The organism is Aeromonas sp. s9 (assembly GCF_040907765.1).
Lineage (GTDB): Bacteria > Pseudomonadota > Gammaproteobacteria > Enterobacterales > Aeromonadaceae > Aeromonas > Aeromonas caviae.
On the sequence record NZ_JBFOCK010000037.1, the window covers coordinates 1 to 57,033 of the forward strand.

The 57,033-nt window shown below is 62.0% G+C and carries 52 protein-coding genes and 1 tRNA gene; 14 read left to right on the forward strand and 39 right to left on the reverse strand.

From position 1 onward, the window contains the following. Positions 1–96 precede the first annotated feature (96 nt). The 5 genes from cysC to cysG all read right to left on the reverse strand — a co-directional run bounded on the left by cysC (position 97) and on the right by cysG (position 6,710). Positions 97–690, reverse strand: coding sequence for an adenylyl-sulfate kinase (gene cysC, locus AB5Y54_RS06965; protein ID WP_368153402.1), 594 nt, complete (start codon positions 688–690; stop codon positions 97–99). 341 nt (positions 691–1,031) lie between these two features. Then, a complete protein-coding gene (locus tag AB5Y54_RS06970) occupies positions 1,032–2,756 on the reverse strand; it encodes an SLC13 family permease (RefSeq protein WP_104452287.1) in 1,725 nt (574 codons plus the stop codon). A gap of 4 nt (positions 2,757–2,760) precedes the next feature. Continuing rightward, positions 2,761–4,188, reverse strand: coding sequence for a sulfate adenylyltransferase subunit CysN (cysN, locus tag AB5Y54_RS06975; protein ID WP_368153403.1), 1,428 nt, complete (start codon positions 4,186–4,188; stop codon positions 2,761–2,763). Between the two features lie 24 nt (positions 4,189–4,212). After that, the gene (gene cysD / locus AB5Y54_RS06980; protein WP_104454738.1) at positions 4,213–5,181 is read right to left on the reverse strand and encodes a sulfate adenylyltransferase subunit CysD; all 969 of its coding nucleotides are present in this window, start codon (positions 5,179–5,181) and stop codon (positions 4,213–4,215) included. Between the two features lie 104 nt (positions 5,182–5,285). Continuing rightward, positions 5,286–6,710: a siroheme synthase CysG gene (gene cysG, locus AB5Y54_RS06985; RefSeq protein ID WP_330143871.1), complete on the reverse strand. Its 1,425-nt coding sequence runs from the start codon at positions 6,708–6,710 to the stop codon at positions 5,286–5,288. A gap of 197 nt (positions 6,711–6,907) precedes the next feature. On the opposite strand from cysG, the gene AB5Y54_RS06990 reads away from it, so the two are divergent. Together AB5Y54_RS06990 and AB5Y54_RS06995 are read left to right on the forward strand one after the other, a co-directional pair. Then, positions 6,908–7,831 (forward strand): SPFH domain-containing protein, encoded by a 924-nt coding sequence (locus AB5Y54_RS06990; RefSeq protein WP_029314806.1) that lies wholly within the window; start codon positions 6,908–6,910, stop codon positions 7,829–7,831. Continuing rightward, positions 7,828–8,283: an NfeD family protein gene (locus AB5Y54_RS06995; RefSeq protein WP_010675601.1), complete on the forward strand. Its 456-nt coding sequence runs from the start codon at positions 7,828–7,830 to the stop codon at positions 8,281–8,283. The genes AB5Y54_RS06990 and AB5Y54_RS06995 overlap by 4 nt, the downstream gene beginning before the upstream one ends. 80 nt (positions 8,284–8,363) lie before the next feature. On the opposite strand, the gene AB5Y54_RS07000 is transcribed toward AB5Y54_RS06995, so the two are convergent. The 3 genes from AB5Y54_RS07000 to AB5Y54_RS07010 form a co-directional block, all read right to left on the reverse strand. After that, the gene (locus tag AB5Y54_RS07000) at positions 8,364–8,609 is read right to left on the reverse strand and encodes a hypothetical protein (RefSeq protein ID WP_010675602.1); all 246 of its coding nucleotides are present in this window, start codon (positions 8,607–8,609) and stop codon (positions 8,364–8,366) included. 306 nt (positions 8,610–8,915) lie between these two features. Continuing rightward, on the reverse strand, positions 8,916–9,965 hold the full coding sequence (locus AB5Y54_RS07005) for an oxidoreductase (protein WP_134997331.1): 1,050 nt from the start codon (positions 9,963–9,965) through the stop codon (positions 8,916–8,918). A 102-nt stretch (positions 9,966–10,067) separates the two neighbouring features. Beyond that, positions 10,068–11,231, reverse strand: coding sequence for a multidrug effflux MFS transporter (locus AB5Y54_RS07010; RefSeq protein ID WP_323949166.1), 1,164 nt, complete (start codon positions 11,229–11,231; stop codon positions 10,068–10,070). A 234-nt stretch (positions 11,232–11,465) separates the two neighbouring features. On the opposite strand from AB5Y54_RS07010, the gene rdgB reads away from it, so the two are divergent. Together rdgB and hemW are read left to right on the forward strand one after the other, a co-directional pair. Beyond that, positions 11,466–12,062 (forward strand): RdgB/HAM1 family non-canonical purine NTP pyrophosphatase, encoded by a 597-nt coding sequence (gene rdgB, locus AB5Y54_RS07015; RefSeq protein ID WP_010675605.1) that lies wholly within the window; start codon positions 11,466–11,468, stop codon positions 12,060–12,062. 132 nt (positions 12,063–12,194) lie between these two features. After that, positions 12,195–13,340, forward strand: a complete 1,146-nt coding sequence (gene hemW, locus AB5Y54_RS07020) for a radical SAM family heme chaperone HemW (RefSeq protein ID WP_048208368.1) — start codon at positions 12,195–12,197, stop codon at positions 13,338–13,340. A 225-nt stretch (positions 13,341–13,565) separates the two neighbouring features. Here hemW and AB5Y54_RS07025 read toward each other — a convergent pair whose 3' ends face one another. The 3 genes from AB5Y54_RS07025 to zntR all read right to left on the reverse strand — a co-directional run bounded on the left by AB5Y54_RS07025 (position 13,566) and on the right by zntR (position 14,855). Next, on the reverse strand, positions 13,566–13,784 hold the full coding sequence (locus AB5Y54_RS07025; RefSeq protein WP_043155935.1) for an alternative ribosome-rescue factor A: 219 nt from the start codon (positions 13,782–13,784) through the stop codon (positions 13,566–13,568). Between the two features lie 107 nt (positions 13,785–13,891). After that, positions 13,892–14,428 carry a dihydrofolate reductase family protein gene (locus AB5Y54_RS07030; protein WP_223924681.1) on the reverse strand — a complete coding sequence of 179 codons (537 nt, stop codon included), beginning with the start codon at positions 14,426–14,428 and terminating at the stop codon, positions 13,892–13,894. After that, positions 14,418–14,855, reverse strand: coding sequence for a Zn(2+)-responsive transcriptional regulator (gene zntR, locus AB5Y54_RS07035; protein ID WP_010675609.1), 438 nt, complete (start codon positions 14,853–14,855; stop codon positions 14,418–14,420). The genes AB5Y54_RS07030 and zntR overlap by 11 nt, the downstream gene beginning before the upstream one ends. 432 nt (positions 14,856–15,287) lie before the next feature. Here zntR and purH point away from each other — a divergent pair, with 432 nt between their 5' ends. The 6 genes from purH (at position 15,288) to AB5Y54_RS07065 (ending at position 23,051) form a co-directional block, all read left to right on the forward strand. Continuing rightward, positions 15,288–16,880, forward strand: coding sequence for a bifunctional phosphoribosylaminoimidazolecarboxamide formyltransferase/IMP cyclohydrolase (gene purH / locus AB5Y54_RS07040; protein WP_010675610.1), 1,593 nt, complete (start codon positions 15,288–15,290; stop codon positions 16,878–16,880). Between the two features lie 106 nt (positions 16,881–16,986). Next, on the forward strand, positions 16,987–18,276 hold the full coding sequence (purD, locus tag AB5Y54_RS07045; protein WP_368153404.1) for a phosphoribosylamine--glycine ligase: 1,290 nt from the start codon (positions 16,987–16,989) through the stop codon (positions 18,274–18,276). Between the two features lie 405 nt (positions 18,277–18,681). Then, the gene (locus AB5Y54_RS07050; RefSeq protein WP_049636098.1) at positions 18,682–19,056 is read left to right on the forward strand and encodes a cytochrome b562; all 375 of its coding nucleotides are present in this window, start codon (positions 18,682–18,684) and stop codon (positions 19,054–19,056) included. Beyond that, on the forward strand, positions 19,037–19,591 hold the full coding sequence (locus AB5Y54_RS07055) for a cytochrome b/b6 domain-containing protein (protein ID WP_324049727.1): 555 nt from the start codon (positions 19,037–19,039) through the stop codon (positions 19,589–19,591). Before AB5Y54_RS07050 ends, AB5Y54_RS07055 begins: the two co-directional genes overlap by 20 nt. Before the next feature lie 265 nt (positions 19,592–19,856). Then, positions 19,857–22,433: an alpha amylase C-terminal domain-containing protein gene (locus tag AB5Y54_RS07060; RefSeq protein ID WP_290434687.1), complete on the forward strand. Its 2,577-nt coding sequence runs from the start codon at positions 19,857–19,859 to the stop codon at positions 22,431–22,433. Positions 22,434–22,580: 147 nt separating this feature from the next. Next, positions 22,581–23,051: a tetratricopeptide repeat protein gene (locus tag AB5Y54_RS07065; RefSeq protein ID WP_201922902.1), complete on the forward strand. Its 471-nt coding sequence runs from the start codon at positions 22,581–22,583 to the stop codon at positions 23,049–23,051. Between the two features lie 47 nt (positions 23,052–23,098). On the opposite strand, the gene AB5Y54_RS07070 is transcribed toward AB5Y54_RS07065, so the two are convergent. The 5 genes from AB5Y54_RS07070 to rpsU form a co-directional block, all read right to left on the reverse strand. Further along, positions 23,099–23,175 (reverse strand) — tRNA-Ile (locus AB5Y54_RS07070). Between the two features lie 194 nt (positions 23,176–23,369). Further along, positions 23,370–25,265, reverse strand: coding sequence for an RNA polymerase sigma factor RpoD (rpoD, locus tag AB5Y54_RS07075; RefSeq protein WP_263639565.1), 1,896 nt, complete (start codon positions 25,263–25,265; stop codon positions 23,370–23,372). A gap of 183 nt (positions 25,266–25,448) precedes the next feature. Beyond that, entirely contained in the window at positions 25,449–27,236 is a 1,788-nt protein-coding gene (gene dnaG / locus AB5Y54_RS07080; RefSeq protein WP_128274399.1) for a DNA primase, read from the reverse strand. Between the two features lie 89 nt (positions 27,237–27,325). Further along, positions 27,326–27,769: a GatB/YqeY domain-containing protein gene (locus AB5Y54_RS07085; RefSeq protein ID WP_010675618.1), complete on the reverse strand. Its 444-nt coding sequence runs from the start codon at positions 27,767–27,769 to the stop codon at positions 27,326–27,328. Between the two features lie 15 nt (positions 27,770–27,784). Next, positions 27,785–28,000 (reverse strand): 30S ribosomal protein S21, encoded by a 216-nt coding sequence (rpsU, locus tag AB5Y54_RS07090; protein ID WP_005309452.1) that lies wholly within the window; start codon positions 27,998–28,000, stop codon positions 27,785–27,787. A gap of 179 nt (positions 28,001–28,179) precedes the next feature. On the opposite strand from rpsU, the gene tsaD reads away from it, so the two are divergent. Next, entirely contained in the window at positions 28,180–29,193 is a 1,014-nt protein-coding gene (gene tsaD / locus AB5Y54_RS07095) for a tRNA (adenosine(37)-N6)-threonylcarbamoyltransferase complex transferase subunit TsaD (protein WP_041213897.1), read from the forward strand. Between the two features lie 73 nt (positions 29,194–29,266). Here the strand turns inward: tsaD and rpoS are convergent, their stop codons facing one another. The 14 genes from rpoS to rlmD all read right to left on the reverse strand — a co-directional run bounded on the left by rpoS (position 29,267) and on the right by rlmD (position 44,152). Further along, positions 29,267–30,250, reverse strand: coding sequence for an RNA polymerase sigma factor RpoS (rpoS, locus tag AB5Y54_RS07100; RefSeq protein ID WP_010675620.1), 984 nt, complete (start codon positions 30,248–30,250; stop codon positions 29,267–29,269). A 46-nt stretch (positions 30,251–30,296) separates the two neighbouring features. Then, positions 30,297–31,367: a LysM peptidoglycan-binding domain-containing protein gene (locus AB5Y54_RS07105; RefSeq protein WP_010675621.1), complete on the reverse strand. Its 1,071-nt coding sequence runs from the start codon at positions 31,365–31,367 to the stop codon at positions 30,297–30,299. Between the two features lie 9 nt (positions 31,368–31,376). After that, positions 31,377–31,958, reverse strand: a complete 582-nt coding sequence (locus AB5Y54_RS07110; RefSeq protein WP_010675622.1) for a YqaA family protein — start codon at positions 31,956–31,958, stop codon at positions 31,377–31,379. Beyond that, on the reverse strand, positions 31,955–32,572 hold the full coding sequence (locus AB5Y54_RS07115; protein WP_010675623.1) for a protein-L-isoaspartate(D-aspartate) O-methyltransferase: 618 nt from the start codon (positions 32,570–32,572) through the stop codon (positions 31,955–31,957). Before AB5Y54_RS07115 ends, AB5Y54_RS07110 begins: the two co-directional genes overlap by 4 nt. A 4-nt stretch (positions 32,573–32,576) precedes the next feature. Then, positions 32,577–33,338 carry a 5'/3'-nucleotidase SurE gene (surE, locus tag AB5Y54_RS07120; protein WP_104454747.1) on the reverse strand — a complete coding sequence of 254 codons (762 nt, stop codon included), beginning with the start codon at positions 33,336–33,338 and terminating at the stop codon, positions 32,577–32,579. After that, positions 33,319–34,377: a tRNA pseudouridine(13) synthase TruD gene (truD, locus tag AB5Y54_RS07125; RefSeq protein ID WP_104456007.1), complete on the reverse strand. Its 1,059-nt coding sequence runs from the start codon at positions 34,375–34,377 to the stop codon at positions 33,319–33,321. The genes surE and truD overlap by 20 nt, the downstream gene beginning before the upstream one ends. Beyond that, entirely contained in the window at positions 34,377–34,853 is a 477-nt protein-coding gene (gene ispF / locus AB5Y54_RS07130) for a 2-C-methyl-D-erythritol 2,4-cyclodiphosphate synthase (RefSeq protein WP_010675626.1), read from the reverse strand. The genes truD and ispF overlap by 1 nt, the downstream gene beginning before the upstream one ends. A 58-nt stretch (positions 34,854–34,911) precedes the next feature. Then, a complete protein-coding gene (gene ispD, locus AB5Y54_RS07135; protein ID WP_010675627.1) occupies positions 34,912–35,643 on the reverse strand; it encodes a 2-C-methyl-D-erythritol 4-phosphate cytidylyltransferase in 732 nt (243 codons plus the stop codon). Continuing rightward, positions 35,636–35,953 carry a cell division protein FtsB gene (ftsB, locus tag AB5Y54_RS07140; protein ID WP_010675628.1) on the reverse strand — a complete coding sequence of 106 codons (318 nt, stop codon included), beginning with the start codon at positions 35,951–35,953 and terminating at the stop codon, positions 35,636–35,638. Before ftsB ends, ispD begins: the two co-directional genes overlap by 8 nt. A gap of 177 nt (positions 35,954–36,130) precedes the next feature. Then, complete coding sequence (gene eno / locus AB5Y54_RS07145) at positions 36,131–37,432, reverse strand: phosphopyruvate hydratase (RefSeq protein WP_043154803.1); 1,302 nt, start codon at positions 37,430–37,432, stop codon at positions 36,131–36,133. Between the two features lie 89 nt (positions 37,433–37,521). Continuing rightward, positions 37,522–39,159 (reverse strand): glutamine hydrolyzing CTP synthase, encoded by a 1,638-nt coding sequence (gene pyrG, locus AB5Y54_RS07150; RefSeq protein ID WP_039041042.1) that lies wholly within the window; start codon positions 39,157–39,159, stop codon positions 37,522–37,524. Between the two features lie 141 nt (positions 39,160–39,300). Further along, on the reverse strand, positions 39,301–40,098 hold the full coding sequence (mazG, locus tag AB5Y54_RS07155) for a nucleoside triphosphate pyrophosphohydrolase (RefSeq protein WP_201996496.1): 798 nt from the start codon (positions 40,096–40,098) through the stop codon (positions 39,301–39,303). 171 nt (positions 40,099–40,269) lie between these two features. After that, positions 40,270–42,480, reverse strand: a complete 2,211-nt coding sequence (gene relA / locus AB5Y54_RS07160) for a GTP diphosphokinase (RefSeq protein WP_010675631.1) — start codon at positions 42,478–42,480, stop codon at positions 40,270–40,272. A gap of 349 nt (positions 42,481–42,829) precedes the next feature. Beyond that, complete coding sequence (rlmD, locus tag AB5Y54_RS07165) at positions 42,830–44,152, reverse strand: 23S rRNA (uracil(1939)-C(5))-methyltransferase RlmD (protein ID WP_201933188.1); 1,323 nt, start codon at positions 44,150–44,152, stop codon at positions 42,830–42,832. 269 nt (positions 44,153–44,421) lie between these two features. On the opposite strand from rlmD, the gene barA reads away from it, so the two are divergent. From barA to AB5Y54_RS07180, 3 genes are all read left to right on the forward strand, one after another. After that, positions 44,422–47,142: a two-component sensor histidine kinase BarA gene (gene barA, locus AB5Y54_RS07170; RefSeq protein WP_041211665.1), complete on the forward strand. Its 2,721-nt coding sequence runs from the start codon at positions 44,422–44,424 to the stop codon at positions 47,140–47,142. Between the two features lie 64 nt (positions 47,143–47,206). Further along, on the forward strand, positions 47,207–47,692 hold the full coding sequence (locus AB5Y54_RS07175) for a DUF1456 family protein (RefSeq protein WP_368153406.1): 486 nt from the start codon (positions 47,207–47,209) through the stop codon (positions 47,690–47,692). Between the two features lie 32 nt (positions 47,693–47,724). Beyond that, positions 47,725–48,615 (forward strand): N-acetylmuramoyl-L-alanine amidase, encoded by an 891-nt coding sequence (locus AB5Y54_RS07180; protein WP_201933181.1) that lies wholly within the window; start codon positions 47,725–47,727, stop codon positions 48,613–48,615. A 141-nt stretch (positions 48,616–48,756) separates the two neighbouring features. Here AB5Y54_RS07180 and pdxJ read toward each other — a convergent pair whose 3' ends face one another. The 9 genes from pdxJ to AB5Y54_RS07225 form a co-directional block, all read right to left on the reverse strand. Continuing rightward, a complete protein-coding gene (pdxJ, locus tag AB5Y54_RS07185) occupies positions 48,757–49,494 on the reverse strand; it encodes a pyridoxine 5'-phosphate synthase (RefSeq protein ID WP_010675636.1) in 738 nt (245 codons plus the stop codon). 157 nt (positions 49,495–49,651) lie between these two features. Continuing rightward, on the reverse strand, positions 49,652–50,362 hold the full coding sequence (gene recO, locus AB5Y54_RS07190; RefSeq protein WP_039040537.1) for a DNA repair protein RecO: 711 nt from the start codon (positions 50,360–50,362) through the stop codon (positions 49,652–49,654). Continuing rightward, a complete protein-coding gene (era, locus tag AB5Y54_RS07195) occupies positions 50,363–51,262 on the reverse strand; it encodes a GTPase Era (RefSeq protein ID WP_041211854.1) in 900 nt (299 codons plus the stop codon). A gap of 61 nt (positions 51,263–51,323) precedes the next feature. Then, positions 51,324–51,995 (reverse strand): ribonuclease III, encoded by a 672-nt coding sequence (rnc, locus tag AB5Y54_RS07200; protein ID WP_042864945.1) that lies wholly within the window; start codon positions 51,993–51,995, stop codon positions 51,324–51,326. Next, the gene (gene lepB, locus AB5Y54_RS07205) at positions 51,996–52,919 is read right to left on the reverse strand and encodes a signal peptidase I (protein ID WP_010675640.1); all 924 of its coding nucleotides are present in this window, start codon (positions 52,917–52,919) and stop codon (positions 51,996–51,998) included. It lies immediately after the preceding gene. A gap of 3 nt (positions 52,920–52,922) precedes the next feature. Then, complete coding sequence (gene lepA / locus AB5Y54_RS07210; RefSeq protein ID WP_010675641.1) at positions 52,923–54,716, reverse strand: translation elongation factor 4; 1,794 nt, start codon at positions 54,714–54,716, stop codon at positions 52,923–52,925. A gap of 159 nt (positions 54,717–54,875) precedes the next feature. Beyond that, on the reverse strand, positions 54,876–55,337 hold the full coding sequence (locus tag AB5Y54_RS07215; protein WP_213320166.1) for a SoxR reducing system RseC family protein: 462 nt from the start codon (positions 55,335–55,337) through the stop codon (positions 54,876–54,878). Positions 55,338–55,427: 90 nt separating this feature from the next. Beyond that, the gene (locus tag AB5Y54_RS07220; RefSeq protein ID WP_010675643.1) at positions 55,428–56,408 is read right to left on the reverse strand and encodes a MucB/RseB C-terminal domain-containing protein; all 981 of its coding nucleotides are present in this window, start codon (positions 56,406–56,408) and stop codon (positions 55,428–55,430) included. Positions 56,409–56,429: 21 nt separating this feature from the next. Further along, positions 56,430–57,017, reverse strand: a complete 588-nt coding sequence (locus tag AB5Y54_RS07225) for a sigma-E factor negative regulatory protein (protein ID WP_041211670.1) — start codon at positions 57,015–57,017, stop codon at positions 56,430–56,432. Positions 57,018–57,033 lie beyond the last annotated feature (16 nt).

The window sequence follows — 57,033 nt, forward strand, 5'->3', positions numbered from 1 at the left end:
ATAACACGGTAGGGGTACCGTTTTGTTATCCGGTTTGAAGCCGTATGACCACTCCCTTTTGTGGGCAACTGTCAGGTGAATACCATCTCCATACACTTAATCGTTTAACCCCCGCTGTCGCAGTGCGCTCAGCAGTTCATCCACCAGCGCTGCCACCGGCTTGCCGGCATTAAGCAGATGGATCTCCGGCTGTTCCGGCGCCTCATAAGCGGAGTCGATGCCGGTAAAGTTGCGGATCTCCCCCGCCCGCGCCTTCTTGTAGAGCCCCTTGGGGTCGCGCTCTTCACAGACGGCGAGCGGCGCATCCACAAACACCTCGACGAATTCGTCGGCACCCAGGAGGCTGCGTACCAGATCCCGTTCGGCGCGGAACGGCGAGATAAAGGCGGTGAGGACGATCAGGCCCGCGTCCACCATCAGCTTCGCCACCTCGCCGACCCGGCGGATATTCTCCTGACGGGCCGCGTCATCGAAGCCGAGATCGCCACAGAGGCCGTGGCGCACATTGTCCCCATCCAGCAGATAGGTGTGCTTGCCCGAGGCGGCCAGCGCCTGCTCCAGCGCCCCCGCCAGGGTGGACTTGCCCGCCCCGGAGAGCCCGGTGAACCAGATCACCAGGGGCTTTTGCCCCTTCTGCTCGGCCCGGCTCTGTTTGTCGACGGCATGCTGATGCCACACGATATTGCTCATCCAACACTCCTTGATTGGCGCTCACGCCGCAATACTGAAAACTGTCCGCTACCGCGGGAAGCCGCCTCGCGATGAGGCGGCAAGGTGCTGATGCCATGGCATTGCTCATCCAACACTCCTTGATCGGCGCTCACGCCTCAATACTGACACTGTCCGCTACCGCGGGGAGCCGCCTCGCGATGAGGCGGCAAGGTACTGATGCCCTGATATTGCGCATGCACCCCCCTGATTGGCGCTCACGCCTGGATGCCAGTGCCCTGGCACTCCCCTGCATCATAAGCAGCCTTGATAAAAGCTGCGTTAACATAAGCAGCCCTTAACACATCCCCCGGTATCAGACCTTAAAACGGAAACAGCAGGGGCACCATGACGATCACCCCGATGCTGTAGGCCAGGGAGACCGGCACCGCCAGCCTGAGGTAATCCGGCATCTTGTAGTTGCCCGCCGCATAGACCATCAGGTTGGTCTGGTAGCCGTAGGGCAGGATAAAGCTGGAGCTCGCCCCGAACAGCACCGCCAGAATGAACGGCATGGTGGAGACGTCCATGCTGAGCGCCAGCTGGAATCCCATGGGGAAGGCCAGCGCCGCCGCCGCGTTGTTGCTCATCAGCTCCGTCAGCACCAGGGTAAACAGATAGATCCCCACGAAGGCGATAAAGGGACTGGCCCCGTTGAACTCCCCCATCAGCCAGTCGGCGATGAGCTTGGCCAGGCCGCTCTTCTCCAGCTGATCGGCGATGGCGAGGGCCCCGCCCACCACCAGCCAGATATCCAGCGGAAAACGGCGGCGGATCTCGTCCAGGGTCAGGATGCGGGAGAACAGCAGCACCACCAACATCACCAGCAAGCCCTTGAACAGCGGCACCAGATCGAGCACCGACAGGGTCAGCACCCCGAGGAACCCCACCACCACGGCGGCGCTGCGCGTGGCATCGAGCCGGGTGGAGGCCTCCAGCCCGCTCACCACCACGAACTCCCGGGAGAGGGACTTGTTGCCAGCAAACTTGGGGCCGGGGGCCAGCAGCAGGGTATCCCCTGCGTGCAGTTCAATCTGGCCGAGGCCGCCGGTGAGCTGGGTCTCGCCCCGGCGCACCGCCAGCACCACCGCATCGAAGTGGGTGCGAAACTCCGCATCCTTGATGGTCTGACCCACCAGGCGCGAGCTGTGGCTGACGATCACCTCCACCAGGTGCTGGCCGTTGAGGCGGTGCTGGCCGTAGAGATCCAGCCCCTTGAGCTCCTGCAATACGCCGACGCTCTCCACGTCGCCGCAAAACAGCAGCATGTCCCCCTCGTGCAGCTCGTGTTCCGGCTGCACCGGGCAGATCACCTGGTTGCCCCGGATGATCTCGGCAAGATAGAGGCTTTTCAGGCTGCGCAGGCCGTTCTCCTTGACGCTGCGCCCGGCCATCGGCGAGCCGGGGCCCACCTTGGCTTCGAGAAAATAGCCGGATTCCCGGCTCATCTCGGTGTCCTGCTCCGGCAGGTGGCGGGCAAACAGCAACACGGCGATGAGGCCGGTCAGCAGGGTCCCCGCCCCCACCATAAAGAAGTCGAACATGCCGAGCGGCTTGGCCCCCATTTTGATGAGGAAGCTGTTGACGATGAGGTTGGTGGAGGTGCCGATCAGGGTCAGCACACCGCCAAAGGTCGCCGCGAAGCACATGGGCAACAGCAGCCGTGAGGGCGCATGGTTGGGGTTGCGCTTGACCGCCCCCAGCATGGACGCCACCACGGCGGTGTTGTTGACGAACGCCGACAGGAAGGCGGTGGAAAACCACACCTTCACCAGCACCTTGTTGAAGGAGCCGGTGCCCACCAGGTTGGCAAACCAGCTCATGACCCGGGTCTTCTCCACCGCGAGCGACACCAGCAGCAACAACACCAGGGTCAGCAGGGCGCTGTTGGTGTAGCCCGCCACCACGGCGTTGATGTCCGCCAGGCCACTCAGGTAGGTGATGAGCACGGCGCCCGAGAAGAGCAGCGCCGGCCGGAGTTTGCCCTGGATCAGCAGGGCGACGAGGGCAGCCAGCAGACCCAGCACCAGGGATTGTTGCCAGGTCATGGGCTTACTCCTTGCCGGAATCGTTGCTGATGGTCAGCGCCTGCCAGTGGGGGAAGTGCTTGCGCACCAGGGCGTTGAGCTCCACTTCGAACTCGCTGTATTGTCCTGCCATCACCTTGGCCGCCAGCCCTTCCACTATCATGCCGGCACCGACGGTGACGTTGGTCAGCCGGTCAATGAGGATGAAGCTGCCGGTATCGCGGATCTCCTGATACGGGTCGAACGCCACCGGGTCGGTCAGGCTCAGCTCGCACAGGCCAATTTCGTTGAGCTTGAGTTCGCTCGCATCCAGCTCATCGAGCTTGTTGATCTCGATACGGTGACGGATGGCCTCCACCTGGCCGCGACTCTTCTTGGTGGCCAGCTTGACGTCATAGACCCGGCCCGGTTGCAGGGACTCCTCCCCCATCCAGACGATGTGGGCCAGCAGGTTCTGGGTCACCAGCGGTTTTCTGGCGGCGTCCACCAGCAGGTCGCCACGGCTGATGTCGATCTCATCGGCGAAGGTGACCGTGATGGCTTGACCCGGCAGGGCGTAGTCGAGATCGCCGTCGAAGGTGACGATGCGAGTCACCGTGCTCTCCTTGCCGGAGGGCAGCACGGCCAGGCGGTCGCCGACCCGCAGGATGCCGGAGGCCAGGGTGCCTGCGAAGCCGCGAAAATCGAGGTTGGGGCGGTTCACGTACTGCACCGGCAGGCGCACCGGATGACGCTCCAGCTCGCGCTCCACTTCGGCAGACTCCAACAGAGAGAGCAAGGTTTCGCCCTGATACCAGGCCAGCTTGTCGCTTGGGTTGACCACGTTGTCACCGTCCAGCGCCGAGACCGGCACGATATGGATGGTGTCGACGCTGAGCTTCTTGGCGAATTTGCGATACTCCAAGCTGATGCGCTCGAACACCTCCTGGCTGAACTCCACCAGGTCCATCTTGTTGACCGCCACCACGAACTGCTTGATGCCAAGCAGGCTGGCGATAAAGCTGTGGCGACGGGTCTGATCCAACACCCCCTTGCGGGCGTCGATCAGGATGATGGCCAGATCGCAGGTGGAGGCGCCGGTGGCCATGTTGCGAGTGTACTGCTCGTGGCCCGGGGTATCCGAGATGATAAATTTGCGCTTGGCGGTGGAGAAATAGCGGTAGGCCACGTCGATGGTGATGCCCTGCTCGCGCTCGGCCTGCAGGCCGTCCACCAGCAGGGCCAGGTCCAGCTTCTCGCCGGTGGTGCCGAGCTTCTGGCTGTCGGACTCCAGCGCTTTGAGCTGATCTTCATAGATCTGCTGGGAGTCGTGCAGCAGGCGGCCGATGAGGGTGCTCTTGCCGTCGTCCACGCTGCCGCAGGTGAGAAAACGCAGCAGGCTCTTGTGCTGCTGGGCGTGCAGGTAGGCTTCAATGCCCTGTTCGCTGATGGCGGTCTGAATGTGGTTGTTCATGTTGCGATTCCTTAGAACATTTTTTTAGAAATAGCCCTGACGCTTCTTCTGCTCCATGGAGCCGGCCTGATCGTGGTCGATGAGCCGCCCTTGCCGCTCGCTCGAGGTGGTGATCAGCATCTCTTCGATGATCTCCGGCAGGGTGGTGGCATTGGATTCGATGGCCCCGGTCAGCGGGTAGCAGCCGAGGGTACGGAAGCGCACCAGCTCCTGCTTCACTTCGTCTTCCGGGCCGATGGGCATGCGATCGTCATCCACCATGATCTTGATGCCGCCGCGATCCACCACAGGGCGCATGGCCGCGAAGTAGAGCGGCACGATGTCGATGTTCTCGAGATAGATGTATTGCCAGATGTCCAGCTCGGTCCAGTTGGAGAGCGGGAAGACACGGATGCTCTCCCCCTTGTTGACCTGGCTGTTGTAGACGCGCCACAGCTCCGGGCGCTGGTTCTTCGGATCCCAGCGGTGGGACTTGTCGCGGAAGGAGTAGACACGCTCCTTGGCGCGGGATTTCTCCTCGTCGCGACGGGCACCACCGAAGGCGGCATCGAAGCCGTATTTGTTGAGCGCCTGCTTGAGCCCCTCGGTCTTCATGATGTCGGTGTGCTTGCTGCTGCCGTGCACGAAGGGGTTGATGTCCATGGCCAGACCATCCGGGTTCTTGTGGACGATGAGATCCAGCCCGTACTTCTTGGCGGTCTCGTCCCGGAACTTGATCATCTCCTTGAACTTCCAGTTGGTGTCCACGTGGAGCAGGGGGAAGGGGATCTTGCCCGGGTAGAAGGCCTTGCGGGCCAGGTGCAGCATGACGGAGGAGTCCTTGCCGATGGAGTACATCATCACCGGGTTTTCAAATTCGGCGGCCACCTCGCGGATGATATGGATGCTCTCGGCTTCCAGTTGCTGCAGGTGAGTCAGTCGCTCGCGGGTGACACCTGCACGGATGCTCTGTGCATCGGATGGCTGCAGTTGGGTCAGTCTTTCACGGTCCATGTCTGGGTCCTCGGTTCATTGCTATCGCACCTGCTCGGGGCGCGGTGTTGGTTCAGTTCGGTGCCGCCTTGGCCGCACCGTCAAATCGATTCGGGTCTCGCCTCTCAGGTCAGGCTCACCAGCTTGAGCTCGTGGCCGCTTTCTGCCTCCTGCCCTTGCCCCTGTTCGCCAAACCAGGCGAGTTGCTGGCGCAGGGCCACCACTTCACCGATGACGATAAGCGACGGGCTCACCGCCTGCTGGGCCAGCTCGGCCAGATCCGCCAGGGTGCCGGTCAGCACCCGCTGACGGGCCGTGGTGCCCCGCTCGATGATGGCGATGGGGGTGGCGGCGCGTCGGCCATGGCTCACCAGTTGCTGCTGGATATGCTCGGAGCGCATCAGCCCCATGTAGATGACCAGGGTCTGGTTGGTGGCCGCAAGCTGCTGCCAGTCGGGCTCCTTGCCCTCCTTCTGGCAGTGGCCGGTGATGAAGACGGCGCTCTGGGCATGGTCGCGGTGGGTGAGCGGAATGCCCGCATAGGCGGTGGCACCGGCGGCGGCGGTGATGCCGGGCACCACGGAGAAGGGAATGCCCTCCTCGGCCAGCACTTCCAGCTCCTCGCCGCCACGGCCGAACATGAAGGGATCGCCCCCCTTGAGGCGCACCACCCGGTTGCCCGCTTTGGCGTATTCCACCAAGAGGCGATTGGTCTCTTCCTGGGGCACGCTGTGGGCACCCGCCTTCTTGCCGACCGACACCAGGGTGGCATCGCGGCGCACCAGGTCCAGGATCTCGGGGGAGACCAGCTGGTCATAGAGCACCACTTCGGCCTGCTGGATCTGTTGCAGCGCCTTGAGGGTCAGCAGGCCAGGATCTCCCGGGCCCGCCCCCACCAGCACCACTTCGCCCACTTCGGTACGGGCCTTGTCCAGTCCCTCGTTCAGCCACTGCTCGGCACCCTGCCAATCGGCTTTCTCAATCAGACCGGCCAGGGTGTTGGAGGCAAAGGCGCGCTCCCAGAAGCGGCGGCGATCGGAGAGGGAGGCCAGCACCTGCTTGGCCCGGCGGCGCACCCGGCCGGAGAGCTCCGCCAGACCGCCGAGGTGGCGGGGCAGCAGGCTCTCGAGCCGCTCGCGCAACAGACGCACCAGCACGGGGGCCTTGCCGCCGCTGGAGACGGCCACCACGATGGGGCTGCGATCGATGATGGAGGGGAAGATAAAGCTGGAGCGCTCGGGGTCATCCACCAGGTTGACGAACAGACCGCGCTCGGTGGCGCTCTGGTAGACCAGGGCATTGACCTCGAGATCGTCGGTCGCGGCCACCACCAGGATCTGCCCTGCCAGGTGGGCCGGGTCGAAACGCGCCGCCACATGGGTGAAGCGACCGGCAAATTCATGGAACTCGGGCTCGATCGCGGGAGAGACCAGGGTGATCCGGGCACCTGCCGCCAGCAGCAGGCGCGCCTTGCGCAGGGCAACCTCGCCCCCGCCCACCAGCAGTACCGGGCGGCCTTCCAACCTGGCAAACATAGGTAAATAATCCATCAGGGCCCGCTCCTCGGCATCGCGACATCTGGGGCGACTATAGGCAGGAGCGCTTATCCCTCAAAATAATAAAAAATGCTCTTTAATGCGTTTTGGTAATTAGTAAAGCCGTGTGGCGGCAATAGAGAAGCGAATCTGCTTGTGGTGGATGGCACCAGACCCTAGGCTAGTGAAAGTGTTTCATAAGGAGCTTAATCATGAATGAGTCATTGATTGTATTGGGGATCTTCATATTCCTGGTACTCGCCACCCTGAGTGCCGGCATCAAGATAGTGCCCCAGGGTTACAACTGGACCGTGGAGCGCTTCGGCCGCTACACCCGCACCCTCTCCCCGGGTCTCAACCTGCTGATCCCCTACATCGACCGCATCGGCCACAAGATCATCATGATGGAGCAGGTGCTGGACATCCCGGCCCAAGAGGTGATCTCCCGGGACAACGCCAACGTCACCATCGACGCCATCAGCTTCGTGCAGGTGGTGGATGCCCGCAAGGCGGGCTACGAGGTCAATGATCTCACCAGCGCCATCCGCAATCTCACCATGACCAATATGCGGACCGTGCTCGGCGCCATGGAGCTGGACGAGATGCTCTCCCAGCGCGACACCATCAACGAGAAGCTGCTGCGCACCATGGATGCGGCCACCGCCCCCTGGGGCATCAAGGTGACCCGGATCGAGATCAAGGATGTGCGACCGCCCCTCGCCCTGGTGGAAGCCATGAACGCCCAGATGAAGGCCGAGCGCCAGAAGCGGGCCGAGGTGCTGGAGGCCGAAGGGGTGCGCCAGTCCAAGATCTTGAAGGCCGAGGGGGAGAAGCAGTCCCAGATCCTGAAAGCCGAGGGTGAGCGTCAGGCCGCCTTCCTCGCCGCCGAAGCGCGGGAGCGGGCCGCCGAGGCGGAAGCCAAGGCGACCCACATGGTCTCCCAGGCGATCGCCGAGGGCGACATGCAGGCCATCAACTACTTCGTGGCCCAGAAATACACCGAGGCCCTGGCCCGCATCGGTGAAGGCCCCAACAGCAAGATCATCATGATGCCCCTGGAAGCGGGCAGCCTGATAGGCTCGGTGGCGGGCATGGCCGAGCTGTTCAACAAAGACGGCAAGGCGGGCAAATCATGACAGCCCTGTTCGAGGGGCTGACCCACTGGCACTGGCTGGGGCTCGGCTTCGTGCTGCTGGCCATCGAGGTGATGGGGTCGGTGGGCTTCCTGCTCTGGACCGGCATCGCCGCCCTGGAGGTGGGACTCTTGCTGCTGGTCTGGCCCTTCGGCTGGCAGGCGCAGTTGCTGCTCTTCGCCCTGCAATCCCTGCTCACCACCTGGGCCTGGTGGCGCTGGCAGCATCGCCGGGATCGCTCCGGGCTGGATGCCGCCGCTCCCATCAACGAGCGGATGCAAAGCTACATGGGCCGCGAGCTGACCCTGCTGGACGAGGTCAGCCAGGGGATGAGCCGGGTGCATCTGGACGACACCGTCTGGACGGTGCGCTGCAACGCGCCGCTGCCGGCCGGCAGCCGGGTCAAGGTGGTGGGGGCCGACTCCCACATCCTGCTGGTGGAACCCCTCGGCTGACCGGGCAACGCCCCGCCATGGCCATAAAAAAACGGGCCCGGCGCGAGTGCGCCGGGCCCGTTTTTCAATGAGGTGCTGGCTTAGTTGGCCTTGGCATCGCTCACGGCAGCTTCAGCCTTGGTGGCCACGTCAGCGGCAGCCTTCTCGACAGTAGCGGAAGCTTCGGAAGCAGCCTTCTCGACGGTAGCAGACGCTTCGCTAGCGGCTTTCTCGACAGTGGCAGCAACGTCTGCGGCCGGGGTCGCAGCCGGAGCGGCAGCTTCTTCTTTCTGACCACAGGCGGTCAACATCAGACCCAGGATACCGGCTACCAGTACTTTGTTCATGTGCATACCCTCAAAAAAAGATGGAGAGATGGTGCAGGGACCATCACTGTACGCCCCGGCTCCTGTCGGCACACCGGCCGCTGGAGCCCGAAGGCGCGCGAAATATATCCCCATATGCGGCCGATGAAAACGCGTATCACAATGATATTTTCTCGTTGGCATGATAAGAAACACTGCTGCAACGACAAATATTAATATAAAACACCCATTCACCACCAAATTCGCACAACAAATCGCCAATTACCTGACGATTGCCAGTCAGCTATTGTCTTTCTGTCAGGCTCTCGGCGCTGCCGGATAACGCCGTCAGTCAGACAGCTTCTGACAAGGCAGGCGCTGCCCCTGCTGGTCGCTCTCCCGGGCCAGGTCCAGCAAGGCCATCACCGCCAGGGCCTCGTCGGCCGGCACCGGGTTCTCCCCCTCTCCCCGGATGGCGGCGCAGACACCGCGATAGTAGGCGCCGTAGTCCCCCGCTTCGCCAGCCACGGTCTGCTGCAGGAGCTGACCGTCCCGGATCTGGCTGAGCTGGCCGGGGGCGGGATCCACGCCCCAGTCCGCCGCCGGGGGCCGCTTGCCCTCCTTGAGCTGCTCCTCCTGCACGTCCATGCCGAACTTGATGAAGGAGCCCTGACTGCCGTGCACCACGAAGCGGGGCATCACGGCCGACACCAGACAACTGCCGTGCAGAATGACCCGCATCTCGCCATAACCCAGCACCACATGGAAGTAGTCGTCCGCCAGGGCCCCGGGGCGCTGCTTGCCCAGATCCGCCTGCAACCAGTCCGGCTGGCCGAACAGCTGGAGCGATTGATCCAGGATATGAGGGCCGAGATCGAACCAGAGACCGGAGCCCGGGCCGCCCGCCTCGCGCCAGCGCTGGCGCACCTCGGGGCGATAACGGTCGAAGTGGGATTCGAACTGGGCGACTTGCCCCAGCGCCCCCTCCGCCAGCAGACGGCGCACCGTGAGGAAATCCCCGTCCCAGCGTCGGTTGTGGAAGATACTGAGCAGCCGTTGCTGCTTCTCCGCCAACTCGACCAGCGCCTTCGCTTCGGCCAGATCCAGGGCGAACGGCTTGTCGATCACCACGTGCTTGCCCGCCAGCAGGGCCTCGCGAGCGATGGGGGCATGGGTGTCGTTGGGGGTGGCGATCACCACCAGATCGAGGCTGTCATCGGCCAGCACCTGCTCCAGGGTGCCGACCCGGGTGCCGGGCAACGCGGCCTGAACCTTGGCGGCATCCCGGCTCACCGCCCAGCGCAGGGTCAGGCCCGGGGTCGTGGCCAGGAAGGGGGCGTGAAAGGTCTGTCCTGCGAAGCCGTATCCCACCAGGGCGGCGTTGATTGTGTGGCTCATCCGGTTTTCTCCACGGGTCTGTGATCATGCGAGGCAGGCGGGTCGCCTGAAAAAGAGAAGGGGGCTCAAGGCCCCCTGAGTGTGCTCATCAGAGCACAGGATTTATTGCAAACACAAGCGGCGACCCTGGCGGGTCATCAGCATCACCAGCGGGGGCAGCAGCAGCCACATGTGCAGGGCCAGCTGGCTCAGGGGATCCGGCATCAGCCAACCGGTGATCCCCACCAGGGCGCCGGAGCCGCTCATCTGGAACAGGCCGAGCAGGGCGGCAGCAGTGCCGGCGCAGTGGCCGAAGGGGGCCAGCGCCATACCGGCGGCGGCGCCCAGGATCATCGCAAAGCCGATGCTGGAGAGGAACACCGGGCCCATCATGGCCAGCGGGTGCGGGATGTGCATGGCCAGGGTCAGGGTGATGGCGGAGAGCAGCACCACCAGCAGGCCGATGCGCAGGGTCCGTCTTGGCCCTACCCGGGCGATGAAGCGCGGGGCCAGGAAGCAGGCCAGGATGTTGAGGGCCGCATTGGCGGTAAACCAGTAGCTGAAGCCACTCATGTCCAGCCCCAGGGTTACCATCAGTTGTACCGGCGCCGCCGTCACGTAGGCGAGGATCACCGCCATCGCCAGCATGCACAGCGCCGCGTTGAACAGGAAGCTCGGGGAGCGCAGCACCGGGCTGTAGCGGGACCAGCTGATGAGCGGGCCAGCACTGCTGGTCTCCTCAGGACGGGTTTCCGGCATCCGCCACAGCAGCCAGCTGCCGACCACGGCGGCATAACCCGCCATGAACCAGAAGTTCGCCGACCAGCCCGCCTTGGCGGTGAGCCAGCCACCCAGCAGGGGCGCCAGTGCGGGGATGAAGCAGATGGCACCGTTCAGATAGGAGATCATCTGACCGCTCTTCTTGGGGCCATAGCTGTCACGGACCACCGAGAAGGCGGCCACCGAGGTGGCGCAGGCCCCGAAGCCTTGCAGCACTCGCGCCAGCATCAGTTCGCCCAGGTTGGCAGCAAAGCCGGCTGCCAGGGCGCTCAGGCCGTAGAGCAACACACCGCCAAGGGCAATGGGTTTGCGCCCGTAACGATCGGCCAGCGGCCCCACCAGCAGTTGCCCCAGCCCCATGCTGAACAGGAACCAGGTGATGGTGCCCTGCATCAGGGTCACTTCGGCCCCCAGCTGCTCGGCCATCTGGGGGATGGCAGGCAGATAGATGTCGATGGCCAGCGGGCTGAACAACACCAGGAGTACAAGCAAAAGAATCAATGGCATCAGTCACCTCAAGCCCTAGGAATATCGATTGGGCCGCGAGTCTACTGACTCAGAGTAATGAATTGAAATGGTATTTAATCACTTCGGTTATTCCCCACTGGAAACATGTATCTCTTCCACCTCTCAGGGGGTGGAACCCGGATCCCCCGTTGGCACCGGATCCCGGGCAATTGGCGCTTTTACTAAACCCCTCCCCCGCATAGAATGCGCAGATTATTTTTGCGGAGGTGTGTGATGAACAAGCTTGTCCTGGCAACAGGGAACCAGAAAAAGGTGAAGGAATTGGCCGCCATGCTGGCCGATATGAAGATCCAGGTGATCCCGCAGAGCGAGTTTGCAGTCTCCGATGCCGACGAGACCGGCACCACCTTCGTCGAGAATGCCATCATCAAGGCCCGCCACGCCGCCCGCGTCACCGGCCTGCCCGCCGTGGCCGACGACTCCGGCCTGGAAGTGGATCTGCTGCACGGCCGCCCCGGCGTCTACTCCGCCCGTTTTGCCGGTGCCGGTGCCAGCGACAAGGAGAACATCGACAAGCTGCTGGCCGAGCTCAAGGGCGCGCCGGATTACCTGAAAAGCGCCCGTTTCTGGTGCGTGCTGGTCTACATGCGCCACGCCGACGATCCCACCCCCATCATCTGCCAGGCCAGCTGGGAGGGGATGATCATCGACGAGCCGCGCGGCCAGCACGGCTTCGGCTACGACCCCGTGTTCTTCGTCCCCGACCACGACTGCACCTCGGCCCAGATGCCGGCGGAGCTCAAGAACCAGCTCAGCCACCGCGGCCAGGCCCTGGCCAAGCTCAAAGCGGCCCTGGCGGCGGTCAACTAAAGCGCTGTCTCCCGCCGCGTTGTCATCTACAATGGGGGCCGTCGGCCCCCGTTTCATTCGCGGCGCCCCGCCCGTTGTCACCGGCAACCAAGGCCACCCGACCCCTTTTGATTGTTGAATACTGGAAATCCCATGCTGCAACTGCCGCCCCTCTCCCTCTATATCCACGTGCCCTGGTGCGTCCAGAAGTGCCCCTACTGCGACTTCAATTCCCACGCCCAGAAGGGGGAGCTGCCCCACCTCGAGTACGTGGCAGCCCTGCTGGAGGATCTGGAGCAGGATCTGCACTGGGCCCAGGGGCGCCCCCTCTCCTCCATCTTTATCGGTGGCGGCACGCCGAGCCTGCTCTCCGTCGACGCCATGCAGGCGCTGCTGGACGGGGTGCGCGCACGCATCGCACTGACCCCGGACTGCGAGATCACCATGGAGGCCAACCCGGGCACGGTGGAGGCGGACAAGTTCGCCGGCTTCCAGCGGGCCGGCATCAATCGCATCTCCATCGGGGTGCAGAGCTTCCAGCAGGAGAAATTGACCCGGCTCGGCCGCATCCACGGCCCCGAGGAGGCGCGCAAGGCCGCCGAACTGGCCCACGCCATCGCGCTTCCCACCTTCAACCTGGATCTGATGCACGGTCTGCCGGATCAGAGCCTGGACGATGCGCTCTACGACCTGCAGCAGGCCATCGACTGCGCGCCGCCGCACCTCTCCTGGTATCAGCTCACCATAGAGCCGAACACGGCATTCGCCTCCAAGCCCCCCACGTTGCCGGAAGATGACACCCTGTGGGACATCTACGAGCAGGGCCACGCCATGCTGACCGCCCAGGGCTATCAGCAGTACGAGATCTCGGCCTATGCCAAAGAGGGGTATCAGTGCCGCCATAACCTCAACTACTGGCGCTTTGGCGACTATCTGGGGATCGGCTGCGGCGCCCACGGCAAGGTGACGGATCTTGCCAACCAGCAGATCCTGCGCACCGCCAAGGTGAAGCATCCGAAAGGTTATCTGGATCCGAGCCGCCCCTATCTGGACAACCAATGGCAGGTGAGTGCGGACGATCTGCCGCTCGAGTACTTCATGAACCGGTTCAGGTTGTTTGAACCGGCCCCCAAGGCGGAGTTCGAGGCCTTCACGGGGCTACCGCTGGAGCGGGTAGAGACCATGCTCGCCATCGCCCGGACCAAGGAGCTGATCGAGGATCTTGGCGACAGCTGGCAGCTCACGTCCCTGGGGCATCGCTACCTCAACGTGCTGCTCGAACTCTTTATGGACGAGTGAGGCAACCGCCTTTAACCAGATGGAACACAAGCGGGGCGCCATGAGCGCCCCGCTTGTTTTGGTTCCAGGAACCTGTTCACGGTCTGTCGCGAGGGGCTGTCAGCAAGGTGAAGAGCAGCGCAGGAACCGGAGTGTGTAAGTACACATGAGGATTCCGAGCAGCACATGAGCCTTGATCACGGCCTCGCAGCAAGATCGTGGACAGGTTCCAAAGCAGAAACCCGTTCAGCAGCAGACGCTAACCATCTGCTGTTGGCCGGGCTCCCACCGCTTGCCGTGCTTGGCCTTGCGCTGATAGCTGCCCTTGCCCTTCTTGCTCGGCTCGACCCGGGCCTGGAACAGGGGGGAGGTCACCAGTGCCTTGAGGTGGTTGTCCTGAATGGTGCCGCGCTGATGTTCGCAGGCGGGTTCGGCGGTGACACAGGTCACCTTCTTCTTGGCCATATGGGCTCCTTGATGGGGTTGTCGTGTTTGCCTGTCGTCCCTGCCTGGAAGGGCAGGTGGCGAAAAACGCGCCGATTGTGCGCCTCTTGCCTCCCCCGTGCAAGCTGTCAGGCGGGGTGATAGATAACCCGCACCAGGCCGCTTGGCAGCACGGCGCTCGACACCGGTCTCAACCCTGTGGGGAGAGGCCCGGTAAAGAGCGGGATCCCGCCCCCCAGGGTGACCGGCACCCAGAACAGGGTCAGCTCGTCCACCAGGGCCCCCTGCAGACCCTGCCTCACCAGCTCCCCGCCATCCAGATAGAGGTGACGGCTTCCCCCCTGCCACAACTCGTCCAGCACCTGCGCCAGCGCCCCCTGCCGGAAGGAGACCCGAGGACGGGGGTCGGCGGGCCTGTGGGTCAGTACCACCAGCGGCTTGTCCCCGTAGGGCCACTCGGGAAAGGCGCTCACGATATCGTAGGTGTTGCGCCCCATCAGCAGGGTGTCCGCGCTCGCCATCAGGGCGCTGTAGCCGGTCTCCTCCGGCCCGTCGCCACCATAGGGGGCCAGCCATGCCAGATCGCCCCCCTCCCCGGCGATGAAACCGTCGAGGGAGAGAGCGAGAAAGGCGGAGACCCGGGGCCGACGCAGCTCAGTGCTCATGGTCGTGGTGCTCGTGGCGGGAAGGGGCGCCGGACTCCAGGGTCTCGAGGATGGCGCAGTGCTCCGCCGAGCGCGGGCCGCCGCAGCAGATGTCGGAGAGAGCCTTCAGGTTCTCGCGAAAACGGGTCAGCTCCAGGAGCTTCTGCTCCACCTGTTCGAGCTTGGTGTCGGCCACCGCCTTCACCTCCTGGCAGGTGACCTTGGCCTTGTTGGTGTCCAGGGCGAGCAGCTCGCCGATGTCCGCGAGGGAGAAGCCCACCGACTTGGCGCGGATGATGAACTCCAGCCGCCGCTTGTCCTGCTCCCCGTAGAGGCGATAGCCGGATTCGTTGCGAATGCCCGGCGAGATGAGGCCGTTCTTCTCATAAAAGCGCAGGGTGTCGGCCTTCACCCCGCACGCCTTGGCCAGTTCACCGATCCGATACATGGTCCTCTCCCCCCGCATGACATTCCCGACATGGTACTCAATATAAACCGGCCTCCACTATCACCTCTTTGCCCGGCGATTGCCAGTCAAAGGCAGGAAAGCAGCAGCTAACCCCTCACTTGCCGGCCATTTATCCCCAAAACACTGAAAAGACAAACGTTTCACAAAAATTCACCAGAAAACGTTTAACGCCGCATCCCACAAGGGTTTTCCTCTTTAAAAAATCCACCACGGCTCACATTTTTTGTGTAGAATACGCGCCCACAAGAGAGCGTCGCGTCAAGCGGGCATTTCCTAAAACGCTTTTGCCAACGGCCGCCCCGGGCGAGAGTGGTTTGCGAAATCCCCCACTTCCATTTATTTGGGGACTCTCTGTGTGTTGAGCCTCGCCTCCCATGGAACGGTCCCCGTTATGCTGAGGACGATAGTGTGATGGAACAAGCTCGACCCATTCGCCGTGCACTGCTGAGTGTGTCTGACAAGACTGGCATCCTGGAATTTGCCAAGGCACTCGACGCGCGTGGCGTGGCCCTGCTCTCCACCGGTGGTACCGCCAAGCTGCTGGCCGATGCGGGCCTGCCGGTGACCGAGGTGTCCGACTACACCGGATTCCCCGAGATGATGGACGGCCGGGTCAAGACCCTGCATCCCAAGGTACACGGCGGTATTCTCGGCCGTCGCGACCGGGATGACGCCATCATGGCCGAGCACGCTATCTCCCCCATCGACATGGTCGTCGTCAACCTCTATCCCTTCGCCGCCACCGTGGCCAAAGCCGGTTGCACCCTGGAAGACGCCGTCGAGAACATCGACATCGGCGGCCCGACCATGGTCCGCTCCGCTGCCAAGAACCACAAGGACGTCACCATCGTCGTCAAGGCCTCAGACTATGACCGCGTCATCGCCGAGATGGATGGCAACGGCAACAGCCTGACCCTCTCCACCCGCTTCGATCTGGCCATCGCCGCCTTCGAGCACACCGCCGCCTACGACGGCATGATTGCCAACTACTTCGGCACCCTGGTGCCCTCCTACGGCGAAAACAAGGAAGGCGACGAAGAGTCCCGCTTCCCCCGCACCTTCAACAGCCAGTTCATCAAGAAGCAGGACATGCGCTACGGCGAGAACAGCCACCAGGCTGCCGCCTTCTACGCCGAAGAGCAGGCCGCGCCGGGCTCGGTGGCAAGCGCCATCCAGCTGCAGGGCAAGGCCCTCTCCTACAACAACATTGCCGACACCGATGCGGCGCTGGAGTGCGTGAAGGAGTTCAGCGAACCGGCCTGCGTCATCGTCAAGCATGCCAACCCCTGCGGCGTCGCCATCGGTGACGACCTGCTGGCAGCCTACGATCGCGCCTACCAGACCGACCCCACCTCGGCCTTTGGCGGCATCATCGCCTTCAACCGCGAACTGGACGGCGAGACCGCTGCGGCCATCGTCGCCCGCCAGTTCGTGGAAGTGATCATCGCCCCCAGCATCAGCCAGGCAGCCCGCGAGGCGGTCGCCGCCAAGCAGAACGTGCGCCTGCTGGAATGCGGCCAGTGGACTGCCCCGGCGCAAGGCTTTGACTTCAAGCGCGTCAACGGCGGCCTGCTGGTGCAGGAGCGCGATCTGGGCATGGTGACGCTCGGGGATCTGACCGTGGTCAGCCAGCGTCAGCCTACCGAGGCCGAGCTGCAGGATCTGCTGTTCTGCTGGAAGGTCGCCAAGTTCGTCAAATCCAACGCCATCGTCTACGCCAAGAACGGCCAGACCATCGGCGTCGGCGCCGGCCAGATGAGCCGCGTCTACTCCGCCAAGATCGCCGGCATCAAGGCCGAGGATGAAGGGCTGACCGTGGCGGGCTCCGTCATGGCCTCCGACGCCTTCTTCCCGTTCCGCGACGGCATCGATGCCGCTGCTGCTGCGGGCATCTCCTGCGTCATCCAGCCAGGTGGCTCGATGCGCGACCAGGAGGTGATCGACGCCGCCAACGAACACGGCATGTGCATGGTGTTCACCAACATGCGTCATTTCCGTCACTGACAGCCCAGGGCCGCCGATGGCGGCCCTGCCTCTTTAGCACCGGATCCTTTCCACTGGCAGGTTGCCACCGCAGCGCCAGTGAACTCAGACAGAAGCGAGCGAGACGATGAAAGTACTGATCATTGGCAACGGCGGCCGTGAACACGCCCTGGCCTGGAAGGCCAAACACTCCCCCCTGGTGACCCAGGTCTTCGTGGCACCGGGCAATGCGGGCACCCAGCTTGAGCCGGGCATCGAGAACGTCACCATCCAGGCCACCGACATCGAGGGCCTGCTGGCCTTCGCCAAGGCGAACCAGGTCGGCCTCACCATCGTCGGGCCGGAAGCCCCCCTGGTGAAAGGGGTGGTCGATGCCTTCCGCGCCGCCGATCAGACCATCTTCGGCCCGACCGCCGCCGCCGCCCAGCTGGAAGGCTCCAAGGCCTTCACCAAGGACTTCCTGGCCCGCCACGCCATCCCCACCGCCGATTACCAGAACTTCACCGAGGTGGAGCCGGCGCTGGCCTATCTGCGCGAGAAGGGCGCCCCCATCGTCATCAAGGCCGACGGTCTGGCCGCCGGCAAAGGGGTGATCGTCGCCATGACCCTCGACGAGGCGGAAGCGGCGGTGCGTGACATGCTCTCCGGCAATGCCTTCGGCGATGCCGGCGCCCGGGTGGTGATCGAGGAGTTCCTGGACGGGGAAGAGGCGAGCTTCATCGTCATGGTGGACGGCGAGCACGTGCTGCCCATGGCCACCAGCCAGGATCACAAGCGCGCCTTCGACGGCGACACCGGCCCCAACACCGGCGGCATGGGGGCTTACTCCCCGGCCCCCGTGGTGACCGACGAAGTGCACCAGCGCGTGATGGAGCGGGTGATCATGCCGACCGTGCGCGGCATGGCGGCCGAGGGCAACGTCTACACCGGCTTCCTCTACGCCGGCCTGATGATCGATGCCGAGGGCAACCCCAAGGTGATCGAGTTCAACTGCCGCTTCGGCGACCCCGAAACCCAGCCCATCATGCTGCGGATGCAGTCCGATCTGGTGGATCTCTGCCTCGCCGCCTGCGCCGGCCAGCTGGATCAGAAGGAAGCCGTCTATGACCCCCGTGCCGCCATCGGCGTGGTGCTGGCGGCGGGTGGCTATCCCGGCGACTACACCAGCAACCACCCCATCAGCGGTCTGCCGGTGGACGAAGTGGCAGGGGAGAAGGTGTTCCATGCAGGCACCCGCCTGGAAGGACACACCAGCCTGACCCAGGGTGGCCGCGTGCTGTGCGCCACCGCCCTCGGCCACACGGTGCAGGAAGCCCAGCAGCGGGCCTATGCCCTGGCTGGCCGCATCCAGTGGGACGGCATCTTCTATCGCAAGGACATCGGCTGGCGTGCCATCGAGCGCGAGCAGGCCGAGTAAGGGCCGGATCCCGATCACTCAAAGGGCCTGCGGGCCCTTTTTTTGTTGCACGGCGTCTGTACGGGCAGTGAAATCGTCCATGGGTGGTGGCTTTCAGAAACAAAAACACCAGAAAAACTCACCTGACTTTAAAAAACCGATGTGTGATAAATAATGGCAGCATGATTCACTGCCTGCGAGCCCCTTCCCGGACCAGATGCGCGCCCTTGTATCCCTGCCGGAGGCGAGATCCGGTGGCCGTTCTCTTTCGGCTACATTCCCACAGCAATCCCCTGCACAATTCGTCACAATTGGTCGCACTTTCTTCATACAATGATCGCCCTTTCATGGCATCATGATGCGTGAAACCGCACTCAAATGAGTGCTATAACAACCTGCAATCTCGTCGTCTCATAAGGAAATCCCATGCTGAAAACTGTGCGTCCCCTGCTGCTGCCCCTGATGTTCGGCCTGATGGCCCTGCCTGCCATGGCCGGCGATCTGGAGCAGCCGATGAAGAAGATCGGCTTCAACTACAAGCAGGCCGTCAAGGCCGACGACGCGGCCACCATGGAGAAATACATCAAGGAGATGAAGGCCCAGCTGGACGTCGCCAAGAGCAAGAACATGCCCGCCGCCAAGAAGGAGAAGTTCCTGGAAGGCATGACCGAAGTGCAGAGCGAGCTGGATGCCAGCCTGGCAGCCCTCCAGGCCGGTGACGAAGCCAAGGCGCGCGAGCACCTGGCCAAGGTCAACGACCTGAAGAAGGAGTACCACAACTATGCCAAGCAAAAAGGCTGATCCCTTCCACTGGGATGCTCTGGTGCGCCTCACCCACTGGGGTGTGGCGGCCATCTGTATCGGCAACCTCTGGCTCAACGAGGCGGGCGAGGAGTGGCACGAGCGGATGGGATACGCCGTCATGGTGCTCATCGGCATACGCCTGCTGTGGGGGCTCACCTTCGCTCGCGGCCACGCCCGCCTGCGCGCCCTCATCCCGAGCCGGGAGGATTTTCGCCATCAGGCCGACGCCCTGCGCGAACGGACCCCGCCCACCCCGGGCCATCACGGCAGCGGCAAGCTGGCGGTCTGGGCACTCTGGCTGCTGGTACTCGCCACCGCAGGGACCGGCTGGTTCCAGAACACCGAGACCGGCTTCGATCTGGGGGCGGACGACTGGCACGAGTGGTGCACCTGGGCACTCCAGGGCATGATCGCCCTGCACCTGTGCGCCATCGCCTACACCTCCTGGCGCCAGCGCAGCAACCTGGTCACCCGCATGCTGCCAGGGCGTCGTGCCCGGGCCAGTGCCGAGCAGCAGGAACCCAACGTCTGAACGTTCACGGGGCCCTGCGGGGCCCCTGTTCATCCCCTTCGCTACCCGCTTGACGGATCTCGCACCGATCTGCTCCCCTCTGCATCCTCCTGCTGCCACCGAATGGCATGAAAGCATTTTCATTCACATTTCTTAATTAATTCAGCTTGTTCGATTTTCAACCACGTCGATTTCATGAATGCTACGGAGCTGAACGAGGTTGTTTGTTGTCCGTTCGACTACACGACAGTGATACGTCAATAACAAGATCGAAGGGAAAATCGTCATGCACAACACACTGTTTCGAACCGCCCTGCTGGCGGCGGCACTCGGCTCTTTCAGCCACACTGCCAGCGCCGAAGGAGTCATGGTTCACCTGTTCCAATGGAAGTTCAACGACATCGCCAACGAGTGCGAGACCGTGCTCGGGCCCAAGGGGTTCGGTGGCGTCCAGATCACCCCACCCGCCGAGCACAAACAGGGCAGCCAGGTCTGGTGGACCGTCTATCAACCGGTCAGCTTCAAGAATTTCAACAGCTTCGGCGGTAGCGAGGCAGAGCTCAGGAGCATGATCGCCCGCTGCAACGCGGCCGGGGTCAAGGTCTATGCCGACGCCGTCTTCAACCAGCTGGCATCGGGTTCGGGCACCGCCACCGGCGGCGGCAGCTACAACTCGGGGCAATACCAATATCCCCAGTTCGGCTACAACGACTTCCATCACAGCGGCGACATCACCAACTACGGTGACAGCAACAACGTCTGGAACGGCGCCCTCTACGGCATGCCGGACCTCAATACCGGCTCATCCTACGTCCAGGATCAGATCGCCACCTACATGAAGACCCTGCTCGGCTGGGGCGTGTCGGGCTTTCGCATCGATGCGGCCAAGCACATGGCACCGGCCGATGTGAAGGCCATCCTCGACAAGGCGGGCAGCCCCAGGGCCTACCTGGAGGTGATCGGCGCAGGCGGGGAGTCCCCCGACATCCAGCCGGGCCGCTACACCTACATCGACACCGTCACCGACTTCAAATACGGCACCGATCTCGCCGCCAACTTCAATGGCCAGATCAAGAACCTCAAGACCCTGGGCGAGAGCTGGGGCCTGCTCCCCTCCAACAAGGCCTTCGTCTTCGTGGTCAACCACGACCGCGAACGCGGCCACGGCGGTGGCGGCATGCTCACCTTCATGAGCGGTGCCCGCTACGATCTGGCCAACACCTTCATGATGGCCTGGCCCTATGGCTGGAAGCAGGTGATGTCGGGCTATCGCTTCGAAAACATGGGCACCTATGAAACCGACAAGGGGGCGCCGGGCAGCACGCCCTGCACGGACAGCCAGTGGAACTGCGAACAGCGCCGACCGACCATCATGAACATGGCCCTGTTCCACAACCGGACCGAAGGCCAGCCCGTCAGCAACTGGTGGGACAACGGCAACAACCAGATCGCCTTCAGCCGCGGTGACAAGGGCTTCGTCGCCATCAACAACGAGAGCGGCAGCCTGGTAGCCTCGGTGCAGACCGGCCTGCCGGCCGACGAGTACTGCAACCTGCTGGGGGGCCATGACTACTGCAGCGGCGGTTATGTCACCGTCGATGGCAGCGGCAAGGCCAGCCTGAACGTCCCCGGCATGAAGGCGGCCGCCATCATCGCCGGTTGCACCAAGGCCAGCCCCTGCGGCGGTTCCGTCCTGCCGGGCAACAAGTTCAGCAGCATGAACCTGCGCGGCACCCACAACGCCTGGGGCAACACCCCCATGACCGTCGATGCCAACCGTGTCTGGTCCGCCACCCTCACCCTGACCGGCAACGGTGACGCCACCGGTGCCCAGCGCTTCAAGTTCGACGTCTTCGGCAACTGGGCCGAGAACTACGGCGACAACGAAGGGGATGGCATCGCCGACAAGGGCAGCAGCAAGGATATCCTGGTCAGCGGGGCGGGCACCTACCGCATCACCCTGAGCGAGAGCGATCTGCGCTACACGGTCACCCCCCTCACCAGCAACCAGGCACCGGTCGCCGCCCTCTCCCCCAAAACCCTCAGCGTCAAGGCGGGGGAGAGCGTGGTGTTCGACGCCTCCGCTTCCAGCGATGATGGCGGCGTGGTGAGCTACAGCTGGTCCAGCGGGGGCACCGCCGCCACCGAGACAGTCCGGTTCGATACCCCGGGTACCCATACCGTGACGGTCACCGTGACCGATGCGGAAGGGTTGACCGCCAGTGCCAGCGCCACCGTGACCGTCACCGACGACAACGGCACCTACGCCAGCGTACTGCCCACCCTGAACTTCCGCGGCACCCCCAATGCCTGGGGCTCCCTTGCCATGACGCTGATCGCCGACAATCAGTGGGAAGCCCTGGTCACCTTCGACGGTCAGACCAACCAACGCTTCAAGTTCGACGTCAAGGGGGACTGGACCCAGAACTACGGCGACACCAACAAGGACGGCGTGGCCGAACTGACCGGCAGTGACATCCTCACCCCGGTCATCGGCCAGTACCGGGTACGTTTCAACGATCAGACCCTGCAATACAGCCTGACTCCGGTGAGCGTCACCTATGCCAAGAATGTCGCCAGCCTCAACATTCGCGGCACCACCAACAACTGGGGCACCACCCCCATGTCCCTGGTCGGGGATCACCTCTGGCAGGCCAGCGTCACCTTCACCGGCAGCGGTGATGGCAACGGCAGCCAGCGCTTCAAGTTCGACGTCAAGGGGGACTGGACCCAGAACTACGGCGACACCAACAAGGATGGCGTGGCCGAGCTGGCCGGGGTAGACATCACCACGGCAGTGGTCGGTGCCTATGTGGTGCGCTTCAACGACCAGACCCTGGCCTACAGCCTGAGCGCCCAGTAAGGCTGGACACACGCCAGGGCCATTGCGCCCCGGCGCCGAACCAGGCCTCCCGCCATCGGCGGGAGGCCTTTTTCATGGCCCCATGACCCGTTCCCCGCCAGCCTGTCGGCAGGCATACTGCTCCTTCATCCCCATGCAGGAGCGCATATGAAACAGTTGAACACCCTCAAGGCAGAGGGACGGATCGAGGAAGCCCGTCAGCACGGTCTGCTTCAACTCATCGAGCCCCCAACCCACGCCGAGCTGCATTACGAAGTGGCCGGACTGCACGACATGCTGGGGCGAGAGGCCCAGGCCATTCCCCTCTATCAGAAGGCCGTGTCGCTGGGGCTTGGCGAGTCGTCGCTGCGCGGAGCCCTGCTTGGACTTGGCAGCTCCTATCGCACCACGGGCCGCCATGCCGAGGCGCTGGCCACCTTTGACGAGGCCCTGTCCCGCTTCCCCGATGCCGTGGAGTTCAAGGTGTTTCGTGCCATGACCTGCTACAACCTGGGGCGCAGCAAGGAGGGGATGGAGACGCTGCTGGGGATCCTCGCGACCACCACCACGGATCCCGCCCTATTCCCCTACCGGCACGCCATGGCGCTCTATGCCGAGGATCTGGACAAACGCTGGTGAACGCCAGAAACGACAAAGCCGCTCAAAAGAGCGGCTTTTTCTGAAAATGGTGGCCCCTGGGGGACTTGAACCCACGACCAATCGATTATGAGTCGACTGCTCTGACCAACTGAGCTAAGGGGCCATTGATGCTGGTTAGCGGCGTGGATTATAGGGGATGGCGGATACCCCGTCCATAGTCAGATCAACCACTTGGCGAGATTTCATCCATATTCAAGCGGTTCCATGACCCCTCTTCACGCCTATGCCACCACGGATAAAACAAAGCCCCGCATGGCGGGGCTTTTTGTTGCAATGTCAGACTGACAGAACCCGGGACTACTCGTCCAGGAAGCTGCGCAGCACTTCCGAGCGGCTCGGATGGCGCAGCTTGCGCAGGGCTTTGGCTTCGATCTGACGGATACGCTCACGGGTGACGTCGAACTGCTTGCCCACTTCCTCGAGGGTGTGGTCGGTGTTCATGTCGATACCGAAACGCATGCGCAGTACCTTGGCTTCCCGTGCGGTCAGCCCGGCCAGCACTTCGCGGGTCGCGTTGCGCAGGCTCTCGCTGGTGGCCGCATCCGCTGGCAGAGCCAGGGTGGTATCTTCGATGAAGTCGCCCAAGTGGGAATCTTCATCATCACCGATGGGCGTCTCCATGGAGATGGGTTCCTTGGCGATTTTCAGTACCTTGCGGATCTTGTCTTCCGGCATGCCCATGCGCATGGCCAGCTCTTCCGGGTTCGGTTCACGACCCATCTCCTGCAGCATCTGGCGGGAGATACGGTTGAGCTTGTTGATGGTCTCGATCATGTGCACCGGGATACGGATGGTACGGGCCTGATCCGCGATGGAGCGGGTAATGGCCTGACGGATCCACCAGGTGGCATAGGTCGAGAACTTGTAGCCGCGACGATATTCGAACTTGTCGACCGCCTTCATCAGACCGATGTTGCCCTCCTGGATCAGATCCAGGAACTGCAGACCGCGGTTGGTATACTTCTTGGCGATGGAGATAACCAGACGCAAGTTGGCCTCAACCATCTCTTTCTTCGCACGGCGGGCTTTGGCCTCACCAATGCTCATGCGGCGGTTGATATCCTTGATCTGGGCAATCGACAGACCGGTCTCTTCTTCGATCTGCTGCAGCTTGCCGATGGAACGCAGTACTTCTTCGTCCATCTCGAGCAGGCGGGGAGACCACGCCTTGCCGGCCTGCTTCTGGTATTCGAACCAGGCAGTTTCGCACTCGTTGTTGGTGAAGGCCGCGACGAAGGTCTTCTTCGGCATCTTGGCCTGCTCAACGCAGAGCTTCATGATGATGCGTTCCTGCACGCGGACACGCTCCATCATCTCCCGCATGTTGTTGACCAGGCGATCGAACTGCTTGGGCATCAGGCGGAATTGACGGAAGACATCGGCCAGCTGGGCGATGGCATTCTGGGTGTCGTCGTGGGCACGGCCATTCTGCTGAATGGAGAGACGAGTCACCTCGTACTGGGCACGCAGTTCACCGAATTTCTCGCGAGCGACTTCCGGATCCGGGCCACCATCGCCGTCATCGTCGGAGTTGTCACCGTCTTCGTCTTCGTCCTCATCTTCGTCTTCGTCTTCGTCGGCGAGGTCGTCCTCGCTGAGCTCGGAGCCGATATGAGTGGCGGTCGGTGCCACGTCATCCACTTCGTTCGGATCGATGAAGCCGGAGATGATGTCGGACAGGCGAAGCTGCTCGGCTTCGTACTTGTCGTACTGTTCGAGCAGGTAAGTGATGGCTTCAGGGTACTCGGCGACGGAGCTTTGTACCTGGTTGATACCGTCTTCAATCCGCTTGGCGATGTCGATCTCGCCTTCGCGGGTCAGCAGTTCGACGGTACCCATTTCCCGCATGTACATGCGGACGGGATCGGTCGTGCGACCAATCTCAGATTCAACAGATGCCAGAGCCTGGGCCGCTGCTTCGGCAGCGTCCTCATCGGCGGTACCACCTTCAGCCATGATAAGGTCATCGGCATCCGGAGCGTTTTCAACCACTTGAATGCCCATATCGTTGATCATCTGGATGATGTCTTCGATCTGGTCTGAATCGACAATGTCTTGCGGGAGGTGATCGTTCACCTCGGCATAGGTCAGGTAGCCCTGTTCTTTACCTTTGGCAACGAGGAGTTTAAGCTGAGACTGCGGGGTTTGCTCCATAGAACTCATCCGGTTGGTGTTGCTAGGTTGCGCGTACAGTGCGCTGCTGCGCAAATAGCCAATTCTAATAGAAAACCGCCAGACATGCTATGTCTGGTTGCGGCGTCGGTCATGAGAAACCCCTGCCCGCAGTGTTGTCGGGGCCAGGTGGTTATAAAGTGTTTGCTTTCAATCCCGTCGATTCGGGCAACGCTATTCATATTGGGACTGCTCACTCAAATATCAAGCCCCACTCTCATTTCTTTTCTCAATCTGCACCTCTCTGATCAGCATCATCAGCTCCTGAGTTTCCTCAGAGCTTAGCCCTTCCTGCGCCACCTTGGCCTGCAATTCTTCGATCCGTTGCTTCAGGAAAAGGTTGATGAAACCGACAAAAGTATCCTGCAATTCTCCCAGAATATCGGGCTCCTGATCGAGCTTTACCTCTTCAAACAGGTCATGCATCGCCAGTTGGGCAAGTATTTCTCCCTCTTTTGTGCCACGCCAATGCTCCAGCAGGATACCCGTTGTCACTCCCGGCTGGATCAGGATCTGCTGGTGCAGTTGCAGCAGGAAAGGGATCCCCTGCAGGCGCAGCCCGGCCAACTCGGGCATGGCCGGCAGCTCGGCGGTGATCGCCGGATACTGCACCATCAGGGCCAGAGCCCTGCGGATCGGCGTCAGTTTGGTCGCCTTGGGTTTGTTGGCTTCCGCCTTGGGCTGGCTGTTGCGGGCAAACAGCTCGGCAATCCGCTGCTTGTTTTCTCCCCAGCGCATCATGCTGGAGAGTCGGGTAATCAACCCCTCGCGAGTGAAACCTTCCGGTACCCGACGAATCAGCTCAGCGGCCTTGTTGGCCACTTCAAACTTGCCTGCCTCACCGGAAAGAGCCGCATCGCGCCCGAGGCGTTCAAACATGAAATCCGCAAACGACTGGGCCTTGTCGAGCAGCGCTTCGAACCCCTCCTTGCCGATCTGGCGTACCAGCGAGTCAGGATCCTCGCCATCCGGCAAAAAGACGAACTTGAGTTCACGGCCATCCTGCAGGTGGGAGAGCGCGTTATCCAGCGCCCGCCAGGCCGCTTCCCGACCGGCGTTGTCGCCGTCGTAGCAACAGACCACCTCTGCCGTGGTACGGAACAGGGTGTGGATGTGATCGCTGGTGGTCGCAGTCCCCAGTGCCGCCACCGCATAGTCGATGTCGTACTGGCCGAGCGCCACCACATCCATATAGCCTTCCACCACCAGGATCCGGCGCGGATCCTTGTGTGCCTGCTTGACCTCATAAAGACCGAACAGCTCTCGCCCCTTGTGGAAGATGGGGGTTTCGGGGGAGTTCAAGTACTTGGGCGTGCCATCGCCCAGCACTCGGCCACCGAAGCCGATGACCCGGCCGCGTTTGTCCCGGATCGGAAACATGATGCGATCGCGGAAACGATCGTAGCTGCCCGGGCCGCTGTCACGGGGGATCAGCATACCGCCCGAAATCAGCAGTTGTTCGTGATCCCGACTGGCGCCAAAGCGGCGACGCACCTGATCCCAGTCCCCAGGGGCATAACCGATGTTGAAGCGCTTGACCACCTCGCCAGTCAGGCCCCGGCCTTTCAGATACTCCACCGCCTGAGGCGCGTTCTTGAGATTGCTCTCGTAGAAGCGCGCAATCTGGTTCATCAGCTCGAACAGATCCTTGCTGACGGCTGGTTGGCTATGGCTTGATCCACCCGCCGTTTGCTCACGGGGGACCTGCATACCGTGCAGGCTTGCCAGCTCTTCGATGGCATCGGGGAATTCCAGGCCGTCGTACTCCATGACAAAGCCGATGGCATTGCCGTGGGCACCACAACCGAAACAGTGATAGAACTGCTTCTCCTGGCTGACGGTAAAGGAGGGGCTTTTTTCGTTATGAAAAGGGCAGCAAGCCTGGTAGTTCTTACCGGCTTTCTTCAACCGCACACGGGAGTCGATCAACTCGACTATGTCCGTGCGTACGAGCAGATCATCGATAAAGGATTGCGGGATCCTGCCAGCCATAACCGTCCTGTTTCATTGCATAGGAAATAAAAAAGCCGCGCATTCCAATGGGAAGCACGGCTTCTTCGACCAAACAAGAGAGTTGCCTGTTACGCCAAGCGGGTTTTCACCTGAGCACTGACGGCGCCGACATCGGCACGCCCCTGAATTTTTGGCTTCAAGACAGCCATGACTTTACCCATGTCAGCCATGACGGCAGCACCACTTTCAGTGATGGCTTGCTCGATCAGGGCGGCAATTTCGTCTGCGGTCAGCTGTTGTGGCAGGAACTCCTGCAGCACAACGATCTCGGCGGACTCTTTGTCGGCGAGATCCTGGCGACCGGCAGCTTCAAACTGGCTGATGGAATCGCGACGCTGTTTGACCATTTTGGTCACGACGGCGAGGATCTCTTCATCATTGAGCTCGACACGGGTATCGACTTCACGCTGCTTGATTTCTGCCATCAACAAGCGGATAGCACCCAACCGAGGCTTGTCTTTGGCAAGCATGGCGAGCTTTTGCTGATCCTTGAGTTGATCCTTCAGAGACACGGCATGATCCCTTGATTAGTACAGGCGGATACGACGTGCGTTTTCGCGGGACAGCTTCTTGGCGTGACGCTTGACAGCGGACGCTTTGGCGCGCTTGCGAATGGTAGTCGGCTTCTCGTAGAACTCACGGCTACGAACTTCGGACAGGATACCGGCCTTTTCGCAAGAACGCTTGAAGCGACGCAGAGCAACGTCAAACGGCTCATTTTCACGGACTTTGATTACTGGCATGTGCCTTTCACCTCAGTGATAAATTGTTAGCTGACCTTCAATCGATCAGCATGTCTTAAAATGGTGCGAAATTATACTCTGGACAGGGAATGAAAGTAAACCCGCAGAGATCGCTCTGGTTTAAAAAACCCGCGAAGGTTACCATAGCCGTCTCATTTTAGCAGTGAAATTTTTTAGCAATGCGTGTATTGGGCATAGAGACATCCTGTGACGAAACCGGGATCGCGATCTTCGATGATCAAAAAGGGATCCTTTCCCACCAGTTGTACAGCCAGGTCAAGCTGCATGCGGACTACGGCGGCGTCGTTCCCGAGCTCGCCAGCCGGGACCATGTACGCAAGACGATCCCCTTGATCCAGGCCGCCTTGAAAGAGGCTGGACTTGGCAAGGATGACATCGATGGCATCGCCTATACCGCGGGGCCAGGTCTGGTTGGTGCCATCCTGGTCGGGGCGACCATAGGCCGCTCGCTGGCCATGGCATGGGACAAGCCGGCCATCGCCGTGCACCACATGGAAGGCCACCTGCTGGCCCCCATGCTGGAAGAGAAGGCCCCCGAGTTCCCCTTCGTGGCGCTCTTGGTTTCCGGCGGCCACTCCATGCTGGTCCGGGTCGACGGTATCGGCAGCTATCAGCTGCTGGGCGAATCGATCGACGATGCCGCCGGTGAGGCGTTCGACAAGACCGCCAAGCTGATGGGTCTGGACTACCCCGGTGGTCCGCTGCTCTCCCGGCTGGCAGAAAAGGGCACCACTGGACGCTTTACCTTCCCGCGTCCCATGACCGACCGTCCCGGGCTCGACATGAGCTTCTCCGGCCTCAAGACCTTTGCCGCCAATACCATCGCCGCCAACGGCGATGATGAGCAGACCCGTGCCGACATCGCCCGGGCGTTTGAGGATGCGGTGGTCGACACCCTGGCCATCAAGTGCCGTCGTGCCCTGAAAGAGACCGGTCTCAATCGTCTGGTCGTGGCAGGCGGCGTCAGCGCCAACCGTCATCTGCGCGCCCAGCTGGCCGAGCTGATGGAGAGCCTCAAAGGTGAAGTCTTCTACCCGCGCACCGAATACTGCACCGACAACGGCGCCATGATCGCCTATGCCGGCATGCAACGCCTGAAGGCGGGAGTCTTCGAACCCCTCGTCGTCAAGGCCGTGCCGCGCTGGCCGCTGGATACCCTGGATCCGGTGTGATCCGGAAGATCCACGACAAAAAGAAAGGGGCCTGCGGCCCCTTTTTCATCTTGATGACGGTATTCATACCCGTTTAGTTGGTGCGGAACAGCGCCTCAATGGACAGCCCCTGCCCCAGCAGAATTTCCCGCAGACGGCGCAACCCTTCCACCTGGATCTGGCGCACCCGCTCGCGGGTCAAACCAATCTCGGCGCCCACGTCTTCCAGGGTGGCCGGTTCATAGCCGAGCAGACCGAAACGGCGGGCCAGCACTTCGCGCTGCTTGGGATTCAGCTCCTCCAGCCAGTGCACTATGCTGCTGCGCATGTCATCTTCCTGGGACTCCAGCTCGGGCCCCATTCCGCGCTCGTCGGAAAGCACATCCAGCAACGCCTTGTCGCGATCGCCACCAATGGGAGTATCCACCGAGGTGATCTTCTCGTTGAGCTTGAGCATGCGATTCACATCGTCCACAGAGCGATCCAGTGCAGAGGCGATATCCTCGGCAGTCGGCTCATGGTCGAGACGATGGGAAAGCTCGCGCGCAGTGCGCAGATAGACGTTCAGCTCCTTGACCACATGAATGGGCAGACGAATGGTACGGGTCTGGTTCATGATGGCCCGCTCTATGGTCTGGCGGATCCACCAGGTGGCATAGGTGGAGAAACGGAAGCCTCGCTCGGGGTCAAACTTCTCGACCGCGCGAATAAGACCGAGGTTGCCCTCTTCGATGAGATCCAGCAGCACCAGGCCGCGGTTGTTGTAGCGTCGGGCAATCTTGACCACCAGGCGCAGGTTGGATTCAATCATGCGCTTGCGCGCCGCTTTGTCGCCACGCAGGGCACGGCGGGCGTAGTAGACTTCCTCTTCGGCCGTGAGCAAGGGGGAGAAGCCTATCTCTCCCAGATAGAGCTGGGTGGCGTCCATTACCTTGTTCAGCTCTGGCGCCATCAGTTCATCGGAAATGGTCTCTTCGGCTTCGGCCGCCACTTCCTGAACCTCTTCTTCCTCCTGAACCTCCAGCTCCTCGTCGAACTCTAACTCTGCATCCTGCATTACCAGTTGTTCTTGGCTCATGATATCTCTCCCTGACCTACACCAGAGTAAGACTCAGCTCTCTGAGTTAACGCTTTGGCAAATAGCCCATCGGGTTGATCGACTTGCCTTTGTACCGGATTTCAAAGTGCAAGCGCACATCCGGCGCATCCGTGCTACCCATATTGGCGATAACCGCCCCGCCCTTCACGGTGTCTCCCTCCTTGACCCTCAACTCATCGTTGTGAGCGTAGGCGGAGAGGTAGTCATCGTTGTGCTTGAGAATTATCAGCTTGCCATAACCTCGCAGTGCACTGCCCGCATAGACCACTTTGCCGCTGCTCGCAGCGTAAATGGGTTGGCCCTTCTGGCCGGAAATGTCGATGCCCTTGTTGCCTTGTTCCGCAACGGAGAAGCCTTCAACGATCCGCCCTTTGGTCGGCCAATGCCAGGAGAGTGTTGACGAGGAACTGACGGTTTTTTGTTCTTTCGCCTGAGCGTATGCTGTTGACGAGGCAGGAGCAATCGTTTTCTGAGCAATAAATGGTGTGGTCGTACCTGCCGGAGCCGTGGCCAGGGGTTTGGGCCCCGTGCTGGTCACCACCGGTGTGGTTGCTGCCACCATCTGACCACCCGAGGAACCCGCGCCCCCCACATTGAGCACCTGACCCACGTGCAATGCATAAGGAGCCTGGAGGTTGTTGCGCTGGGCCAAGGCCTGGTTGGAAAGACCGAACTGGCGACCGATGCTGCTCAATGTATCGCCACGGCGCACCTCGTAACTGCCAGACCCCGTCACGCTGCCACGACTGACAGGGCTGCCGACGGTTGCCACCGCCATGGGGGCGGAAGCGCCATCGAGCCTGAGCTGCTGGCCGGGATAAATGTTATAGGGGGGAGTGATGCCATTGATGCTGATAAGCGAAGCCACATCCATGCCAGAACGAAATGCAATGGAGTAGAGAGTGTCTCCTTTGACCACGGTGTACCCGTTGCCTGCAATGCCGGGCTTGGTCATACCTTGACGCACGGGGATGGTCGAAGCGACCTGATCATTGCCCAGGCTGTGCACCGGAGCCGCAGTCTTGCTGGAGGAACAGGCAAGCAGCAGCCATGACAACACGACGACACCGCTACCTTGCCAAACACGCGAACACATAGTGGATCCTTAACGACTAAACCAGAAATAGGCCGCAACGGCCAAACCAATACAGAGCCAGCCCAGCACATCCACATAGTGCATCAGCTTGCGCTCCATCTTCTCGCCGCCCCAGCGCATCAGACCTGCAACCAGGAAGAAGCGCATGCCACGACCGATCAGCGAGGTCAGGATGAAAGGCAACAGTGCCATGTGGAGCAAGCCAGCCGTGACGGTAAACACCTTGTAGGGGATCGGCGTGAAGCTGGCAATAAAAATAACCCAGATGCCCCACTGCGCGAACCACTGCTCGGCCAGGGCAATCTTGTCCTCATAGCCAACCGAGGTCACCAGCGGCTGCACCACTGGCTCCCACAGGGCATAGCCGAGCAGATAACCAAACAGGGCGCCCAGCACCGAAAAGAGGGTGGCCAGCGCGGCATAGTGCCAGGCGCGATGAGGTTTGCCGAGCGCCATGGGCGCCAGCATCACATCCACCGGAATGGGCCAGAAGATGGATTCAATAAAGGCGGTGATGGCCAGATACCAGGGGGCATACTTGTGGCGTGCCCACTGCATCACCAGAACATAAAGGCGGGAAAACAACTTCACTCGACATCTCCGTCAATCAGGGGAACGAAACGTACCGGCTCCAGGATCCGGCTGGTGAGCTGGGAGCCCGATCGCTCGATGAGCTGCAGGGTCTGCTGGCCATCACCCACCGGCAACACCAGACGACCACCGTCAGCCAGCTGATCGGTCAGGGCCTTGGGGACCTCACTGGCCGCCGCCGTCACCAGAATGGCGTCGAAAGGGCCCTTGTTGGGCCAACCTAGCCACCCATTGCCGTGCTTGGCCGACACATTGTGCAGATCGAGCTGGCGCAATCTGCGCCGGGCCTGAAACTGCAGCGACTTGATCCGCTCCATGGTGTAGACATGCTCCACCAGGTGGGCCAGTACCGCCGTCTGGTAGCCCGATCCCGTCCCGATCTCCAGCACATGGGCCGGATCGTTCTGGATCAGCAGCTCGGTCATGCGCGCCACGATGTAAGGCTGGGAGATGGTCTGCCCATGGCCGATGGGCAGGGCAGTATTGTCCCAGGCCTTGTGGGCCATGGCCTCATCCACGAACAGCTGGCGCGGCACCTTCGCAATCGCCGCCAATACGCGGAAATCGCGGACATCCTGGGCAATCAGTTGATTCAACAGGCGCTGTACTATCACAACGTCATCCCTGCAGATCCAGCCACGCGCCCAGGGTCGACAGACTGCCGTAGGCCGTCATGTCGATGGTCAGGGGAGTGATGGAGACATAACCCTGCTCGATGGCGGCAAAGTCCGTTCCCTCTCCTGCATCCTGCTGGTTGCCGGGGGGGCCAATCCAGTAGACGGGCTGACCACGGGGATCCTCGGTGCGGATCACCGACTCCGCCCGGTGGCGATTGCCAAGACGCGTCACCCTGATCCCCTTGATCTGCTCGAGCGGCAGGTCCGGCACATTCACGTTGAGGATCTGATCCGCAGGCAACGGATGCACCATCAGCCCCCGCACCAGCTTGGCGGCGTAGTGGGCCGCACTGGCGAAATGAGTCTTGCCCACCAGCGATACGGCGATGGAGGGGAAACCAAGATGACGCCCTTCCGTCGCGGCCGCCACCGTCCCCGAGTAGATGACGTCATCCCCCAGGTTGGCCCCGTGATTGATACCGGCCACCACCATGTCGGGCTCAGGGCGCAGCAGTTCGTTGACCGCCAGATGAACGCAGTCGGTCGGCGTCCCCTTGACCGCATAACTCTTGATGCCGTGAAAACTGGACGCATCGAGGCGGGTGACCCGCAGCGGCACTTCCAGCGTCAGGGAGTGGCTGGCACCGCTGCGGTTGCGATCCGGTGCCACCACCACGACCTCGCCACAGGCACGCAACGCCTCGCTGAGGGCGCGAATGCCCTCGGCGTGTACCCCATCGTCATTACTGACCAGAATTCGCATCGGTTGAGTTCCTGAAACCGTGATCGGCCTCTTCGGCCTGCATTAACTCTCGTACCACGCTGGTGGCAAAGGCGCCGGCAGGCAGGAAGAACGACAGGGTCAGCACCTCGTCCTCCCGTTGCCAGCTCATCTGCTCCGGCTTGAGCAGCAGCGGGCGCCTGTCCTGATCCAGCCCGGCCTTCTCCAGTCCTTCGCACCAGTCACCATAAGGAGCCAGCACTCCTTGCTCGAACTCGGCAGCCGCGCCCTGGCTCGCCAGACGGCCACGGCCCCACTGGGGAGCGGTCAGCTGCACGTCTCCGGAGGCAAGGCGCGCCTCGAGCTCGGGCGTCACGCTCTCTTCACTGAAGATGGAGTGGCTGCCCTTGAGCATCACGCAGTCGCCTGCCAGCAGCTGATGGGCCAGTCCCTGCTCGATGCGGGCGCTGACGATGGCATTGAACAGCATGCTGCGGGCGGCGGACAGATAGAGGGAGCGCTTGTTGCGATCCTTGATCCGTTTGCCGGCGAACATCGCCTTGGCGGCCTCCAGGTTGTTGCCACCGCGGCCGAAACGCTGCTCGCCGTAGTAGTTGGGCACCCCCTGGGTTGCAATCGCCTGCAGACGGGATTCCAGCCCGTCGGCCTGCTCCAGCCCGGTGAGGCGCAGGGTGAAGTGGTTGCCCTTGAGATAGCCGACCCGCAGCTTCTTGTTGTGGCGCTTCACCTCAAGGATCCGGATGTTGTCGTTCTCGATGACCGAGAGATCCGGTTCGCCCTTGCCCGGCAGATGGATGCCGAACCACTGTTCGGTCACCGCATGGCGATCTTTCAGACCAGCCCAGGTCACCGCATTGCGGGCAACCCCGGCCGCATCGGCCAGCAGGCCAGCCACCCAGGCGGTATTCTCGCCGGTTTTGCGTACCCGGACGAAGATGTGTTCCCCCTCGCCACAAGGTGCAAACCCGAGATCTTCATTGACCACGAAGTCGGCGGCCTCGGCCTTGAGTATGCCGCGAGCACTGGGCGTCCCGTGCAGATAGGCAAGTTGTTCAAGCATCATTGTTTCACCAGCAAGACGACGGCTTCGGTGGCGATCCCTTCCTTGCGCCCCGTGAATCCGAGTTGTTCGGTGGTGGTCGCCTTGACGTTCACCCGGTTCAAATCACATTGCAGATCTGCGGCCAGCACGGCGCACATGGCGTCGATATGGGGGGCCATCTTGGGGGCCTGGGCGATGATGGTCACATCCAGGTTGCCGATGGCATAACCTGCGAGCTGCACGCGGGCAAAGACATCCCGCAGCAGGATGCGGCTGTCGATGCCCTTGAATTCGGCGGCGGTATCGGGGAAGTGGCGGCCGATGTCGCCAGCGCCGATGGCCCCCAGCAGGGCATCGCTCACCGCATGCAGCACCACGTCACCATCGGAGTGGGCCAGCAGGCCCTGTTCATAGGGCACCGCCACCCCGCCCAGCATGCAGGGACCGACCCCGCCAAACTTGTGAACATCAAAACCATGTCCGATCCGCATCATGCCTGCGCCCTCCTCAATACACGGAAATCTGTCTCATCAAAACCATGTCCGGTGCGGATCATGCCTGCTCCTCTGGGGATGAATCGGGTCGTGCCGACCGGCACGCACGTTGTTGCTGTAAATAGAGCCCGGCCAGGGAGAGATCTTCCGGCCGGGTCACCTTGATGTTATCGGCCCGCCCTTCCACCATGCGCACGGGGAAACCGGCGCGTTCCATGGCGGAGGCTTCATCGGTGATGGCAGCGCCGAGCGCCAGCCCCTCCTCCAGCGCCCGCTTGAGGGGGCGGACTAAAAACATCTGGGGCGTCAGGGCATGCCAGAGCTGCTCGCGATCCACGGTGGCGAGGATATTGCCGGCCGCATCGGTGCGCTTCATGGTATCGCGCACCCGGCTGCCGAGGATGGCACCGCCAGAGGCCATGGCGGCAGCAATGAGCGCATCGAGATCCTCGTGGGTCAGACAGGGCCGGGCGGCGTCATGCACCAGTGCCCACTCCCCTTCTGCCATGTGCAACGCATTGAGCACGGAGAAGGCGCGCTCGCTTCCCCCTTCCACTCGCAGCACCCGCGGATCGGTTGCCACGGTCAGCGTCTCAAACCAGCGGTCGTGGGGCGCCAGCGCCACGATCACACGGGCGATGGCGGGATGGGAGAGCAGACGCTCCAGGGTGTGCTCCAGAATGCATTTCCCTGCCAGGGACAGGTACTGCTTGGGGCAACTGGCCCCCATGCGACTACCAATACCGGCAGCCGGGACGATGGCGGTCAGGCCGCTCAGGCTATCAGTCATCGTAGGGGGCACCATCAGGCTCCGTCACCTGATCCTTTTCTTTGGGAATGATTCGGTAGAAGGTCTCGCCCTGCTTGATGTAGCCAAGATCGTTGCGCGACAACTCCTCGATGGCCTCAAGGCCAGAGGTAAGATCGTCGATTTCGCGGTAAATCAGACTGTTGCGATCCTTGAGTACCAGGTTGTCCTGTTGCTGCCGCTCGATGGCGGTGGAGAGTTCCCGATAGTCGGAGAGGCCGTTTTTCCCCAGCCAGAGGTCATATTGCAGCCCTCCCAACAGGAGGAGCAGGATAAGAGTGAGTAGCCGCATGCACTGAGTCTCCTTCAAGCGGCCTAGTTTCCCATATTCGCAGGCAAGACAAAAGAAAGCCTGTGTGCCGGATGGGTTGGTCGGAATAAAAAATGCAGTTCGCACACGCCCATAAGCGCAGAACGAAAAAGCCCCGCCAGATGGCGGGGCTTTGTGAAGCATGAGCGCAGGCGAAAATTAAGCCTGGTTCTTCACTTCTTTCAGACCACGGAACGGAGCCTTGGCACCCAGGGCTTCTTCGATACGGATCAGCTGGTTGTACTTGGCAACACGGTCAGAACGGCTCATGGAACCGGTCTTGATCTGGCCAGCAGCGGTACCCACAGCCAGGTCGGCGATGGTCGCGTCTTCGGTCTCACCGGAGCGGTGGGAGATGACGGCAGTGTAGCCAGCGTCTTTGGCCATCTTGATGGCAGCCAGAGTTTCGGTCAGGGAACCGATCTGGTTGAACTTGATCAGGATGGAGTTGGCGATGCCGTTGTCGATACCGCGCTTCAGGATCTTGGTGTTGGTTACGAACAGGTCGTCACCCACGATCTGGATTTTCTTGCCCAGTTCGGCGGTCTGGTAGGCGAAGCCTTCCCAGTCGGACTCGTCCAGGCCATCTTCGATGGAGACGATCGGGAACTTGGTGGTCAGGTCAGCCAGGAAGTCGGAGAAACCGTTGGAGGTGAAGATACGACCTTCGCCCTTCAGGTTGTACTCTTTCTTCTCTGCGTCGTAGAACTCGGACGCAGCGCAGTCCATGGCCAGGGTGATGTCGGTGCCCAGTTTGTAACCGGCAGCGGCAACGGCTTCAGCGATCACTTCCAGCGCTTCGGCGTTGGATTTCAGGTTCGGAGCGAAACCACCTTCGTCACCGACGGCAGTGTTGTAGCCCTTGGACTTCAGCACTTTGGCCAGGTTGTGGAACACTTCTGCGCCCATGCGAACGGCTTCTTTCAGGGTCTTGGCGCCAACCGGCTGGATCATGAACTCCTGGATGTCGACGTTGTTGTCGGCGTGCTCACCACCGTTGATGATGTTCATCATGGGCAGCGGCATGGAGTAGACGCCCGGGGTGCCATTCAGCTCGGCGATGTGGGCGTACAGCGGCATGCCTTTGGCAGCAGCGGCAGCTTTGGCGTTGGCCAGGGAAACAGCCAGGATGGCGTTGGCGCCGAACTTGGATTTGTTCTCGGTACCGTCGAGGTCGATCATGATCTGGTCGACAGTGGCCTGGTCCTTGGCATCTTTACCCAGCAGAGCCTGAGCGATCGGGCCGTTGACGGCTTCGATGGCTTTCAGCACGCCTTTACCCAGGAAACGGCTCTTGTCGCCGTCACGCAGTTCCAGCGCTTCGCGGGAACCGGTGGACGCGCCAGACGGAGCGGCTGCCATACCAACAAAACCACCTTCCAGGTGAACTTCGGCCTCAACGGTCGGGTTACCACGGGAGTCGATGATTTCACGACCGATCACTTTAACGATCTTGGACATGTGTATTTCCTCAGGTTTCGTAAAAAAACAACAAAAATATGCCAAAAAAAGCGGCTGTGGCACAGAGCCCCAACCGCATTTATTTTCAATTACTTCAAATTACGCTTCTGATACTCGCCCGCCGCCTTCACAAAACCGGCGAACAGGGCGTGGCCATCACGGGGAGTCGAGGTGAACTCCGGGTGGAACTGCGCGGCCACGAACCAGGGGTGATCCGGGATCTCGATGATTTCCACCAGCTTCTTGTCGGCGGAGAGACCGGTCACCTTCAGACCTGCCGCTTCAATCTGCGGCAGCAGCTTGTTGTTCACTTCATAACGGTGACGGTGGCGCTCGTAAATGGTCGGGCTGCCGTACATCTGACGCACCTTGGAATCTTCCACCAGGTGGCAGAGCTGGGAGCCAAGACGCATGGTACCGCCCAGATCGGACTTCTCGGTCCGGGTCTCGACGTTGCCTTCGTCATCCACCCACTCGGTGATGAGACCGACCACGGGGTACGGGCTGTCTTTCTTGAACTCGGAGGAGTGGGCCCCTTCCATGCCCGCCACGTTGCGGGCGTATTCGATCAAAGCGACCTGCATGCCCAGGCAGATACCGAGGTACGGGATCTTGTTCTCGCGGGCATATTTGGCGGCCAGGATCTTGCCTTCCACGCCGCGTTCGCCGAAGCCGCCCGGTACCAGGATCGCATCCAGACCTTCCAGCAGCTCGGCACCACGGGTCTCGATGTCCTGGGAGTCGATGTACTTGATGTTGACGGAGAGACGGGTCTTCAGGCCACCGTGCTTGAGCGCTTCGTTGACGGACTTGTAGGCGTCCGGCAGGGAGACATACTTGCCCACCATGCCGATGGTGACTTCGGCAGTCGGGTTGGCCTCTTCATAGATGACCTGTTCCCACTCGGCCAGGTCGGCTTCTTTGCACTCGATGCCGAAGCGCTCGGTGATGTAGCCGTCCAGCCCCTGGGATTTCAGCAGCGCCGGGATCTTGTAGATGGAGTCGACATCCTTCATGGAGATGACGGCGCGCTCGGGCACGTTGCAGAACAGGGCGATCTTGGCGCGCTCGTTGGCCGGAATGGCGCGGTCGGAGCGGCAGATCAGCACATCCGGCTGGATACCGATGGAGAGCAGCTCCTTCACGGAGTGCTGGGTCGGCTTGGTCTTCACCTCGCCGGCGGCGGCCAGGTAAGGAACCAGGGTCAGGTGCATGAACATGGCATTGTTGCGACCCACAATGGCCGCCAGCTGACGAATGGCTTCAAGGAACGGAAGGGACTCGATGTCGCCCACGGTACCGCCCACTTCGACGATGGCAACCTGATGGCCTTCGGCACCGGCAATCACCCGCTCCTTGATGGCGTTGGTGATGTGCGGGATCACCTGGATGGTGGCGCCCAGATAGTCACCACGACGCTCCTTGCGCAGCACGTCTGCATAGATGCGGCCGGTGGTGAAGTTGTTGCGGCGGGTCATCTTGGTGCGGATGAAACGCTCGTAGTGGCCCAAATCCAGATCGGTTTCGGCCCCGTCCTCGGTTACGAACACTTCACCATGCTGGGTCGGGCTCATGGTGCCCGGATCCACGTTGATGTACGGGTCCAGTTTCATGATGGTCACATCCAGACCACGGGCTTCCAGAATGGCTGCCAGAGAAGCTGCGGCAATGCCTTTGCCGAGGGATGAAACAACGCCACCAGTCACAAAAATATATTTGGTCGTCATGCTGAACCTGAAAGAAGTTTAGGGAATTTTAAGGGGTGCTTCGGGGATGAAGCAGGACGGGGAAACAGTATACCAAAACCCCCACTCCCAAACAATGAACAAAAATCTATCAGGCTCCCCGCCGCCTCGTCTTGCGCCAAATCAACTTTGCTCGGTTTCCTTGGCCTTGTTCCAGGCCTCGTCCAGCTTCTCCAGGGAGCAATCCGTCATTTTCAGACCTTCTGCGGAAATAAAGTATTCAACCTGACGAAAACGACGCTCAAACTTGGTGTTGGCAGCCCTCAGCACCTGCTCGGGATCCTTGCCCAGATGGCGCACCAGGTTGACGGTGGCGAACAAGAGATCACCGAGCTCGTCGCTCACCCGCCCCTCGTCCACATCCGCCATCAACGCCTCTTCTATCACCTCCTCGATCTCCTCGTGGATCTTGTCCACCACGGGCCCCAGGGTCTTCCAGTCAAAACCGACGGTGGCGCAGCGCTTCTGGATCTTGGCTGCCCGGGTCAGGGCAGGCAGGGAGAGGGGGATATCGTCCAGCACGCTCTCCTTGTCGAGCGCCGCACGCTCTTTCGCCTTTTCCGCCTCCCAGTTCGCTTTGACCGCCTTCTCGTCACCGAGATCGACATCGGAGAAAACATGGGGGTGGCGGCGAATGAGCTTCTCGCTCACGGTATCGACGATGTCGGCAAAGTCGAACAACCCCTGCTCCTTGCCGAGCTGGGCATAGAACACGACCTGGAACAGCAGATCACCGAGTTCCCCCTTCAGCCCTTGCCAATCTTCGCTCTCGATGGCATCCGCCACCTCGTAGGCCTCCTCCAGGGTGTGCGGCACTATGGTCTGGAAGCTCTGCTTGAGATCCCAGGGACAGCCCCCGTTCGGGTCACGCAATCTGGCCATGATGTCGAGCAGTTGGGGAAGGTCGTAGCGTTGGGACATGGGCAACTCACTTTCGATTCGGTAAATGGGGTTCATGAATATCCGCTCACGCCACTGTTCCACATGATGTGGCGCCATGGCGGACGGAGATGGGGCGCGTGATATCCGTCTTCAATGCTCTACAAGGAGGGAGAAAATGCAGACCGGCCACTGGGGCCGGTCGGTTGAGCATTACAGCCGCTTGGCGCTGATCACGTCGTTGAGCTGACTGAGCTTGGCCAACGCCCGGTTGAAGGCGTTGATGTTGTAAATCTCCAGCTCCATGTCTATTTCGGCGGTCTGCTCGCGCACGTTGGAGCGCGAACGCACTCCCATCACGTTGATCTTCTCGTTGGCGAGCACGGTGGTGATGTCGCGCAGCAGACCGGATCTGTCGTTGGAGAGAATGCGGATGGTGAGACCGTAACCGCCGGAGTAGTTCTCCCCCCAGACCGCATCGATCAGGCGCTCCGGGTTGCGACGCGACAGCTCCTTGAGCTGCTCGCAATCTTCCCGGTGGATGGAAACCCCCCGTCCCATGGTGATGAAGCCCTGGATGGCGTCCCCCGGGATGGGCTGGCAGCAGCGGGCGATGTGAGTCATCAGGTTGCCCACCCCTTCCACTACTATGTGATCCTTGGGTTTGGGGCGGAAGGGCACATTGGCCTTCTGCTCCAGCTTCTCCAGCAGACGGCGATCTTCTTCTTCCGCCGTCGGCTTGTTGTAGCGGGTGTCCAGATAATTGAGCAGCTGGTTGATGCGGATGTCGCCGCTGCCGATACCGGCCAGCAAATCTTCCAGCTCCTCCGCATGGAAGCGCTCCAGCACCACCTTGTCCACCTTGGAGAGGGTGAGGTTGTGTCTGTCCAGCTCTTTCTCCAGCAGCTCCTTGCCAGCGGCGATGTTCTTGTCCCGGTCCAGCTTTCTGAACCAGGTGGCCACTTTGGCCCGCGCCCGGCTGGAGCGCAGGAAGCCGGCGTTCGGGTTCATCCAGTCGCGGCTCGGGTTCGGCTCCTTCTGGGTGATCACCTCCACCTGATCACCGGTTTGCAGCGTATAGGTGAAGGGCACGATGCGACCGTCGATCTTGGTGCCGATGCAGCGGTGACCGATCATGCTGTGCACGTGATAGGCGAAGTCGAGCGGCGTCGCCCCTGCCGGCAGGTCGATGACATCGCCCTTGGGAGTGAAGACATAAACCCTGTCCTCGAACACCTGACTGCGCAGATCGTCCAGCAAGGAGCCGCTCTCCGAGAGATCCTCCTGCCAGGCGAGGAGTTTGCGCAGCCATTCGATCTTGTCTTCGAAGGTGCTGGTCTTGGCAGCGGCCTGTGCCCCTTCCTTGTAGCGCCAGTGCGCAGCCACACCGAGCTCCGCATCCTGATGCATCTGCTCGGTACGGATCTGGATCTCCACCGTCTTGCCCTCCTCCCCCACCACCACAGTGTGGATGGACTGGTAGCCATTGGGCTTGGGGTTGGCGACATAGTCGTCAAATTCGCGGGGAATATGGTGGAAATGGGTGTGAACGATACCGAGCGCCGCGTAGCAATCCTGCAGCCGCTTGGTGATCACCCGCACCGCGCGCACATCGAACAGCTCGTTGAATTCGAGGTGCTTCTTCTGCATCTTGCGCCAGATGCTGTAGATGTGTTTCGGTCGGCCATAGACCTCGGCCTCGACGCCGGCCTCGGCCAGGGCATCGCGCAGAGACTGCACGAATTCACGGATGTAGCGCTCGCGGTCGAGCCGTTTCTCGTCCAGTTGCTTGGCGATCTGCTTGTAGGTGTCCGGGTGCAGGTAGCGGAAGGCGAGATCCTCGAGCTCCCACTTGAGCTGACCGATACCGAGGCGGTTCGCAAGGGGGGCATAGATGTTGGTGATCTCCTGGGCCATCAGCACCCGGGTCTCCTCATCCGCTTTCTTCGCCTCACGCAGGCAGGCGATGCGCTCCGCCAGCTTGATGACCACGGCGCGCACGTCCTCGACCATGGCGAGCAGCATGCGGCGCACGTTGTCCACCTGCTCCGGCGAGGTTTCGCTGCGGTGAAGGGTTTGCAGGGAGCGAATGGCCTCCATCTCCAGCACCCCTTCCACCAGCTTGGCGATCTTGGGGCCGAAGTCCTCGTTCACCTTTTCCTGGCTGATGAGACCGGCTTCGACGAAGGGATAGAGAATGGCGGCCTTGAGGGTGGCGAGATCCATGCTGAGCATCAGCAGGATGCCCACCATCTCGACCCCGCGCACCAGCAGGCGGTTGGTGAGCGCTTCGTCACCCAGGGTCAGGCAATACTGGTAGACGGTTCGCAGCTGATTCTTGTCACTTTCACTCAGGGTAAGGGAACTGACCCACTCATCCAGAGTGAAATTGTCTTTCAAATGAATATCGCGCACCGCAACCATGGTATCAATCCTTAAAAGTGTGGGGTCGAAAGCCGATGCTCTCCTCATCCCCTCATCAACTGATGACTGCCTCAAATGGGGATGCATGAAAGAGTTTTCAAGGCATGTCACCGCGCAAGGTGACAGGGCTCTTCCCCGCATCCGATCCACTATCGACGACCTAGATTACCCTAATCACTCCCGCTCAAACAGCGCTGCCGCCGCTGGAAAACCAAGATAACCGCATGCTGCCCTGCCCGTTGAAGGCAGCGAAAAACACCTGTTTTACCTCACTCTGGCAGCATCATGCACATCGAAAAATCATCACGACCGCATCTTGATTCATCCAGAATAATGCGGTCGCCTCGACTCAGCCCCGTTCGAACAGCGCCATGGACTCCAGATGACCGGTGTGGGGGAACATGTCCAGCATCCCCAGACGGGTCAGCTTGTAGCCCCCCTGCACCAGCACCTGGCTGTCACGGGCCAGGGTGACCGGGTTACAGGAAACATAGACCACCCGTTTGGGGGAAAGTGCCACCACGTGGCTCATCACCTCCAGCGCCCCGGGTCTGGCCGGATCCAGCAGTACCAGATCGAACCCTTCCCGGGCCCAGGACATGCCCACGATGTCACCGCTCAAGTCCGCCTTGTAGAAGCGGGCGTTGTCGATGCCGTTGCGGCGGGCATTCTCCTGTGCACGCGTCACCATGGCGAGCTCCCCTTCCACCCCCACCACTTCGCGGGCCTGACGGGCCAGCGGCAGGGTGAAGTTGCCGATGCCGCAGAAGAGGTCCAGCACCTTGTCATCCTTGCCTGCGTCGAGCCAGCTCAATGCCTGCTCCACCATGCGCTGGTTGACGGGCCCGTTGACCTGGATGAAGTCGCCGGGAGCGAATGCAAGAGACAGGCCATCCAGCGTGTAACTTGGCTGAGACTGTTGACGCAGAGGTTCGATCTGCTCGTCCGCCGCCTGCAGATAGAGGTCTATCCCCTGGGCGGTGGCAAACTCAGTCAAGTGCGCCCGATCCGCCTCGGTGGGGCGACCGGTGTGGCGCAGCAGCATCAGCATGCCCTGCTCCCCCTGAATGAGTTCCGCATGGCCCAGTTCGCGCTGGCTCTTCAGCCGGTTGAGGCATTCGCGCAGAGGGGCGATAAGAGCAGAGAGGGGCTCGGCCAGCACAGGACAGCCAGCAATCTCTACCAGATCGTTCGACTGGCGACGACGAAAGCCCACCCGGGTGCAGCGACCGTTCTTGTCAAACTTGATGGCCAGACGGCAGACCCGGCGGTAGGCGCGGGACTCCCCCGTCAGCGCAGGTGCCAGCGCCGGCGCCTGGATGTTGCCAAGGCGCTCGAACAGGCTGACCAGTCCCGCCTCCTTGGCCGCCAGTTGATCTCCCTCTCCCAGGTGCTGGGCACTGCAACCGCCACACTCGCGATAGTGGTCGCAGAAGGGGGCGACCCGGTTGGCCGCCGGGGTCACCACCTGTTGCAAGGCAGCGTGGGCATAGTGCTTCTTGTCGTCGATGATGCGGGCCTTGATGGCCTCGCCGGGCAGCGCCCCTTCGACGAAGATGGCCTTGCCCTGATGACGGCCGACGCCGACACAGTGGTGATCCAGACTGTCTACCGTAAATTCAATACGTTGGGGCTGGGTGGATTTCTTTTGGGGCTTGAAAAACTGGGCCATAAAACTTGGTGCCTATAGGTGGCTATGTCATGATTGTGGAATCTGCGGCAGACCATTGTCCCACAAGAATAATCGTATGACCAAATACGGCCTGAGGGCCCCAGCCGCGGCATCCGCCCCATCGTCCATTCTGACCAAAAGTGGCCCATTGATATGACCGGATACGGCCTGAGACCCCGTACAGCGACAATGACTGTATTGCCTGCCCGACCCCGGTGCCTGCATGCGCCCCGGGTCATGGCTTCTCTTGCGAAAGGCGGGTCGGCGGCATGACCAAGTACGGTCTCAGGGCCCGGGTGCTGGCCTTCACCATCTTGCCGACCCTCATCATTGGCGGCCTCATCGCCGGCTATTTCACCTTCCACCGCTATCAGCAGCTGGAAAACAACCTCATCGATCAGGGCATCAACATCATCGAGCCCCTGGCCATCGCCAGCGAATACGGCATGACACAGCACAGCCGCGAATCCCTCAAGCGGCTGATCGGGCTCACCCATCGCAAGAACTCGCCCTTCATCAAGTCCATCGCCGTCTTCACCCAGGAGAACCAGCTGTTCGTGACGTCCAACTACCACAGGGACTTCAGCCAGCTTCGTCTGCCGGACGGCAGCGTCATCCCGGCCCTGACCAGCGTCTCCGTCAACGGCGATGACATCATACTGCGCACCCCCATCCAGGCAGAGACCAGCCTGGACGGCTTCCCGCTGCCAAGCGATCTGGAGCCGCCGGTCATCGGCTACATCTCCATGCAGCTCGCCACGGACAGGGCCATCGTCCTGCAGTACCGCGACGCCTTCTTCGCGGTCATCATCGTGCTCATCGGGCTGGCCATCAGCGCCCTGTTCGGCTTCCGTCTGGTCAAGAGCGTGACCCAGCCCATCACCGACATGGTGCAGGCGGTGCACCGGATCAGGGAGGGGCGGCTCGATACCCGGGTCAGCGGCCAGCTCACCGGCGAGCTGGACATGCTCAAGAACGGCATCAACGCCATGGCCAAGGCGCTCTCCGAATATCACGAGGAGATGCAGCAGAACATCGATCAGGCGACGTCGGATCTGCGGGAGACCCTCGAGCAGATCGAGATCCAGAACGTCGAGCTCGACATGGCGAAGAAGCGCGCCCAGGAGGCGGCCAGGGTCAAGTCCGAGTTCCTCGCCAACATGTCCCACGAGCTGCGCACCCCGCTCAACGGGGTCATCGGCTTCACCCGCCAGCTGCTCAAGACCAGCCTGACCCCGAGCCAGACCGACTACATGCAGACCATCGAGAAGTCGGCGCGCAACCTCCTTGGGATCATCAACGACATCCTCGACTTCTCCAAGCTGGAGGCGGGCAAGCTGCAGCTCGAGCACATCCCCTTCAGCCTGCGGGACACCCTCAACGAGACCATGCACCTGCTGGGGCCGAGCGCCCACGACAAGCAGCTCGAACTCTCCCTCCAGGTGGATGCCGCCGTGCCGGACTACCTCACCGGCGACCCCATGCGCCTGCAGCAGGTGCTCACCAACCTCACCGGCAACGCCATCAAGTTCACCGAGCGCGGCAACGTGGACGTGCGTGTCGAGCAGACCGGGGAATCCAGCGGCAACAAGGTGCGCCTGCGGGTGCTGATTCGCGATACCGGCATCGGCATCTCGGAAGAGCAGCAGCGCCAGTTGTTCCAGGCCTTCAACCAGGCAGACTCCTCCATCTCCCGCCGCTATGGGGGCACCGGGCTCGGGCTCGTCATCACCCAGAAGCTGGTGCAGCAGATGGGGGGCCAGATCCGCTTCGAATCCGAACTCGGCAAGGGGTCGGTCTTCTCGTTCCACCTCGATCTGGATGTCTCGCCCCTGCCCCAGAGCGAGCGGCTTCCGCTGGATCGCATCCAGGGCAAGCGGGTCTGGCTGCTGGAGCCGGATCCCTTCACTCACGCCTCCCTGCTCGCCCTGCTGGGAGAGTGGCACCTGGATGTGCACTCCCTGACGGTGGACGAGGAGTGGCCCCCGATGAGCAGCCAGGACATGGTGCTCATCGGCAGCAGCACCCTGCACAGCCCGCAGCAGGTGATTGCCCGTCTCGACGGACTGGACGGCCAGCAGAACACCATAGTGCTGCTCAGCAGCCACGAGCCGGCCCTCTACGACGCCATGCTGGCCCACGGCGCCGTCCACTGCCTCTCCAAGCCCATCAACCATCGCAAGTTGCTGCACGCCCTGCTCTCCCCCGAGGCGGTACGCCGTGCCCCCCTGCCCGCGCCGACGCCGCGCAGCGTGCAGGCGGTCAAGGTGCTGGCGGTGGATGACAACGCCGCCAACCTCAAGCTCATCGCCGCCATGCTCAAGGAGATGGTGACCGAGGTAGTGGTGTGCAAGAACGGCAAGGAGGCGGTCAACCTGGCCCAGAGCCAGCCGTTCGACATCATCTTCATGGATATCCAGATGCCCGTCATGGACGGCATCAGCGCCACCCAGGCGATCCGCCACCACTCCCTCAACACCGAGACCCCCATCGTCGCGGTCACCGCCCATGCCATTCCCGGTGAGCGGGAGCGCCTCATTCGCCAGGGCATGGACGACTACCTGGCCAAACCCATCGACGAGGGGATGCTGGCGCAGCTCATCACCGACTTCGCCCACCGACGGCACCAGAATCACGGGGATCAGCAGATAGACTGGCCCCTCGCCGTGCGTCAGGCCGCCGGCAAGCCAGCCCTCGCCCGGGAGATGCTGACCATGTTGCTGGCCAGCTTCGACGAGGTGGAGCCCATCCTGGCGGCGGCGCTGGAAGGGAGTGCCGAGGATGCAGACGTGCTGGCCCAGCTCCACCGCCTCAACGGTGGCTGCGCCTACTCCGGGGTGCCGGGTCTGCAACGCCTGCTCTCCCAGCTCGAGCAGCAGCTGCGCGACGGGGTCGCCGTGAGCGATCTGGAGCCCGAATTGCTGGAGCTGCAGGATGCCCTGGAGCAGGTGAGGCAAGAGGCCCCCCGCTACCTGGCCCTGACCGACTGAGGCGCTTTTTCTGACTGGACAGGCGGCAGGTGGTAACATCTGCGCCGTTTCCACAGGAGTCAACATGACCAACAACGATATTCTGCGCCGCCTGCGCTATGCCCTCAGCATCAGCAACGACCAGATGGTCGAGATCTTTGCCAAGGGCAATCTGGCCATCACCCATGCCCAGTTGCACGGCTGGCTGATGAAAGAGGCCGAAGAGGGCGAGGCACAGGAAGCGGGCTTCGCCGCCTGCCCGGACTCGGCACTGAGCCAGTTCCTCGACGGCTTCATCGCCCTGCGCCGCGGTGTGCGGGAAGATGCCCCGCCCCAGGTGATCCCGAACCGGATCAACAACAACCTGATCCTGCGCAAGCTGCGCATCGGCCTCAACTACAAGGAAGAGGAGATGCTGGGCACCCTCAAGCTCGCGAACTTCAACCTCTCCAAGTCCGAGCTGAGTGCCCTGTTCCGCGCCAGGGATCACAAGCACTATCAGGATTGCGGGGATCAGATCCTGCGCAACTTCCTGATTGGCCTCACCGCCAAATACAAGCCCGGGCCCTGATGACCGCCTCCGGCCAGGTGCGAGGCTAGACCATGGGCTGGCGCCGCCTGCTGACTCCACGCCCGTCGGCGAGCGGCGGTGCGTGTCGGTTCGCGGCGCGCTGGTTCTGGTCACTGCCCCTCATCCTGCTGCTCGGCGCCTGCCAGCCTGCACCCTATCGGCTCAATCAGGAGCATCAGAGCGCCAGCCAGAACGAGCGCATCGCCTTTCTCATCCTGCACTACACGGATGAAGAGGATGCCCGCTCCCTGCGCCTGCTGACCGAGCCGGAGCACAAGGTGAGCGCCCACTACCTGCTCCCCCGCGACACCGACGAGCAACCGTTCCCGGTCTACCAGCTGGTGCCCGACAGCCAGCGGGCCTGGCACGCCGGACGCAGTCGCTGGCATCACTACGCCGGGCTCAACGCCAGTTCGCTCGGCATCGAGATAGTGAATCTCGGGTATGACGAGAAAGACGCGGCCCTGCCCGCCCATCTGAGACACTGGCAACCCTATTCCCCGGCCCAGATCGCCGCCCTCGGCGCCCTCGCCCGGGATCTGGTCGAACGCTACCAGATCCCCCCCACCCAGGTGCTGGCCCACAGCGACGTCGCCCCCGAGCGCAAGCAGGATCCCGGCCCCCGGTTCCCCTGGCGCGAGCTCGCCCTGCGCTACGGTGTCGGCGCCTGGCCCGACGAGGCCCGGGTGGCCGAGCTGCGCCAGACGCAGCTCATCCCCTGGGATGCGCTGCAATGGCAGCAGCAGCTTGCCCGTTACGGCTACGGCCTCCCCCAGCACGGCGCCTGGGATGAGCAGAGCCGCGCCGCCCTGCGCGCCTTCCAGCTTCACTTTCGCCCCGCCCTGGTCTCCGGCGAGCCGGATGCCGAGTGCCAGGCCATCCTCACCGCCCTGCTGGAGCGCTACTTCCCGGAACCAGGCTGAGGCGCCCCTTCCCTTTCGCCCTCTGCACACGGATGCCCGGCCCCATGCCAGATGAGCACGGGGTTCACCCCGCCTTCCATTCCTGAAAACCACAAGGGACGCCGAAGCGTCCCTTGTGGTTTTCATACCTGCGAAGCGGCATCAGATCCCCTGACGGGCTTCCTGCATCAGCGCACGCATGTCGCTGACCGCCTTGGCCAGACCGTCGAAGGCGGCGCGGCCGATGATGGCGTGACCGATGTTGAGCTCATAGAGCTCGGGGATGGCGGCGATGGCCTTGACGTTGTGGTAGTGCAGACCGTGGCCCGCATTGACCTTCAAGCCCTTGCCAGCGGCGTAGGAAGCACCGGCGGCGATGCGCTTGAACTCGGCGTTGCGCTCGGCATCCGTGGTGGCATCGGCGTAGCGGCCGGTGTGGATCTCGATGAAGGGAGCACCGCTCGCGGCGGCCGCATCGATCTGCAGCGGATCCGCATCGATGAAGAGCGACACCTGGGCGCCCACGGCGGCCAGGCGGGTCACCGCATCGGTCACCTTGTCCAGCTGGCCCGCCACGTCCAGACCACCCTCGGTGGTCACCTCGGTGCGCTTCTCCGGCACCAGGCAGACAAAGTGGGGCTTGATGCGGCAGGCGATGCCGATCATCTCCTCGGTCACCGCCATCTCCAGATTCATCCTGGTCTGGATGGTCTGGCGCAGGATCTCCACGTCCCGGTCGGTGATGTGGCGGCGATCTTCCCGCAGGTGGACCGTGATGCCATCGGCACCGGCCTGCTCGGCCACGAAGGCGGCCTGTACCGGATCCGGATACTGGGTGCCGCGGGCGTTGCGCAGGGTGGCGATATGGTCGATGTTCACACCCAGGTAGATCTCGCTCATTGCTTACTCCTTGATACAGGTCATCTGTGAATGCCGGGGCGGGTGAAGCCCGCTCCTCTGTCCATGTGCCGCCGCAGCCCGGTTCTGGCCACGGCGACAGCATTATTGTTCATGAAAGGCGATGTCATAAACACAAAACATCACCAGATAATAAAAATCAGCTTGAAACACTGCCTTTTCGCTTCAAAAAGAGCTCCCTGCTCTTCAGTTGACGCTTGCCGAGATAGGGCTGCAGCGCCAGCCGGCTGAAACGCTTGGCCGCCTGCAGCAAGGGGGGCGTGTCGAAACGCCCCTCGGCGAAGGCCAGCAGGTGGGCGCCGAGGAACAGGGTACGGGGATCCGGCGCCCGCTCGCAAGCGACAAAGCCGAGCTCCCGCTCGAAGCCGTAGAGCAGGGTGGGGTCGATGGGGGAGTCGTCGTCTGCGGCATATTCGAAGTCCACCGCGTAGCCCAGGGCCTGCAGCAGCAGGAACTCGAAGCGGCGCAGGGGCAGCTCCGGGGTCTCGCCGTCCGCCAGGGCCATGATGGCACGGGCATAGGCGTCGAACACCTCGGGGAAGGGGGTGTGCGCTTCCAGCAGGTAGTAGACCAGCTCGTTGAGATAGAGGCCGTAGAAGAGACGATCCCCGCCGAGGCGCAACGAGTGATCCGGGCACTCCACCTGGGTGAGGTTCTTGAGATCCCCCTTGCCGCGCCAGGCAATGGTGAGCAGGGTGAAGGGCTGAAGCAGCCCCTTCAGAGAGGAGCGTGGCCCGCGGGAACCGCGAGCCACCAGGGTGAATCGACCGCTATCCTGGGTGAAGACCTCGACCAGCTGGCTGGTCTCCCGATAGGGCCGACTGTGGATGACGAAAGCCGGGGTCAGCAATCAGTCGTCGCCATACCCGAGGCTGCGCAGGGCCCGCTCGTCGTCGGCCCAGCCGGACTTGACCTTGACCCACAGCTCGAGATGCACCTTGTTCTGGAACAGCCGTTCCATGTCGATGCGCGCCTCTGTGCCGATGGTCTTGATCTTCTCGCCCTTGTTGCCGATGACCATTTTCTTCTGGCCTTCGCGCTCCACCAGGATGAGCCCGTGGATGTGGTAGAGACCGGTCTCCTCCACCTTGAAGCGCTCGATTTCCACCGTCACCGAATAGGGCAGCTCCTCGCCGGTGAAGCGCATCAGCTTCTCGCGGATGATCTCGGAGGCCATGAAGCGGGAAGAGCGGTCGGTCACGTAATCTTCCGGGAAGAAGTGGACGTTCTCCGGCAGCAGATCCTTGGCCCACTCGCGGATCTTCTCCACGTTAGTGCCCTTCTCGGCACTGATGGGCAGGATGTGGGCAAAGTTCATCTGCTGACCCAGCCACTCGAGGTGCGGCAGCAGATCCTCTTTCTCCTTGACGTTGTCGATCTTGTTGACCGCCAGCACCACGGGGCACTTGAGGTGGCGCAGCTTGCCCAGCACCATCTCGTCATCCTTGGTCCAGTGGGTGCCGTCCACCACGAACACCACCATGGCCACGTCCCCCAGGGAACTGGTGGCGGCGCGGTTCATCAGGCGGTTGATGGCCCGCTTCTCCTCGATGTGCAGACCCGGGGTATCCACATAGATGGTCTGATGGTTCTCCTCGGTGTCGATCCCCAGGATCCGGTGACGGGTAGTCTGGGGCTTCTTCGAGGTGATGCTGACCTTCTGGCCGAGCAACTTGTTGAGCAGGGTGGACTTGCCCACGTTGGGGCGGCCCACGATGGCGACAAAGCCGCAATAGGTGGTATCTGTCATGACCGCGTTCCCAATGCTGATGGAGTGAAAAGAGCGCACAGTGCCGGATCCGTCATGGTGCTCATGACAGCCGTTCCAGTGCTTGCTGCGCCGCGGCCTGTTCGGCCTTGCGGCGACTGGAGCCGATCCCGACCAGGGGGCCATCCAGCCCATCCACTTCGCACTGGACGGTGAACTCCTGGTTGTGGGCCTCGCCCTTGACGTTGGTCACCGTGTAGGTCGGCAGGGATTTGCGGCTGCCCTGCAGGATCTCTTGCAGACGGGTCTTGGGATCCTTCTGTTCGATCCCGGGCTTGATCTCGCCAAGGCGGCTGGCATACCAGCCGAGCAGGAGGCTGCGCACCCGCTCCAGATCCGTGTCCAGATAGACGGCGCCGATCACCGCCTCGACGGTGTCGGCCAGGATGGACTCGCGGCGAAAACCGCCGCTTTTCAGCTCCCCCGGCCCCAGGATCAGGTGATCCCCGAGGTCGAATTCCCGGCCCAGCTCGGCCAGCGTCTTCTCGCGCACCAGGGTGGCGCGCATCCGGCTGAGATCCCCTTCCGCTGCCTGCGGGAAGCGGTGGAAGAGGTCATCGGCAATCACCAGACTCAGGATGGAGTCCCCCAGAAATTCCAGGCGCTCGTTGTGACGGGACCCTGCGCTGCGATGGGTCAGTGCCCGGGTCAGCAGCTCAGGATCCTGAAAGACATGCCCGAGACGGGACTGCAGTCTGTTCATCTTGATATTCATTTACTTGATTCCGCCAATGCGGTTGAAGCGCACACCGGTCGGCACCCAGCTCGGCAAGCTGGACCCTTCCTCGCGCTCGAATTCGAAACTGATCCAGATGGCGACCGCCTTGCCCACCAGGTTCTGCTCGGGCACGAAGCCCCAGAAACGACTGTCGGTGCTGTTGTCGCGGTTGTCACCCATCACGAAATAGTGGCCTTCCGGCACCACCCACTCGTCGGGGTAGGTGCCGGGCTGGCGATAGTAGCGGTCCACCAGGTCCGGCATCAGCGGGTTGCGCAAGGTCTCGTGGGAGACATCGCCCAGCTGTTCGGTGTAGCGATCCAGCGGGATCCCCATCTGGCTGAACTCGCCGCGCTGCTCGAACTTGACGTCCAGCTTCTGGAAGCCGGGGCACGTTTTCCCTTCCTGCTCATCGCACTTGGGCCGGATCATCAGCTCCTTGTTGCGATAGATGACCCGATCGCCGGGCATGCCGACCACCCGTTTGATGTAGTCCACCCGGGTATCCAGCGGATACTTGAAGACCACCACATCACCGCGCTTCGGCTCGCCGGTCTCGAGGAACTTGGTGTTGGTCACCGGGTCCTTGAGGCCGTAGGCAAACTTCTCCACCAGGATGAAGTCGCCCACCAGCAGGGTCGGCATCATGGAGCCGGACGGGATCTGGAACGGCTCGAAGATGAAGGAGCGCAGGATCAGCACCAGCGCGATCACCGGGAAAACCCCGCCGGTCTGTTCGATCCAGACCGGCATGGGGGCCACCTTGGCCAGTGTCTTCTCGTCCACATCCGGACCGGCATTGGCACGGGCGGCGGCAATCTTGGCCGCCCGCTGCTTGGCCCAGACCAGCTTGTCGAGCGTCCAGATGATGCCGGTCAGCAGGGTGACGACGACGAGGATCAGGGAAAAGGTGCTTGCCATCGATTAATCCTTTCCGACGTGGAGAATGGCGAGGAAGGCCTCTTGCGGCACGTCCACACGGCCCAGGGACTTCATCCGCTTCTTGCCTTCTTTCTGCTTGTTCAGCAGCTTCTTCTTCCGGCTCACGTCACCACCGTAGCACTTGGCGGTGACGTCTTTACGCAATGCCTTGACGGTGCTGCGGGCGATGATCTGGTTGCCGATGGCGGCCTGGATGGCGATGTCGAACATCTGGCGCGGGATCAGCTCGCGCATCTTCTCCACCACCTGGCGACCGCGATACTGGGCGTTCTCCTTGTGGGTGATGATGGCCAGGGCGTCGACCCGCTCGCCGTTGATCATGATGTCCAGACGGACCATGTCGGAGGTTTCGAAGCGCTTGAAGCCATAGTCCAGGGAGGCGTAGCCGCGACTGGTGGACTTCAGACGGTCGAAGAAGTCGAGCACCACTTCCGCCATCGGGATCTCGTAGGTCAGCGCCACCTGCTTGCCGTGGTAGACCATGTTGGTCTGTACACCGCGCTTCTCGATGCAGAGGGTGATGACGTTGCCCATGTACTCCTGCGGCAGCAGGATGTGACACTCGGCGATGGGCTCGCGCATCTCCTTGATGTTGTTGATGGCGGGCATCTGGGCCGGGCTGTCGATGTGGATGGTGGAGCCATCGTTCAGCTCGATCTCGTAGACCACGGTCGGCGCGGTGGTGATGAGATCCAGATCGTATTCACGCTCCAGACGCTCCTGGATGATCTCCATGTGCAGCATCCCGAGGAAGCCGCAGCGGAAGCCGAAGCCCAGCGCCGTGGAGCTCTCCGGTTCGTAGAACAGGGAGGCATCGTTGAGGGAGAGCTTCTCCAGCGCATCACGGAAGGACTCGTAGTCATCGCTGGAGATGGGGAACAGGCCCGCATAGACCTGGGGCTTCACCTTCTTGAAGCCGGCCAGCGCCTTCTCGGCACCGTGCTTGGCCAGGGTCAGGGTATCCCCCACCGGCGCACCGTGGATGTCCTTGATGCCGCAGACGACCCAACCTACCTCGCCACAACCCAGGCCGTCGGTGTCCACCTGCTTCGGCGTGAAGATACCGATGCGATCCACACCCCACACCTGACCGGTGCTCATCACCTTGATCTTGTCGTTCTTCTTCAGGGAACCGTTCTTGATCCGCACGAGCGACACGACCCCGAGATAGGAGTCGAACCAGGAGTCGATGATCAGCGCCTGCAGCGGCGCCTCCGGATCCCCTTCCGGGGACGGGATCTTGGCGACGATCTCTTCCAGCACCAGATCGACACCGAGGCCGGTCTTGGCGGAGCAGCGCACCGCGTCCACCGCGTCGATGCCGACGATGTCCTCGATCTCCTCAGCAACCCGCTCGGGCTCTGCGGCCGGCAGGTCAATCTTGTTCAGCACCGGCACCACTTCCAGATCCATTTCCATGGCGGTGTAGCAGTTGGCCAGAGTCTGTGCCTCAACCCCCTGACCGGCATCCACCACCAGCAGTGCCCCTTCACAGGCAGCCAGGGAGCGAGAAACCTCGTAGGAGAAATCCACGTGGCCCGGGGTGTCGATAAAGTTCAGCTGATAGGTGTTACCGTCTTGTGCCTGGTAGTTCAGGGTCACACTCTGTGCCTTGATGGTAATGCCGCGCTCGCGCTCCAGATCCATGGAGTCCAGCACCTGGGCCTGCATCTCGCGATCGGACAGGCCGCCGCAAGTCTGGATCAGACGGTCCGACAGGGTCGACTTACCGTGGTCGATGTGCGCAATAATCGAAAAGTTACGAATGTGTTTCATCGAGCAAGAATCACTCAAAATTAAGTTAGGGTCGGATATGAGGGCAGGATTTTACTGGATAACCCGGTCGACGGCCAATCTTTAGTCGGCGGGCCCCACAAATAGCGCCTTGTCTGGCGGGCGTTGGGCACCTGGATGCCCTCCGCCAGACCCGGCCCCTCAAGAGAGATGACGGGTATTGAGCACCACCCCGAGCATGCGGGGACCGTATTCCCCCTGCTCGAGCCGGTCAGAAAAGTAACGAACCAGTAAAAATCCGATGGCGCCGCCCAGCAGACAGCAGAGGATGGTCACCCCCTCTCCCGCCGACAAGAGCGGCACCAGCCAAAGCTGGCCGAGCAGGGCGCCCAGCAGCAGACAGAAGAGCGGCAGCACGTACACCAGGGCCGCACCGCGCAGGATGCTGGCCTGAGGGATGCCCAGGCGGATCTGCTGGCCCACCGCCACATCACAGGTGAGGGCGACCCGCAGCCGCTGCGCCTTCATGGGAAAGGCCTTGGCGACGGTGCCGGTCCCGCAGCTGGATTGTTGGTGGCAACCGCTGCAGGCGGATCGCCGCTCGCACTCCACCCAGGCGTGATTGCCGTCGATGGCCACTACTGTGGCCAGCTCTTCACTCATGTTACTCACCTGATGACTCCTCACAGGGGGCGGTGGATGCTCCGGATCTCAGCACGGCGGCACCCTCAGGGCAAGTCTCACGGCAAAGACTCACTGCACCGCCTCGTTGCGAGCCAGGGGCTGCACTGCCTCGGCGATGCGCTTGGCAGTTTCGGCGGGCACCTCGCCCACCACGGTGATCTCTACCCCGACCTCGTTGACGAAGCTCACCAGCGAGGTGGCCCCCTGGCGAATCAACTGCTGGCGCACCGCCTGCTTGGGATCGACCCGGGAAACGTAGACGGAGAGATCCACCAGCCCGTCGGAGAGCATCATGTAATCCACCGGCAGACTGGTGCTGACCAGCTGATGCCGATCCTGAGAGAGCACCTTGAAGCCATCGGGCAACCAGGTCAGGTGCCAGTTGAGGGTCTGCTGGGGAGCGGGATAGGCATCTTCCAGCGCCAGCGCATCCGGCAGCTTGCTGCGTGCCAGGGTGACCAGCCAGGGGGCCGGCGCAGATTGCCTGTCCAGATCCACCCCCAGCACCTGCTCCACCAGATTGCCCTCTCGATCCACCATGTCCACCCGCAGCAGCAGATGGCTCTGTTCGTCAATCCAGAGCACGAAGCCGTACTTGTCCGCCTCCTTGGGCACCAGCCGCACCACTTGTGCCACCAGGCCGGCCACCCGGCTGCGGCCCGCCAGCACGGGGTCATAGCTCTCCATCACCCGGGGCAGCGGCATCCTCACCAGGCTCGACCACACCCCGGGGAAACGCGCCCCCTTGAGGGTGTAGGGTTCATGGGTGTTTTCGAAGAAGGTGTATTCGTTCTGGCGTTGCAGGAACTCCACGGCCTTGCCGTCGAGATAGCTCAAGTGAGCCACCTCCTTGCCATCGATGATCCCGTGGCTGAAACGGATAGGCTCGAGGCGCCCCTGGCGGGCCTTGACCATGGACAATTCGAAGTTTTGTTGCGAAACGGCACTCTGCATCTGCTGCAACAAGGCCTCGGCCGACAGATCGTCGGCCGAGGCCTTGGCACAAATCAACAGGAGAGAGGCCAGCAGGATACGGCTGGACTGGCGCACGATCTGATCCCTAAAAATGCGTTATTCCTGAATCTGCTTGTCTTGCAGCAGACGCTGTTGCAGTTGATGGTCGCGCAGGAAGGCATTGATGCGCTCGCGCTGCTCCTGCATCTGCTGCTCGCTCAGACCTTGCTGACGCACACCGGTCCGGCTGCCATCCTGGGGATAGTGCACGCTCACCGGCGCAGCACTGCCACCCACGGGTATGGTATTGAGCACCGGGCTGGTCGGCACACCGTCCTTGCCCTGGTACTGCTGCACGCCGAAGATGACGGCGGCAGCCACGGAGGCGGCAATGGCATACTGCCCCACTTGCTGGCCAAAGCGGCGAACGAAGGGGATCACCTTGCCGGCGGGCTGCACCTGGGGCGCAGCAGGCTGTGCCGGCTTGGGCGCCAGTATGGCGGGTTCATCCTCCAGCGCCAGCATGATGCTGTCGCTGAGATCCAGTTGCAGATTGACCGGCAGGTCACCCCGCATGGCATCACCGATCAGATGGTAACGCGACCAGGTATCCTGCAGAGCGGGATCCGTTCCCAGCTCGTTCAGTACCTCGATTTCGCTGAGGTCGCCATCCATCAGGGCTGAAAGTTGCTCTTTATTTGCCATAAGTTTGCCTGTCTTT

Bases quoted from the DNA above. Each gene is read 5' to 3' on its own strand.
- cysN (WP_368153403.1), bottom strand. From the start codon at position 4,188: ATGAACAACCACATTCAGACCGCCATCAGCGAACAGGGCATTGAAGCC.
- truD (WP_104456007.1), bottom strand. From the start codon at position 34,377: ATGCTTGAACAACTTGCCTATCTGCACGGGACGCCCAGTGCTCGCGGC.
- rpsU (WP_005309452.1), bottom strand. From the start codon at position 28,000: ATGCCAGTAATCAAAGTCCGTGAAAATGAGCCGTTTGACGTTGCTCTG.
- hemW (WP_048208368.1), top strand. From the start codon at position 12,195: ATGCTGCAACTGCCGCCCCTCTCCCTCTATATCCACGTGCCCTGGTGC.
- AB5Y54_RS07050 (WP_049636098.1), top strand. From the start codon at position 18,682: ATGCTGAAAACTGTGCGTCCCCTGCTGCTGCCCCTGATGTTCGGCCTG.
- rlmD (WP_201933188.1), bottom strand. From the start codon at position 44,152: ATGGCCCAGTTTTTCAAGCCCCAAAAGAAATCCACCCAGCCCCAACGT.
- AB5Y54_RS07180 (WP_201933181.1), top strand. From the start codon at position 47,725: ATGGGCTGGCGCCGCCTGCTGACTCCACGCCCGTCGGCGAGCGGCGGT.
- surE (WP_104454747.1), bottom strand. From the start codon at position 33,338: ATGCGAATTCTGGTCAGTAATGACGATGGGGTACACGCCGAGGGCATT.
- AB5Y54_RS07105 (WP_010675621.1), bottom strand. From the start codon at position 31,367: ATGTGTTCGCGTGTTTGGCAAGGTAGCGGTGTCGTCGTGTTGTCATGG.
- rdgB (WP_010675605.1), top strand. From the start codon at position 11,466: ATGAACAAGCTTGTCCTGGCAACAGGGAACCAGAAAAAGGTGAAGGAA.
- dnaG (WP_128274399.1), bottom strand. From the start codon at position 27,236: ATGGCTGGCAGGATCCCGCAATCCTTTATCGATGATCTGCTCGTACGC.
- AB5Y54_RS07030 (WP_223924681.1), bottom strand. From the start codon at position 14,428: ATGAGCACTGAGCTGCGTCGGCCCCGGGTCTCCGCCTTTCTCGCTCTC.
- lepB (WP_010675640.1), bottom strand. From the start codon at position 52,919: ATGGCAAGCACCTTTTCCCTGATCCTCGTCGTCGTCACCCTGCTGACC.
- relA (WP_010675631.1), bottom strand. From the start codon at position 42,480: ATGGTTGCGGTGCGCGATATTCATTTGAAAGACAATTTCACTCTGGAT.
- rpoS (WP_010675620.1), bottom strand. From the start codon at position 30,250: ATGAGCCAAGAACAACTGGTAATGCAGGATGCAGAGTTAGAGTTCGAC.
- era (WP_041211854.1), bottom strand. From the start codon at position 51,262: ATGACAGATACCACCTATTGCGGCTTTGTCGCCATCGTGGGCCGCCCC.
- AB5Y54_RS07025 (WP_043155935.1), bottom strand. From the start codon at position 13,784: ATGGCCAAGAAGAAGGTGACCTGTGTCACCGCCGAACCCGCCTGCGAA.
- AB5Y54_RS07005 (WP_134997331.1), bottom strand. From the start codon at position 9,965: ATGAGCCACACAATCAACGCCGCCCTGGTGGGATACGGCTTCGCAGGA.
- AB5Y54_RS07055 (WP_324049727.1), top strand. From the start codon at position 19,037: ATGCCAAGCAAAAAGGCTGATCCCTTCCACTGGGATGCTCTGGTGCGC.
- pyrG (WP_039041042.1), bottom strand. From the start codon at position 39,159: ATGACGACCAAATATATTTTTGTGACTGGTGGCGTTGTTTCATCCCTC.
- purD (WP_368153404.1), top strand. From the start codon at position 16,987: ATGAAAGTACTGATCATTGGCAACGGCGGCCGTGAACACGCCCTGGCC.
- AB5Y54_RS07000 (WP_010675602.1), bottom strand. From the start codon at position 8,609: ATGAACAAAGTACTGGTAGCCGGTATCCTGGGTCTGATGTTGACCGCC.
- barA (WP_041211665.1), top strand. From the start codon at position 44,422: ATGACCAAGTACGGTCTCAGGGCCCGGGTGCTGGCCTTCACCATCTTG.
- ftsB (WP_010675628.1), bottom strand. From the start codon at position 35,953: ATGCGGCTACTCACTCTTATCCTGCTCCTCCTGTTGGGAGGGCTGCAA.
- eno (WP_043154803.1), bottom strand. From the start codon at position 37,432: ATGTCCAAGATCGTTAAAGTGATCGGTCGTGAAATCATCGACTCCCGT.
- AB5Y54_RS06990 (WP_029314806.1), top strand. From the start codon at position 6,908: ATGAATGAGTCATTGATTGTATTGGGGATCTTCATATTCCTGGTACTC.
- AB5Y54_RS07225 (WP_041211670.1), bottom strand. From the start codon at position 57,017: ATGGCAAATAAAGAGCAACTTTCAGCCCTGATGGATGGCGACCTCAGC.
- cysD (WP_104454738.1), bottom strand. From the start codon at position 5,181: ATGGACCGTGAAAGACTGACCCAACTGCAGCCATCCGATGCACAGAGC.
- pdxJ (WP_010675636.1), bottom strand. From the start codon at position 49,494: ATGAGCGAGATCTACCTGGGTGTGAACATCGACCATATCGCCACCCTG.
- rnc (WP_042864945.1), bottom strand. From the start codon at position 51,995: ATGAATATCAAGATGAACAGACTGCAGTCCCGTCTCGGGCATGTCTTT.
- AB5Y54_RS06970 (WP_104452287.1), bottom strand. From the start codon at position 2,756: ATGACCTGGCAACAATCCCTGGTGCTGGGTCTGCTGGCTGCCCTCGTC.
- lepA (WP_010675641.1), bottom strand. From the start codon at position 54,716: ATGAAACACATTCGTAACTTTTCGATTATTGCGCACATCGACCACGGT.
- AB5Y54_RS07010 (WP_323949166.1), bottom strand. From the start codon at position 11,231: ATGCCATTGATTCTTTTGCTTGTACTCCTGGTGTTGTTCAGCCCGCTG.
- cysG (WP_330143871.1), bottom strand. From the start codon at position 6,710: ATGGATTATTTACCTATGTTTGCCAGGTTGGAAGGCCGCCCGGTACTG.
- AB5Y54_RS07175 (WP_368153406.1), top strand. From the start codon at position 47,207: ATGACCAACAACGATATTCTGCGCCGCCTGCGCTATGCCCTCAGCATC.
- mazG (WP_201996496.1), bottom strand. From the start codon at position 40,098: ATGTCCCAACGCTACGACCTTCCCCAACTGCTCGACATCATGGCCAGA.
- cysC (WP_368153402.1), bottom strand. From the start codon at position 690: ATGAGCAATATCGTGTGGCATCAGCATGCCGTCGACAAACAGAGCCGG.
- purH (WP_010675610.1), top strand. From the start codon at position 15,288: ATGGAACAAGCTCGACCCATTCGCCGTGCACTGCTGAGTGTGTCTGAC.
- AB5Y54_RS07065 (WP_201922902.1), top strand. From the start codon at position 22,581: ATGAAACAGTTGAACACCCTCAAGGCAGAGGGACGGATCGAGGAAGCC.
- ispF (WP_010675626.1), bottom strand. From the start codon at position 34,853: ATGATGCGGATCGGACATGGTTTTGATGTTCACAAGTTTGGCGGGGTC.
- AB5Y54_RS06995 (WP_010675601.1), top strand. From the start codon at position 7,828: ATGACAGCCCTGTTCGAGGGGCTGACCCACTGGCACTGGCTGGGGCTC.
- tsaD (WP_041213897.1), top strand. From the start codon at position 28,180: ATGCGTGTATTGGGCATAGAGACATCCTGTGACGAAACCGGGATCGCG.
- ispD (WP_010675627.1), bottom strand. From the start codon at position 35,643: ATGACTGATAGCCTGAGCGGCCTGACCGCCATCGTCCCGGCTGCCGGT.
- AB5Y54_RS07060 (WP_290434687.1), top strand. From the start codon at position 19,857: ATGCACAACACACTGTTTCGAACCGCCCTGCTGGCGGCGGCACTCGGC.
- zntR (WP_010675609.1), bottom strand. From the start codon at position 14,855: ATGTATCGGATCGGTGAACTGGCCAAGGCGTGCGGGGTGAAGGCCGAC.
- AB5Y54_RS07215 (WP_213320166.1), bottom strand. From the start codon at position 55,337: ATGAGTGAAGAGCTGGCCACAGTAGTGGCCATCGACGGCAATCACGCC.